This window comes from Dyella sp. SG562 (assembly GCF_011759495.1).
In the GTDB taxonomy this organism is placed as follows: domain Bacteria; phylum Pseudomonadota; class Gammaproteobacteria; order Xanthomonadales; family Rhodanobacteraceae; genus Dyella_D; species Dyella_D marensis.
Window position 1 is genome coordinate 172,226 of sequence record NZ_JAAOYS010000009.1, and the last position, 56,294, is coordinate 228,519.

Consider the following 56,294-nt stretch of genomic DNA (forward strand, 5'->3'; position numbering starts at 1 on the left):
GCCACGCGCAGGGCCTCGGGACCCATCGAGGCACCGCGATGCCCCGCTCCGATATCGGTGGGCGCACCGATCAGCGATACAGCCTGATTACCCATGCTTCCTCGGTCGTTCAAAGTCTTAAGGGATGCACGCCCGCGCGCTGGCGGCGGCATCGCCCAAGTCTACAAGAACGCCTGTGCGGGCACCCCGGGGCAAAAACCGCTTCAGGCGCCGGCGCCGAGGTCCAGGCTGAAACTGCCGCGCCGCCCCAGGTCCGCCGCATGGCGCGCCAGCCAGCGCCCGGCGGTATCGCGGCCCAGGTCGTGCAGGGCGCGCAGCTGGGCGGTGCGCGTGTCGGCCGCGGAATGGCCGAGCGCGGCCAGGCCTTCGTCCGGCGCGATCACGTGCAGGCGCAGCTCGCGCAGCTTGCGCTCCGCGGCATTCGGCCACAGGTGGCGGGCGGCCTGCGCGCGCGCCACCGCCAGATCGCGCAGCTCGCGCGCGAACGCGGCGCCGAAGGAAAGCTCCGCCGACAGCATCAGCGCCTCGCGCGGATTGCGCGGCATGGCCTGGCGCAGCTGCGGCTGCAGCAGCACGCACAGCAGGTCGTCGCCGCCGATGCCGAGCAGCGGCTCCAGCGCGGGATTGCCGGCGAAACCGCCGTCCCAGTACGCCTCGCCGTCGATCTCGGTGGGCGGAAACCACGGCGGCAGGCTGGCCGAGGCGAGCAGCGCATCGTGGCTGAGGCGCCCGCCGGAAAACACTTCGAGCGCGCCATCGCGCATGCGCGTGGCGGCGATATACAGCGCCACCGGACCGTGGCGCAGCACGTCCTGGTCGAAGAATTCCTCCACCATCGAGCGCAGCGGATTGATGCCGCCGCCAGCCGCGGACACCGGTGGCTGCGGCCACGGCATGGCGTCGCCGAACAGGCGCGACTGCGCCTGCCACCAGTCCGCCACCGCGTTGCGCCCGGCCAGGCCCAGCCAGAACGCGTCGAGCGAAGCGCGCGCACCCGCGGCGCCGCCGCGCGCCCAGCCCTGGGCGAAGGCGGCGGCATTCATCGCGCCGCTGCTGGTGCCGCTGATCGCTTCCACCGCCAGGCCGGGCAGCTCCAGCAGGCGGGTCAGCGCGCCCCAGGTGAATGCGCCATGCGCGCCGCCGCCTTGCAGGGCGAGTTTCAGCGTGAGCATGGCGCGGGAGTATTGCTGCGTTGCATCATGCGATCTTCCCGGCGACTTGCGCCGGGGTCAAGTGAAGTCTTGCTTACAGGCCGCCGCTACAGCCGCTCGACCACCAGGCGATAACACGCGCGTCCCGCTTCCTTCGCCTCGTACAGCGCCTCGTCGGCCCGCTGCACCAGTTCGTCCAGCGAGGCAATGTCGCGGCACAGCGCCGCGCCCACGCTGAGCGTCACCTTCAGCCGCGCGGCGTCGAGCGATATCGGCGCGGCCATCGAGGCGATCACCTTGCCGGCCAGGCTCTCCGCCGCGTAGGTGGCGTCCACGTCGTCGCACAGGATGACGAACTCGTCGCCACCCAGCCGGGCCACCAGGTCCGACTTGCGCACGGAGGCCTTCAGGCGCCGCGCCACCTCGCGCAGCACCGCGTCGCCGGAGGCATGGCCGTGGCCGTCGTTGATCTGCTTGAAGTAGTCCACGTCGATCAGCATCAGCAGCATCGGCGCGCGCGTCACCGCCGCGCGTTCCAGCGCCGCATGCGCGCACTCGGTGAAGTAGCGGCGGTTGGCCAGGTTGGTCAGCGTGTCGTAGTGGGCGAGGAAGGAGAGCTTCTGCTCGGCCAGCTTGATGCGCGTGACGTCGGTGGTCAGCGCATAGAAGCCGATGTTCTCGCCGGTGACCGAGGTGGCCGGCAGGTAGGTGGCCTGCAGGTAGAAATAGCGGCCGTCGCGCTCGAATTCGTATTCGAAGGTGGTTTCGCGGCCCTGCAGCACCGCCGCGATATGCGGCTTCATCAGGCTGTACAGCGCCGCGCCGCGCGTTTCGCGCACGCTGCGCCCGACCATCGCCTCCGGCTCCAACCCGGTGATCTCGCGCGCATAGCCGCTGACGAAGATGTAGCGCTCGTCGATGCCGATGTGGGTGATCAGCGCGGGCACCTTGTCGGTGATGCGGCGCAGGCGGGTCTCGCTGTCGGCCAGCGCCTGCTCGGCGACGATGCTTTCGGTGATGTCGCGGCCGGTATAGATCAGCTCCATCTCTCCGGCGTGTTCCGGGCTGGGCATCACGCGCACCAGCGCCTCGATCCACACGTAATAGCCCTTCTTGTGGCGCAGGCGGTAGCGGGTGAGCGACATGCGCTCGGTGGCCCAGAGCTGCTCCATCGCCTCGTCCACGCGTTCGCGGTCGTCGGGGTGGATCAGGTCCGGGCGCGGCAGCATGAACTCGCCGACCTCCCAGCCGAGCAGGTCCTTGATCGAAGGCGATACATAGCGCCGCGAGCCGTCGCGCGCGATGCGCATCACCAGGTCGCTGGCGTAGTCGGCCAGCAGGCGGTAGCGCACCTCGCTGTCGCGCACGCGCCGCGCCAGGCGGCGGCGATCGGCCTGGGCCAGCGCGATCGGCACCGCCACCAGGCACACCATGCCGAGAAAGAACTGCCCCAGCAGCGAACGCTCCACCGCGCTGGCGTTGGGAATCAGGCCGAGCGGGCCGCCGCCCATGGCGATGGCGATATTGGCGGTAAGCGTCACCACCGCCACGCCGATCACCAGCCCCGGAAAGCGGTGGCGTATCACCACGTAGAGCAGCGGCGCGAACACCACGAACAGCAGCGGATAGCGCGACTGCGCGAACACGAAGACCGTCGTAGCGCCCAGCAACAGCAGGTCGCGCAGCAGCACCAGGCGATGCCCGCGCCGGCCGAGCATGCGCCAGCCCTGCACCAGCACCACCAGGGTGAGCGTGGCCACGATCACCATGCCCAGCAGATGGGAACGGAACCACCAGTCGAAGGTGGTCCAGAAATCGGTATTGGCGGTGGCGTAGAGCACGAACGCGGCGAGCAGCGCCGACACCAGCGAAGCGGCCAGGGTCGACAGCATCGCCGTCTGGCCCAGGCGCAGGAATGGCGTGTCGTCCTGGATGCGCGGGAAGCCGCGGCGCACGCCGCGCGCCACGATCATCACTTCGACGCCATTGACCAGGCCCAGCAGGGTGCTGGAGATCAGCGGGTCGCCCAGCAGCATCTTGCCGGTGAAGTAACCCGCGAACGCGGCGGCCAGATAACGCGGCCAGCGCTCGTCGGACACGCGCAGCAGGGCGCCGACCACGACGCCGTCCGCAATCCACATGGTGACGTTGCTGCCGGTATGGCGCGTCAGCAGCAGCGAATACGCCGTGGCCGCGAGCACCGCGACGAACAGCGCCGAGGCTTCGGCCCAGCGCGTCCAGCGCAGGTTCGGGTCTGTCCGCAACTGCATCGCAATTCCTTGAAGGGAGGCGTGCCGGGTCCGTGCGGTTGTTTATATAGCGAGCGGGCGCTGAAAAAAATGTGGACTGCGCTTTGAATCGCAGTGGAGAGACGAACTCCAAAATGCCGCGACCTAAGCCCCTCTCCCCCCGGCGACCCGAAGGTAGTCCCGTGGGAGAGAGGGGTTGGGGTGAGGGTACGGGCGGAGCGCAAGAGTGATGTTCACCACTCCGGCCGAACCCTCATCCGGCTGCCGCCACCTTCTCTCCCACGGGGACTACCTTCGGGTCGCCGGAGGGAGAAGGATTCACAGTCAGAATCCGAGGGGAAAATCACACGGAGTGGTGCCGACAGTCTGACTCGAACAGACGACCTACCGCTTACAAGGCGGTTGCTCTACCAACTGAGCTATGCCGGCGAGGGAGGCGCAGTCTAGCAGGTCGCTCCCGGCGGACGCGCTCAGAAACATCCAGTGCTGTGCGAACCGACGCCCGCGGCGTTGCGCAGGTGGCTGCGCCAGTCGAAGTGCGCGGCTTCGGCGACGGCCAGGTCCAGCCAGTATTCGGGCACGGTCTCGGTGCGCTCGGTCATCTGCGCGGGGAAGCCGGCGGCGGCCACTTCGTCGCGGCGCTTGCGTGCGTTGGCCGGGTCCTTGAACAGGCCCAGCGAGATGGTGTTGGGCTGGCCGCCGGAGCCGACCACGAAGTAGTCGCCGATATTCGCCGCGCTCAGCCGGCGCGCCTGCGCCAGCGCCTGGTCGCGGCTGGCGCTGGCCGGCAGGTAGACCCACCAGCCACGCGTCTGCGTGGTCTGCTCCTGGCGCGAGCGCATGCGCGCGGCCTGCGCGGTGAGCGCGTTGCGGGCATTGTGCAGGTCCACCGGCGTGGCGAACGGGCCGATCGAGATGCAGGTGTAGGTGTTGGAGCGCGACGACGTCGGCGCCAGCGCGGCCTGCGCCTGGGCCGGTGCCCTGGCGGCACTGCTGGCCGGTGCGGCGGGCTGCGCGGCGGCAGTGGCGGGCGCCTGCACGGTGGCGGCGGCCTCGGGCGCGCTGGCCGGCGGCGCGGGGCGCTCGGCCAGCAGGTGCAGGGTGGGCACGTCCGGATCGGCGGCGCTGCGGCCGTGCGTGTCGTCCTGGCCCAGCCACAGCCACGCGCCCACGGCGATATTCAGCGCGATCAGCAGAACGAACAGCAGACGCAGAACCATGCAACGACCCAGGTGAGGAAACGGCAACGCGCCATTCTAGAGAGCGCGCAAGGCAGCCGGATGCGCATTCGCCCACACGGCCAGACCGTGGAGCACGCCGTCCTCCGCCAGCGCGGCAGGACATTCCAGCAGGGGCAGCAGGGCCGCGGCATCGCCGCCGCCCAGGTGCAGCGAAGGCTTGCCACCCAGGGAGTGGCTCATGCGCCGCGCAAAGCGTTCGATCAGCGCCGCCGCGGCCTGCCAGCAGCCGGAAGCCACGGCGTCGGCGGTATTGGCGGCGGCGTCCAGCACCTCGCCGGGGCGTTCCGGGCGCACCCGCGCGGTGGCGCCGACCAGCGACTGCTGCATCAGCTGCGGGCCGGGAGCGATCAGGCCGCCGAGATGGCGGCCGTCCGCCGCCAGCGCATCCAGCGTGAGCGCGGTGCCGACGCCGGCCAGGATGCACGGCGCATGGCCGGCGTCGTACGCGGCGACCATGGCAAGGAAGCGGTCCACGCCCAGGCGCTGCGGTTCGTCGTAGGCATTGCGCACGCCGCAGGCTTCGGCCGGGGTGCGCAGCCAGAACGGAGCGAGCGAACCGGCCGCGCGCACGGCATCGGCCACGGCGGCTTCGCGCGCGGCGTCGACCACCGAGGCGCCCACCACGTCGTCCAGCGCGGGCAGCTCGCGCCAGGCTTCGCTCAAAGCGGCGGCGATGTCGCTGTCCCAGCTCACCGCGCCACGCGAATGCCATGCGGCGCCATCGCGTACGGCCCATTTCAGGCGGGTATTGCCCAGATCCAGCAACAGCTTCATGCGCGGCGCACCGACACGTCGGCGCTGTCGATGCGGTGCAGGCCGTCCGCCGCGTTCACCAGCAGCGCACCGCGCTCGTCCACGCCCGCGCCGATGCCTTCGAGCACGCCCTGCGCGCCTTGTACGCGCAGCGGGGCGTCGCGCAGCAGGTCGCGTGCGGCGTAGTCGGCGACGAAACCGGTGAAGCCTTCGCGCTCGAACCGGGTCAGGCCTTCGGCCAGCGCGGTGATCAGCGCGGCGGCCACGTCATTGCGTTCCGGCGGCTCGCCGCCGGCCAGGGTGGCCAGGTCGCACGCGGGCTGGCCGGCCTGTTCGCGCAGCGCGTCGGTCAGGCGCAGGTTGAGGCCGATGCCGATCACCGCCGCGCACGGCCCCTGATATTCCCCGCTGAGCTCAACCAGGATGCCGGCCAGCTTGCCGCCGCGCGCCAGCGCGTCGTTCGGCCACTTCAGGCCGGCCTCGGCGATGCCCAGCGATTCCAATGCGCGCAGCAGGATCACCCCCACCGCCAGCGACAAGCCGGACAGCGCGGCGAAGCCGCCGTCGAAGCGCTTCAGGCAGGACAGATACAGATTCAACCCCGGCGGCGACAGCCACGCGCGCCCGCGGCGGCCGCGGCCGGCGCTCTGGGTCTCGGCGATCATCACGCTCAGGTCCGGCAGCTCGGCGCCGCGGCGCTGCAGTTCGCTGGAGGTGGAATCCAGCTCCCAGTGCACCTCCAGCTCGCCCAGCCGCTTGCGCCACGGCGCCGGCACGGCCGCGCGGATGCGTGCGGCGTCCAGCATCTGCAACGGCCAGGGCAGCCGGTAGCCGGCGGCGCCGCGCGCCTCGATCGGCACGCCGCGCGAGCGCAGGGCCTGGATCTGCTTCCAGATGGCGGCGCGGGTCACCCCGCCCTGCTCGGCCAGGCGCTCGCCCGACAAGGCCTCGCCCGGTGCGAGCAGCGCCAGCAGTTCGCGCGCCTGCATCAGGGGCGCCCGCCGTCGTGGTGAGCCCGGCGCGGGGCAGGCCCGGCCAGGGAAGGGTCAATCGCGTGCATGGGGCGGCATCTTAGAGCGTGGGCCGGACGCCGAGTAGCCGCCGGCCATCCGCCGCGCCTAGTACTTGTGGGACTGGCGCGCCCCGGCACGGCGCAGCCCCGGCACTGGCATCCTAGTGACGATTCTGCGACGATCCGTTCCTTGGCTTGCGGATCAAGGGGTTGAGCCGCCATGGGCATCAGACAGTTCCTGTTCGCGTGTGTTCTGGGCGCCAGCGGCATCGGTGCCGCTTCGGCCATGGACGCCGATACCCAGGAATTGGGCGGCCTGCAGCGTTCCGGCGTGGACAGCGCCGTCCCCCACGAAGTCAGCGGCAACGGCGGCGACGCCCTCGGCGTGCCGCGCGACAGCAATACGCAGAACACCCCGGCTTCCGGCTCCTCCAGCGAGAACTGCCCCGTTGGCGGCAGCGGCTCGTCCGGCTCGCAGCGCAGCCGCCGCATCAGCCTGGGCTGGCAGTCGCTGCTGCCGGGCTCCATCCAGTAAGCCGTTCCTGTGGCGGGGGCCTGGTGGCGACAGTGGCTGTCGCGCTTCGACCCGCCGGCCATTCCCGACGTTCTATGGCGCCGCACGCTCTCCGCGTGCCCTCTCGCGCGCCGGCTCGATGACGACCGCCAGAACGAACTGCGCCGCATCGCCGCCCATTTTCTTGCCCGCAAGCGCTTCCACCCGCTGGCCGGCGCCGAGCTGGACGACCGCCTGCGCCTGCTGATCGCCCTGCAGGCCTGCCTGCCGGCCCTGCGCCAGGGCAGCACCGGCCTGCGCGGCTGGCGCGAGATCCTGGTCTACCCCGGCGAGTTCAAGGTGCGCCGCAGCCATCACGACGAGCACAGCGGCGTGGTGAGCGAGGCGGACGACGTGCTGATCGGCGAAGCCTGGGAACGCGGCCCGCTGATTCTTTCCCTGGCCGACGTGCAGCTGGACCTGGAGCAACCCTGGGACGGCTACAACGTGGTCGTGCACGAGATGGCGCACAAGTTCGACATGCTCGACGGCGCCCCGGACGGCGTGCCGCCGCTGCCGGAGGAGATCAGCCGGCGCGACTGGATCGTGGCCTTCCAGCGCGCCTACGACCACCTCTCCAACGACGTGGCGCGCGGCCGCGACACGCTGATCGACCCGTATGCCGCCGAAGGCCCGGACGAGTTCTTCGCCGTGGTGAGCGAGCTGCACTGGTCGCAGCCGGGCGTGCTCAAGCGCGCCGACCCGATGGTCGCCACGCTGCTCGACGCTTACTACGGCCCGTCGCCGGCACCGTATTGAGCCTCAGCTCGGCGGCAATCTCACGCTGAAGCGCGCGCCGCCGAATTCCGGCGAGCGGTCCACGGTCAGCTCGCCGCGGTAGGCCTTGATGATGTCCTGCACGATCGACAGGCCGATGCCGTGGCCCTGCACGCGCTCGTCGCCGCGCACCCCGCGCTGGAGCACCTTCTCGATCTTGTCGTCGTCGATGCCGGGGCCGTCGTCCTCCACGCTCAACCACAGGCCCGGGCGCTGGCGGCCGGCGGCCGGCTCCACTTTCACCACCAGCAGCACGCGGTGGCCGGCCCACTTGAAGGCGTTTTCCAGCAGGTTGCCCATCAGTTCGAGCAGGTCGCCCTGCTCGCCGTAGAAGGCGGCGCCTTCGTCGATGTCGAATTCGCACAGCACGTTCTTCGCGGCGTAGACCTTTTCCAGGCTCTGCACCAGGTCTTCCGCGTGGCCCGCGATAGGGATGGCCGAAGCGAAGGTCTGCCGGCCGGTGGTGGCGGCGCGGGCGAGCTGGTAGGCGACCAGTTCGTCCATGCGGCGCACCTGGTCGACCACGTCGGTGCGCACTCGCGACATGTTGCCGTCGCTGGCTTCGAGCCGCGAGCGGATCACCGCCAGCGGCGTCTTCAGGCTGTGCGCCAGGTCGGCCAGCGTGTTGCGGTAGCGCGTGCGCTGTTCGCGCTCGCTGTCGATAAAGGCGTTGATGCGTTCGGTAAGGCCGGTGAGCTCCAGCGGATAGCGGCTGTCGAGCTGCTCCGCCTCGCCGCGTTCGACCCGGCTCATGTCGCTGGCCACCTTGCGCAATGGCGTGAGGCTCCAGCGCAGCAGCAACAGCTGCAGCAGGATCAGCATCACGCCCAGCGTGGCGAGCCAGAAGATCAGACTGCGCCGAATTACAGCGTTCTGCCCTTCAAGCTGGTCCTCCGCCTGCGCCACCATGAAGGTCAGCTTCACCGACTTCTTCTCGGAGGTGTCCAGCGCCACACCGTAGGCGTAGTAGTACAGCCGCCCCATGCGCGTATCGATCGGGCCGACGAACTGGCTCTGCCCCGGCTCAAGCCGCTTCAGAAACGCGAAGTCGCGCCCGATCGCCGAGGGCGATTCCAGCTTGGCCCCATTCTCGCCCAAGGCCAGCGCATACAAGCCGGAACCCGGCTGGGAAAAACGCGGATCGGGCGGCGTATCGGGCAGCAGCACCTTGCCGGAGCGGCCCACTTCGGTGCCGGCCAGGTAGGCAACCACGTAGTTCTGCAGGCGGTCCTGCAATTCCTTCAGCGAGGTCTCGGCGCTGGAACGCGAGAGGGTAAGGCCGACGACGCCAAGAAAGGCCGCCAGCACGAAGCCGGTGGCCAACGCAGCGCGCGCCGCCAGTGAGAACGGGCGGCGCGGCTGGTCGGGATCATTCGCCTTCGTTTTCGCTGCGGGGGATGGCAAAGCGGTATCCGCGTCCACGTACCGTCTCGATGGGCTTGAGGGTGCCTTCCGGGTCGAGCTTCCTGCGCAGACGGCCGATGAAGACCTCCAGCACATTGGAGTCGCGGTCGAAGTCCTGCTGGTAGATGTGCTCGGTGAGGTCGGCCTTGGAGACCAGCTCGCCCGCGTGCAGCATCAGGTATTCCAGCACCTTGTACTCATAGCTGGTGAGGTCCACCAGCTTGCCTTCCACCGACACCGTCTGCGCGGTGGTGTCCAGCTTGATCGGGCCGCAGGCCAGCACCGGCTTGGACCAGCCGCTGGCGCGGCGCACCAGCGCGTTGATGCGCGCCAGCAGTTCTTCCACGTGGAACGGCTTGACCAGGTAGTCGTCGGCGCCGTGCTTGAGGCCCTCGACCTTGTCCTGCCAGCTGCCGCGGGCGGTGAGGATCAGGATCGGATAGCGCTGGCCGACTTCGCGCAGCGCCTTGACCAGGTCCATGCCCGACATCTTCGGCAGGCCCAGGTCGATGATGGCCAGGTCGAACGGTACTTCGCGGCCGAGATAGAGGCCCTCTTCGCCGTCCTGTGCCGCGTCGACGGCAAAACCGTCGCGCTTCAGGCGTGCGGCGAGCGTTTCGCGCAGCGGCGCCTCGTCCTCTACCAGAAGGATGCGCATCAGTGTTTCTCCTTATTGCCCTCGCCGTCGCCGGCCGGGTTCTTGGTGGATTCCGGGGAAGCCGGGGCCTTGCCCGCTTCCGTGTTCACGGTGACCACGCGCACGTGGCCGGAGGGCGTGAGCACCTTGATCCGGTGCTCGAACGCATTGCGGCCGCGCCGCACGGTGCTGGCCGACAGCACCTTGCCGCCGGTCTCCTGCTGCACCTGGTTCACGGCCTGCTCGAGCGTCATGGACGGCTCCTGCGCCTGCGCGGCCGCCGTAGCGGTCACCAGGAGCAACAAAAGAGCCGAAATGCGCAGGATTGTCTTCATATCGCCAACAAAAGCCCGGGGAACGGAGGCTATCCTCGTTCAGACTATGGAACCGGGCCTGAATACTGACCCGATCGCCCCCCGCTGTCACGCCGCTACAGCCCGCTTGGGCAGCATGGCCCGCTCCAGCAGCTCCCAGCCCGCATCGGGCAGATGGGCCTGCTCGCTGAGCAGCCGGCGGAACCCGCGCGCACCCGGCTCGCCCTGGTACAGCCCGAGCAGATGGCGGGTGATGTGCTTGAGGGCGGTGCCCCGTGCCAGCTCGGCTTCGATATAGGGGCGCATGTGGCGCAGGATGTCGTCCCGGTCCGGCAGCGGCTGGCCGTAGAGGGCGGCTTCGACCCGGGCCAGGACGTAGGGGTCGTGGTAGGCCGCGCGGCCGAGCATCACCCCATCCACCTGCCCCAGATGCGCCTGCACCTGCTCGGCCGTGGTGATGCCGCCATTGATGACGATGACCAGCTGGGGGAATTCGCGCTTGAGGCGATAGACGCGCTCGTAATCCAGCGGCGGGATCTCGCGATTCTCCTTCGGGCTAAGACCCTGCAGCCAGGCCTTGCGCGCATGCACCACCAGGATTTCCACGCCGGCCGCGATCATGGTTTCGGTGAAATGCTGCAGGTCGGCGTATTCGTCCTGATCGTCGACGCCGATACGGCATTTCACGGTAACCGGGATATCGACCGCATCGCGCATGGCTTTCACGCAGTCGCCCACCAGTGCGGGCTCGCGCATCAGGCAGGCGCCGAATTTGCCGGATTGCACGCGATCGGAGGGACAGCCGACGTTGAGATTGATTTCGTCATAGCCCGCCGCAGCGCCATGCCGCGCCGCCTCCGCCAGCTCCGCCGGATCGCTGCCGCCAAGCTGCAACGCCACCGGGTGCTCCTGCTGGCTATGTTCGAGCAGGCGCAGCTGCTTGCCGCGCACCAAGGCGGCGCTGGTCACCATCTCGGTGTAGAGGCGGGCGTGGGGGGAGATCAGGCGGTGGAAATAGCGGCAGTGGCGGTCGGTCCAATCCATCATGGGGGCCACGGACACACGAAACGAGTGGACTTCGCCGCCTAAGCCTTGCCTGATCTGGTTTTCCGGGGCGATTGCAAGCATCTCATTCATACTCATTTCGTGTGATTTCAACTCATTTTTCCGGTACCGGTGTAACATTTAGTGCAACACAGGGAGGAATGTTGCACCGTGGGTACCATCCTTACTCGCCGTCGCAAGGACGGCCAATCAAGCTATACGGCGGTCATCCGCCTCAAGAAATCCGGCAAGGTGATCCACAGCGAGACGGAGACCTTTGGCCGCAAGGCGCTCGCTCAGGAATGGATGCGACGACGCGAGGCTGAACTTGACCAGCACCGCGCACGCGGCACGCTGCACGGCGCCAAGACCACGCTGGCCAGCTTGATTAAATGGTACCGCGAGACGGTTGGTCCTACCGCTAAATGGGGGCGGACCAAGGCTTACGACCTGACCCGCCTGGAAGGCTGCGATATCGCCAATAAGGTGGCCACGGAACTGACCACCGCCGACTACATCGCCCACGTGATGACCAGGCGCAAAGACGGCGCGGGTACGGCCACCGTGGGCAACGACCTCGTGTGGATAGGCCAAGTGCTCCGCTCAGCACGCGCCGGGTTCAACCTCCCCCTTCGTCTCGATCTGCTGGCCGACGCCCGCCACGAACTGCGACAACGGAAGGTCATCCGCAAATCCCGGTGGCGCGATCGACGCGTAACGGCCGCGGAGGACGTCGCACTTCGCGACTACTTCGCGCGGCGCGACAAGCGCGCGCAGATACCCATGTCGGATATCTACGACTACGCCGTACTTACGACGCGCCGGCAGGAAGAGATAACGGAGATTCGTCGTTCGAACTTCGAGCGCCCCTGCGCGTGGCTGGATGACGTGAAACACCCCACGATGAAAGAGGGCAACCGGAAGAAATTCCGCATGCTCCCCGAAGCTTGGAACATCATCGATAGGCAACCGGAGGTCGACGGCGAAGACCGCGTGTTTCCCTACAACCCCAAATCAATCGGCGCCGCTTTCGCGCGCGCATGCAAGGTACTAGATATTGAAAACCTGACGTTTCACGACCTACGCCACGAAGCTACGTCACGTCTTTTCGAGCGAGGCTATGCCATCCAAGAAGTGGCGCAATTCTCGCTGCACGAATCCTGGCAAACGCTCAAACGCTATACGCACCTACGTCCGGAGCACCTGGTCGACCGTTGAGCCAACCCACGCCATGCAGCACACACCAACACAGTAGATACGTATGGCTGCCACTCCCTCGGCCGATACAGACGCCGGGGGGATTTTTTAGTGGCAAGGAGTACCACCGTGAAATACAGCACCACCATCCTCACAGCACTGGATCGCGCGATCGAACAGGTAGACGCCATCGAGACGCTAGGCGCGAGCCTCGCCGCGGGGATGCACGCCGGCGTGGTAGTTCCAGACCATGTGCAAACGCTCACCGCCGTGATGGCCACACACATACGTGAGCAGTTGGTCGAGCTGGCAGCATTGCTGCAGGAGGCAAACGAGTAGGCAGCAGGGAAGCGATAGCGAGCACCACCACCTTATATAGCCCCAATAGGTGGCTTCGTCGGAAACGGGTAATTTTGGTAATCATGCTGATCACCATCCCCGTTTTTGCCGATACAACAAGCGGTTGCGAGATTCGGGCAAAGGTAACCAAAAGGTAATTTCTAAGTAATCTGATTACCTTTACTGACGGTAATTTTTCACTCACACATAGTCGTTTAGATTCAATCGCTTAACGGCCACGGGTAACTTCGATTACCCTCAAATTACCTTTTTAGATGACCCGCATTATCGTTTCTCATCAATTGGTTAGGGCGTGACTGAGGTTCCGGGTTACCTTCATCACCTTTTCCCGCGCCCAACCTTCTGGCTACTCACATCGTGTGCCGTGCCAGCGCGCAGACCCGTAAGTAGGTCAGCACACCCTCAGGCGCATCAATTCGCATCGCCGACCCGACCCCATACGTCGTCCATGAGCCAGCACCACGCCTCAGTCCGAGACGCTGCGTCAGCTGCATCAAAAGAGAAGGGGGAAGTGCGCAGGCGAGGAGGGGGGACGACAGCGCGCGCCGGGCACAGGCATTCGCCCTTTTTACTGCCCACAAACGAAAGAACCCCGCTTTCGCAGAGTTCGTTCAATGGATTCGTGGACCCTTCCAGATCAACGATGCTCCGCAGCTAATTTCTGACCTCCATGAGGACACGAGGACACGAGGACACCAAGGAGGTATCGCGCTAACGGTTTTGAAATACGACCGCTCAGCAGACGGACAACTCAGAACCTTTGCGCTCTAGGCCTGCGTTGGCGCCCTTCGCTTGAGATACTTAATGCTCAAATACAACGCCGGTACCCAATATGCCGCGGCGAGATAATAATTCGTCCAGACGCCCCAGGCTCGCGACTCTCCTTGAATAAGAATAGCAAGAAGGTACGTAATGAATAGCCCGATAAAAACAATGACGTAGGAGGCTATGAGCACTTGTATGACACGAGAAATTCTATTCATTGTTCGCATCCGCAATGGGTTATGACTTGCTCAACAATATTACTGCTTCCAACCGTCACGGTATAACCCGCATCGAAACCGGTTTCAAAGCCAGGGGAAAACGCAAAAGCGCCTGACTTCGCGGGAGGCTGCAATCCACGCCCATTTCCGCCCAACTGGACCCCCGACACGGCATACCCTATGACACCCCCAGCGAGACCTACGTTATGGATAGCGAAAAATCCCTCTAGTACTGAAGGATCTACATGATCTAGGCGGTCATTAAGCGTAATAGTTGAAGTCGCAAAACCCAGAGGCGGAAGGCCTTTGATGCCCAAACCAGCGCTAGGACCACGAGCGTCAACTACAACATGCGCCTTCACTCCATGCACACATTCGGAATCGAGCTTGAATCTGAAGACAGACCCGCCCACGCCGCCAACTAACCCAACGGACTCCACAGTTCCACTCCAGGCCACGAGCCCTAGTGGATCTACGTTAGTGGCAGGATTTCCAGCAACGTAGGCATACGTATTGATGCCACCGCTCTGCCCAATCGGGTCACTTTGAATATATCGACCGATGGACGCCTCATAATCTCGATTGATGTTGTAACTCAGTGTCGATTCGGCATCGTAATATTGACCAGAAAACCGAAGATTGAACGCATAACCTGCGGGACTAGCCGGCTGTTGCTCACCGAACGGGTTACCTTGAAATGGCCACTGCCATACAACGGCCCCGCCAGCGTCCGCAATCGCCCTCGGAGTATTGAGGCCATCAGCATGCACATAGCTCACGCTGCTAACACCACCACTCGTATCAACCAATGCGACGGGCAGATTGTCTAGCCAAACATAGCTTCTGCTCGCAGCACCATACTCACCGGCAATCTGGCTGTTCTCATCGTAAATGAACCGCTGAGTGACAGAGTTTGGAAAAGTTGCCGTTTTACCAACGCGCTGCTCAAAAGCGTTATAGACGTAGTTGGCAACAGTTTGCCCGTTACGCTGCACCACCGTCATGCGATTTCGGTCATTGTAACCGTAGCCATACGTGCTGCCGCCGGCTGCATTCCCAGTGGTGTTGCCGTTGGCGTCGTATGTCCGAACGCCGCTCCCAATACTCGTCAGCCAATGAGTGCCCGATTGATAGCCGTAGGTACCGGTCGCCAACCCGCTAGCAGCCTTGCTAAGACGATCCCCCGTCCTATTGTAGGTATACGCTTCAATCACTTGACCCTGCGCGTTCTTTACTGTCGTCAAGTGATAGAGCAAGTCATAGCCGTAAGTCTCCGCGGCCGGATTGGCACCCGGAGCAGTGCCCAACGCTGTGATATTACCCATGGCGTCGCGGGCAAAGTGAAGGTTCAACGCTGGGCTTACGATGTCTGTCACTGCGTAATTGGCGTCGTAGGTACGTGTGATCGTCTGGCCATTGCCCAGGGTGTAACTAGCAATGGGGCCAAATGGGAGATAGCTCACATTGGTCACCGCATTGCTCACACTGGAGCTACCCGGCAACTGCACGCCAACAGAAGTTATGCGCCCGGCACCGTCACGCCCATACTGAACCGATGTGCCATCAGGCGTGCGAGTGGAGGCAAGACGGTCAGCCAGAGTGAAGGTATAGCTGATCGTATCAACATTCGTACCTTGGGTCTGACGCTTCAGCACTGCGTTACCGCGAGCGTCGTAACAGTAGACCGTGGTGACCGCGGTCTCCACTACGCTAGTCAGGCGACCGATGGGATAAGAGCCGACGCAGCCGGTAACGGCATCGGCCTCGTCATAACGATAGCTGACGTTAAAGGCGCTATTTGGATAAGTCGTGCTGATGGTCCGATTGAGCGCATCATAGGTGCTATGACTGACGATACCCTTCGCGTCAGTTGCCTGGATACGATTTCCTGCAACGTCATATTGAAAGAGAGACGCCCCTGTGTCAGGGCTTTGCACCCCTGCTCGATTACCCAGCCCATCATAGCTGTAGGCCGTGTTGAGCAAGCTTGGGTCTTTGATATTTAGCAGCTGATCTTGCGCATCATACGAGAACACTTTCTGCGCATTCCTCATGGAGGTGTCGGCGCCATTCGTGTTGTCGAGCGTCGTGACTAAGCGATGCAGATTGTCATAGGTTTTTTTGTACTCCACGCTCAGCCCATCGGCGTTATGCGACAGGTTTCCATTCACGTCGTAGCTATCGTCGAATGTTGCGTCAAAGACAACATGCCCCTGACCATCGGTGATGCCCAGGAGCTGCCCCATCGTGTCGTAGGTGCGGCTCAATGACCGGCGCAGAGTCCCGCTCGGATCGAAGGTCTCCTCCTTCGTCCGATTCCCTGCCTTGTCGAGGGTGTAATGCATCCGATCGTTGAGTGAATCAGTGACATCGGTAAGGCGATGTGCCGCATCGTAGGTGTAAGTAACAACCACCCCATCAGGATCTGTGCTCTTGATGAGGTTTCCTACCGCGTCATAGTCCATAACCGTGCTTGCGCCAGCGACGCTTTTTGTTTTGAGCCAGCCTCTTGGCGTATAGGTATAGTCAGTGAAGACTCCATTGGAATCTTTCTGACGAAGGATGCGTCCGCTCTTGTCGTACACCAGAAAGGCCGTGGCGTGCCCCAAAGGATCCGTCACCAGTGCCAAATCACCAGCACGATGGCACGCCCCACCCACCGTGCCACAACCTGACTCATCGGTTGAGAGGTAGTACGCGTAGTGGGTGACATCCGACACATCGGTGCGCGGACCATCCACGCTCAACAGCAACCCCAATAACGGACACTGCGTCCCATCGACGGCCGTGCAATAGGTATAGGTCGACCGACGCACGCCCGCCGGAGGCGTTCCTGAAAAAGAGCAAACGTAGTTCGGGGCAACGGCGGGATCGACATCACACTGCGCAATCGTTTGCCCCGTGGAGTTGTAGACCCAAGAGGCCAGGGCTACTTTATTTCCCGAGGCATCAAGTACCGTGCGAGTAAGTGGGAGGCGAAGACCGGTGTCCCAGGTGGTATTGGTGGTGCGCTGATCCTGCGTGCCCGAGGCCTCTACTAGCTTCGTCAGAAGACCGTTCGCATCGTACGTTGTCGCGGAGCTAACGTTATTAAAATCAGACCGGCCTGCCGGATACCCATTTGCGTCGTACGTCACCGACGCAGATAGCTTGTTACACAGAGGGCCACAGTACTGCGTTGTCGAGGTAAAAGGCCGATACCCGCCAGCCACGGTGCCATAACCCAGCGTTGCCACGAACCCAAGCGGATAAGTCACGGCCGCCTGGTTCCAAGAGTCGGTATATTTCAGACGGACTTCTTCTGCATGAAGCGCCTTGTTGGCCAAAGCAACGCGCCCATCGCTGTAGTACTGCGTATTCTGATAGCGAACACCCAGTTCATCCACCATACCTGTCATGGCGTTGGGAATGCTGACCCCGTCGAGGACGAGGGACGGCTCGTCATAGACGTACTGGCGAGTCTTGGTATCCGGGTATTGAACAGACGAGAGACGATTAGTGGTATCAAACCCGTAAGTCAGCACTCCTCCGTCAGGCAAGCTCACCTGCTGTAGATGCCCATTGCCGTCATATATAAAGCCAAGCTGCCTTCCGCTGGGATCAGTGACGCTGATTAACAATCCTGCGCGCGGCGCGATACTTGCGGGGGTCTGAGCTGTGCTGTAGCTGAGAAGCGCAGATCGGCCCGAGCTATCAGTGATTGATCGCAGCAGCCCATTGCTATCGTACTGCTCGATGAGATGAGCATTCGCAACCTTAAAGGTGTAGCCAATGACGGCTCCTTGCGTATCTAAAACATCGGCGAGCACGTCTGGATTGTTGGAGCTGGTCGTCCAGCCCGTCGAACTCTTGGAGAAATTTTCTTGCTTTCCGTCAGGCCGCATGACGGTGGCAGCTTGCGTTCCATCTTGATAGCTCACCAGATCGACCCGACGGTCAAAGCTATGACGCCATCCTAAACCCAGGGTAAGGGCACTCGCCGCCGCGGGAGAGCTATTGTAAAAGCGACTGAAGGTGAGCCACGGACTTCCCGTAAAGTCATCTTCTTGTTCGAACTTGTTACCAATGGCGAAGTTGACGGGATCGCCCACCATGTTTGGGCCGTCAGCTCCTCCTAGCCCTCCATCGCAAGGGCAACCTCCGCCCAGATTGGGACCGGGGTCGTAGTTATACGTGCCCAGTGCCCATATTTCGAATGAGGTGTACGAGTACTGGCCACCGTTACCGAAAACCACGTTGCATGGAGCCCCATTCGGGGGAATAGTGCCTGTAAATCCGACGTCGGCGACGACATTGGGACCGTGGGTCGTGTCAGGTACGACAAAGTAGCTGCAGTTCGCCGCAAAATCCGGGTTTTGCCGCATGAAGGCAATCCCGGCCTGAATCGCCTCACCCATAGTGCTGTACGGCGACCGATCTGGAGGAATGCCTGCTAGGCCAGCGAGGTGGATGTAGGGTGGACCACCTGCCCAAACTGACCCGCTTACGGCTAGGAGGAGCAAAAGCAGTCCAAGCCGCCTCAATACCGCAAATCCTTGCGACATCACGATATCCCCTTGGAACGGTGATCGACCCGAGCAACGAATATTCTGCGAAACGGTCGAATCCTATCGCGGCCAAGCTCACAGCAATTGTAAGAACTCAACACCGGGATCTGTAAGTCTTGCCCTACAAGCTACCCGGGCATATTCAAGCGCCCGCTCCAAAACGGGTCTAGCTATGCCATGCTGGGCTACAAGCAATTTGCATACGGCCAAGTCTTCCTCTTGCAAAGCAATAGCTCATGGCTAGTTTCACCCGACGCCTTTGAAGCTAAAAATCTTCACTCCCAGCGAATCGTTCAAACCAAGCATCCGAAAGATCAGCGGATCGATCTCGTTCTCTCTGAATACGTCCCTCGCCTTTCCCACGTCGCCAAAGCCTCCGGCGTTGATGGGAATCATCCCCAACAGCTGTGGCGGCACTCGGTGCGCCGCAAGAATGTCATCCCGGCTCGCATTCTTGATCGACGCGAAATCATCCTTAGCCGCCACTTCGCTAATCGGGATCAGCTGCAGACCGTCCTTCTTGCCACTCGGCGCGTACATGAAAAGGTTGCGGAAGTTACCCGGCCCCTTTGCACCCTTGAGGGCTTTACGCAGGTTGTCGACGTCGTCAGGATTCTGCGCCGGATCGGTCATGTAGAGGATGAAACCCGCATGCGACCCGTTGTCGTAGTACTTGCGCCGGAACAGCGTGGCGGAGCGATTGAGCTGCGCCGCATGCAGCGCGCTCAGGTATTCGGGGATACCGTAGATCTCTTGCCGCACGTCCGGCGCCTTCATCTGCACCACCGGCCGCTCAAACTGGAAAGCCTGCCCATTCAGCGGCGCAAACCAAAACGTACCCTCTTCGACACCGCGACGCGTGAACAGCGCCGGTGTGTGCCTGGTCCGCAGCAATCGGCCCGATAGCGCCTCCTCGCATTCCAGATAGGCTTGGCCAAAGGTGAGGTAATCCATAGTGAAGGCTTCGAACTCCGCCACCGACAAGTAGCGCGACGGCTGGAACGCGGAGACGAGCAGGTTCCGCTTAACGTAGATCGCGGACGAGTGATGGGGCGCAATCTGCAACATGTTGGCCAGGCCAGTCAGGCTCACCGGCGGCTCATACCATCGACTGTTATGCCATACCTGCACGTAGTCCAACAGATTGGCCCGGTCGATCGGTTCCGGATCGCCGAAGGTGAACGCTTCGAAGCGGCCGCCGGCTGTGGTGTCCTTCGTTATTTCGCTGCGTTGCGTGCCGCGCTTGCGCTTGCCCATTAAAAAATCTCCATGACGTTGTGGCTGTGGGCCGCGCGGCCTTCCAGCGGCTCGTAAATAAGGGAGTGCATGACGGACCAGGCGAGATCCGCATGACCCACGTCCGCCGAGCGGCTGGCGTCATAGGTCACGTGGCGGCCGCTGGCCGTCATGGTTTTGCGGATGGCCATGAAGGCCGCGGCGAGATCGGTCCAACCGGCATCCCACTCCAAGCGGCCCTTGCCCATGACGTCCTGGGTCTTCATGACCATTTGCGCCTTGGTTTCCGGGGAGTACTGGATCGCCCGCGCCATGGGGAAGAACTGCTTCACCAGCTGGTAGACGCCCGTCCCCATACCGGTGGTGTCGATGGCGATGTCCGCCACGCGGTAGCGGTCGCACAGCCCCTTGATGTTGCCGGCCTGGGCATCGAAGTCCTGGCCGGGCCATTGGAACTTCTCCAATACGCGGAACGTATCCCGCTGCCGCGTGGGCAGCGCATTGACGGTGCAGCCGGAGGGGTCACCGCCCGTCGCGCCCTTCGACGGATCGAAGCCAATGGACACTTCGGCATCGCCGACCGGCCGCGGCGCGTAGACGCGGAAGTCGTCCCACGCATCCCAGCTGTCCACCATGCAGCGCTTGACCAGGTTGAACGGGAACACCGACGCGCTGTCGTCAATAAACGCGCACATGAACAGCTGCTGGAACTCGTCGTCGCCGTATTCCAGCCGCAGCTGGTCGATGTCGAACAGGTCGCAGCCGCCGGCCAGCGCGTCGATCACCGAGACGATTTGACGCCACTGCCCGTCTGCGCAGAACAGACCCGCGGCGAGGGCCGCGTGCGAGATATCGATATCGACGCGGTCGGCCTTGGCGCGCCCCTTGTTGAACTGCGCACCCGACCAGAACGGATAGGCGTCGTGGCTGAGCGACGACGGCGTCGAGAAATAGGTCTGCCGCCACTTCTTATGGCTGGACATGCCCGACGCCACCTTGCGCAGCGTCTGGAAGCTATGGACCCAGAAGTATTCGTCGAAGTACAGATTGCCGTGATAGCTCTGCGCCGTGCGCGAGTTCGTGCCCAGGAAGTACAGCGTGGCGTCATTGGGCAGGATGAGCGGATCGCCCTTCAACTCGATCTCGGCCGCATCCTTGGCGAACTGCGTCAGGTACTGCCGGAACACGTCCGCCTGCGCGCGGCTCGCCGACAGGAAAATCTGGTTCCTCCCCGTCTCCATCGCATCGACCAGGGCTTCGCGAGCGAAGTACCAAGTCGCGCCAATCTGGCGCGATTTGAGGATGTTACGGATGCGCCTTTCCAGGCCTTGTTCGTGCCAGGTGCGCTGGTAAGCGAACAACGAATCCAGAAAAGCTTCCCGTAGCCGTGCGGCTTGCTCCGGGCTGTACTCGTTGCGCACCGGCTTGCGCCGCGCCTTGGAGTTGCGGTTGGCCACCGCGGGGTTGAGGTCGCCTTCGTGCCCACCTGGCGCTTCGTAGCGGCGCACCCGCGCCAGGCGCTCAATCTGCCGTGTGAGTAGATCGATCTCCTTGTAGTCGCCGCCACTCTTGGGCTCTTTCATGATGAGCTGGCACAGGCGCACGTCCAGCTGCATTTCCACGCGATCAATGGAGCGTGCGGACGCCCACTCGTCGCGTTGCTTCCACGATTCCACCGTGGCGCGGGGCAGCACCAGGTGCTGCGCAATCTCAGTCACACCCCAGCCTTGAAAGAACAGGCTGCGCGCGTGTCGTCGGGGATCCATCGTCGGTATGAGCATGCGCGACAGCGTAGGGATGCCCCGTCAGTGCTTCGCGCTGCCTTCGTTCTGCTGCATGCCATGCAGAACAAGCGCGCGTTGCCGCGCTCTGCGTGCGTCCCGATGCTGGCCGCCTACCGACTCACCTCCCTTCGCATCGAGGCCCACGCATGCCCGCACCCGCTAAGAAATCCAAGAAGTTCCGCATCTTCACCGAAGGCGCCACCGTCGATGGCCGCGTGGTCGAACGCGGTTGGATCAGGGACATGGCCGCCACCTACGATCCGGCGAGGTACCGCGCCGGCATCAATATCGAACATATCCGCAGCGCCCTGCCCGACAGCCCCTTCAAGAACTACGGCTTCGTGGATGCACTGGACGCGGCGGAAAACGCCACCGGCAAGCTGGAGCTGTTCGCCACCATCACGCCGAGCGATGACCTGGTGAAGCTGGTCGGCTCCATGCAGAAGGTGTTCACCAGCGCAGAGGTGTCGCCGAAGTTCGCCGACACCGGGCGCGCCTACCTGGTCGGCCTCGCGGTCACCGATACACCCGCGAGCCTGGGCACGGAAATGCTCAAGTTCACCGCCCAGCATCCGGAGTCCAGTCCGCTCACGGCGCGCAAGCAACACCCCGATAACGTGTTCGGCGAAGCGACCGAGACGGTGATTGAGTTCACCGCCGAGGACGCGCCCAAGCCGAGCGTGCTGGCGAAGGTGCGCGAGATGTTCCGCCGCAAAGACGCGTCCGACGACGCCCGCTTCACGGACCTGGCCGCCGCCATCGAAGAAGTGGCCGAGCACGGCGAAACACAGAGCACGCAGACCGCGCAGATGTTCCAGACCGTAGACGCCACGGTGGCGAAGCACACGCAGCGCGTGGACGAACTCACCCAGCGCCTGGATGCCATCGAACAGAAGTTCCACACCACGCCCGCGCCGGCCGCCAATCGCCCCCAGGCCAACGGTCCCGGCCTGATGCTGACCGAGTTCTGATCGTCGCCCCGCGCCTTCCACACCGCTAAAGGACACCCATGAAGAAACACACCCGCTTGGCCTTCAACGCCCTGGCCGCACAGATCGCCAAGCTCAACGACGTACCGAGCGCCACCGAGAAATTCGATGTGCAGCCCTCCGTGCAGCAGACCATGGAGAACCGCATTCAGGAGTCCAGCGACTACCTGCGCCTGGTCAACGTCCAGCCGGTGACCGAGCGGATCGGCGAGAAGCTGGGTCTCGGCATCAAGGGGCCGTCGGCCAGCCGCACGAACACCAGCGGCGGCAAGCGACGCAATCCGCGCGAAATGCACGACCTGGACGCCAAGCCCTACGAGTGCTTCCAGACCAACTTCGATACCTCCATCCGCTACGCCACCCTGGACGCCTGGGCGCATTTCCCGGACTTCCAGCCGCGCGTGGCCGGCGAGCTGGTCCAGCAGCAGGCGCTGGATCGCCTGATGATCGGCTGGAACGGCACGAGCGTGGCCGCGGATACCGACATCGACAAGAACCCGCTGCTGCAGGACGTCAACAAGGGCTGGCTGCAGGTGCTGCGCGAGCAGGCGCCGGCGCAGGTGATGAAGGAAGGCAAGGCGGGCGCCGGTGAGGTCCGCATCGGCCCCGGCGGCCATTACGCCAACCTGGATGCCCTGGTGTACGACGCGATCCAGATTCTGGCGCCGTGGTTTCAGGAAGACACGGGCCTGCGCGTGCACGTGAACCGCAAGCTGCTGCACGACAAGTACTTCCCCAAGATCAACCAAGAACAGCGCGCCACCGACGAGTTGGCTACCCAGGTGCTGGTGAGCCAGAAGCTGATGGGCGGCCTGACCGCGTTGGGCCTGCCGTACTTCCCGGGCACGTCGCTGTTGATCAGCCGACCGGACAATCTGTCGATCTACTACCAGACCGGTGGCCGCCGTCGCCTGCTCAAGGACGAGCCGGAATACGACCGTATCGCCGACTACCAGTCGAGCAACGACGCCTATGTGATCGAGCGCCTGCGTGGCGCGGTGCTGATCGAGAACGTCGTGCTCGGCAACTGGACCCAGGCCCCGTAAGGCCCGCCACGATGCCCTCACCTGCCATGGAACATCTAATGCGCGTGCAGGCCGCCCAGGCGACCGCGAAAGCGGCGCCGGGGGCGGCGGTGGACAGCGCCACCTCCCACGCCCATGCCCTGATCCGCGCGAAGCTCGACACCGACCGTCGCCGCTTGAAGCTCCTGCAATCGGTGGAGCGAAAGATCGAGGCCAAGCGCGAACTGCTGCCCGACTACGAAGCCTATGTGGACGGCGTACTGGCCGGCGGCCAGGGCGTGCAGGACGACGTGCTCGGCTACGTCCTGTGCTGGCGTATCGATGTGGGCGACTTCGCCGGTGCGCTGCCGATTGCCCGCTACGTGCTGACGCACAACCTATCGATGCCCGACCGCTTCCAGCGCACCACCGCCACGCTGGTGGCGGAGGAGCCGGCTGAGCAGGCGCTCAAGGCCCACACGACCGGCAAGCCCTTCGACGTGGCCGTGCTGCGCGAGGTGATGGACATCACCGCGCCCTACGACATGCCCGACCAGGTGCGCGCCAAGCTGCACTTCGCCCTCGGCCGCCTGCTCGCCGAGACCGAACCCGGCGAGGCCCTGGTGTACCTGCGCCGCGCGGTGGAACTGCACGACAAGGTCGGCGCCAAGAAAGACATCGAGCAGCTGGAACGCCGGCTGCGCCACCTTCCCGGCGATAGCGCCGCCACCGAACCGCCGCCGCAAGGCGGCCCCTGAGCCTCCCCCTGGCGCCGCGGCGGCACGGGTGGCGAGGGTCGCCCACGGGCGAACACTGACCCACCCGTCCACCGCCGCATTTGAAGAGACCCCTATGGGCACCCTGACTGGCAACGGCGGCACGGCCGCCACCCCTCCCTCCGACGACGGCCCGCCGATCCGCAACGACGGTTTCTGGCCCGATATCGACCTCGGCGCCCTGCGCGCCTCTACCCGCCTCACCGGCAACGTCACGGCGGCGCGCCTGCGCACCGCCGCTATCGCCGCGGTTCTGTTCATCAATCCCCAGCTCGCCGCGTTTCGCGCCACGAAGATTGCACAGGGTTGGGTGTCGGCCGCGGACATGGACGAGACCATCGACGACAAGTCGGTCCTCGTGCAGCGCTACCTCCGCGCCGTCGCCTGCAGCGTGCAGGCGGACCTCGCCGAGCACTACCGCGATTGGGACACCACCCGCGCGGGCGATCATCGCGCCGAATCGGAGACCACGGCGGCCGACGAGTTCCGGCGCAACGCGCAATGGGCGCTGGCCGACATCCTGGGCCGCGCGCGCAACGTCGTGGAGCTGATCTAGTGCCCGCGGTGCGCTCGCTCCAAGGCGACACGGTGGACGCGCTGTGCTGGCGGGAGCTGGGCGCCACCACGGGCGTGGTGGAAGCCGTGCTCGAACGCAATCGTGACCTGGCCGACCTCGGCCACGTCCTCCCGACCGGCACCGTCGTGCACCTGCCCGAACGCTCGCCCGCCACAGCGACACCCATCCTTCCTACCCAACAGCTATGGGACTGAGCATGACCGAACCGGCCAGCACCTATCTCCTTGCCGCCGCGGTCACCGCCACGGCTGCCACCACCGCGCTGCTTCCCGGCATCGACGGCGACGCCCTCGTGGGCGCGCTGGCCGGCGGCACGCTGTACGTCACCAGTGCGCGGGACCTGCCGCCGCTGCACCGCGCCGTCTATCTGTTGGTGAGCACCGCTGCGGGCTACTTCGGCGCGCCGGAGCTGCGCGGCCTGCTGCCGCTGCAAAGCAACGGCCTGGCCGGCTTCCTCGGTGGCGCCGTCGCGGTGACGGTCGCCACCCAAGCCATCGAGCGGGTGAAGACCCTCGATCTCTCCTCCCTGTTCACCAAGCGCGGAGCCTGACCCATGTCCCAGCTCATTACCCCAAACGCCTGGCCGCTGATCCAGCTGATCGCGTGCCTGGTCATCGCCTGGCAGTTGGCGATGTACCGCCGCGGCGGCTCGCCTCATCGCCGCGGTGTAGCCTGGTTGGCCTGGCTGCTGGTGGTCGGTTGTCTGATGACGGCGGTGAAGCTCCTATGCGGCGTGCGACCGCCGCCGGGGCCGCTGGAAGCGCTCGGATGTGCCGCGCTGGCCGTGCTGCTCACCGGGCACCGTGGCGACCTGGCGCATACCCTCCGCGCCATGCGGGACGCCGCGCGCGCCGTACATCGTCGGGTGCGCCGGTGATCGCGCTCGCCGAACAGCGCATCGAGCGCCTGCTGTCGGACCTGATCGACGTGGAAGGTGGCTACGTCCACGACCCGGCCGACCGCGGCGGCGAGACCCGGTGGGGCATCACCGTCGCCACGGCGCGCGCCCACGGCTACATCGGCCCGATGGCGACATTGCCCGAAGCGACCGCCCGCGCGATCTACCGCACGCAGTACGTGGATGCGCCTCGCTTCGGCGAGGTGGTCGCCATCGATCCGGAGATTGGCGCCACGCTAGTGGACATCGGCGTCAACATGGGACCGGCGGTCGCCGCCCGTTTCCTGCAACGCTGGCTCAATGCGTTCAACGACACCGGCACGCGCTACGCGGAGCTGGTGGTCGACGGCCAGGCGGGCAACAAGACGCTCGATGCGCTACGGACTTTCCTGCGCTGGCGTGGCCCGATGGGCGCTGCCGCCTTGCTCAAGGGCATCCATAGCTCCCAGGGCACACGCTACCTCGACATTACCGAAGGGAACCCTTCGCAGCGACGCTTCGTGTTCGGCTGGATCACGAACCGGGTGGGGACGTAGGCCATGCGTTATCTCCTCATCGTCCTGCTTGCCCTGCTCGCCCTGGCCGCTGGCGTAATGCGCTGGCAGCAAGACCACATCCAACGACTGGCCGACGATGTAGCCAAGGCACAAATACAAGCGGTCATCGCCGGCTTCGAGACTAGCGCGGCGCGCGCGGATGTTCATGTCATTACCCAGTACGTGGACCGCGAGCGCGTGGTTCGCCAGGTCATCCACACTATCCAGCGCGAGACGCCCCGCTATGTCACGCCCCGCACCGATGCTGCTTTTCCTCTCCCTGTCGGCTTTGTCCGCCTGCACGACGCCGCCGCCGCGGCCGACCTGCCCGGCCCTCCCGGCGCTGCTGATGCGCAGGCCTCCGGCGTTACAGCCTCTGACGCCGCCGTGGTCATCGCCGGCAACTACGGTACCTGCCACGCCATCCGCGAACAGCTCAATGCGCTGATCGATCGTTTGCAGATGCCGCCTTATCGCGAGGCCGCGTTGGATGAATAAACCCGGCCGCCTGCGCGAGGCGCTGATCCGCGGACTGCCCGATCTCGCCCTCGACCCGCAGAAACTGCTGATCTTCGCCGAGCGTGGCTCGGTGGTGGCTACCGGTGAACCGGGTGAGAGTTGGGAATACGCTTACCAGCTGACGGTGATCGTGCAGGATTTCGCGGGCGACATGGACGCACTCACGGCCACCGTGTTGCGCTGGCTCGCTGCCGAGCAACCGGATTTGCTGCTTAGCGCCGAAAGCCGACGCAACGGCGTGCGGTTCGAGGCCGAATTGATGACGACGGAGCTGGCCGATGTGCAGTTCCAGCTGGATATCACTGAGCCGGTGATGCGCCGCGGCGAGGGCTTCGAGCATCCGGCGCCTCCACCCGCCGATCCGTCGGCGTTGTGGTGAGCAGCGATCCGCTACGCCAATTGGACGAATGGGCCGGCGCGCTGCTGGCCAAGTTGGACGCGCCTACGCGGCGCACCCTCGCCGTCACCATCGCGCGGGAACTGCGCCGATCCCAACAGCAGCGCATCGCCTCGCAGCACGATGCGGAGGGCTCGTCCTTCGTGCCACGCAAGCCGCGGCTGCGTGATCGGCGCGGGACCATCCGGCGGCGCGCGGCGATGTTCACCAAGCTTCGCACCGCGCGGTGGCTGCGTATCGCCGGCACACCCGATGCCGCCGAGGTGGGCTTCTCAGGCCAGGCGGCGCGCATTGCACGCATCCACCAAGAAGGCCTGAATGATCGCGCCGCACCGAATGCTACCGAGATTCGCTATGCGCGGCGCGCACTTCTTGGCTTCACCAGCATCGACAGAGAATGTGTGCGCGACCTACTACTACAGCACCTATGGCGATGACGGTGTAGCGAAGTGTGACGATGCCAAAAACGCCCTCGCAGACGCCCTTAGCTCACAAGCAACTTACTTTCCTTTTGAATAATGCGAAGGCATATCCACTGAAGCTTATATAGCATGTCCTGCTCGCGCTGCATGAGACGATCGAATCCGGTATGAACAATCTTTGATCGAAGCTTATATATTTCTCGAAAATCGTCGAGAAAATTTTCGCGCTCATCATGATTGTTACTTATGAGGTATGCACAGCGGTTGGCGAGCATCGTCGTGAGCCCAATCCCATCCTGGCCATCTTCTTCCCCGAGCATAATCTCCACCGCAACAGTCGCTCGGATGTACGCATCAAGAACATTTTCGCTAGCAAAACTATCGAAGTACCACTGACTGCCCCGAAGAATGAGCTCATTCTTCTTTGTCCGCAGAATAAGTGCTATCGCCTTCAGGTTGGTAGCCAGCCAGCTACGCGCCTGATCCGCGTTAGCTATGTGCCCATCGAGGAAATCGAACTGAAGCCTTTCAATGGCACGCGCCACGGTTCTATCAAGGGAGACTTGCGATACGTACTTCCATTCATTGCCACTCAACGCATGCACGAAGCCTGGTGAAGAAAACTTTTCACCCATCCACTCAGGTCCGACACGCCATGCGCGATGCGCAGATCCCAGACCTAGTATCGATCGGCATAAAGCGCTTGCCCCCATAGACGCCGCTGTCGGTGTGTACCTATCCACAAATCCATCAATAAAAATTTGTAGATAGCATGTCTCTGAATCCATGCGAGACGAGAACCCCAAGAGAGAGCTTAAAGCACTTCCACCAACCGCATCCATCGGAAATGTTTTAACTACATCATCCGTTCCAAAGGTTACTACGACGCCATCACTAATATTGATCACCTCCTTTGGGTCAAGGTACTGAGCAATAGACTTCGGGAGCGTGTAGGTGAACACGCATCGCACGGGCATTGCGCGAAGCTCGGTGACGTAGCTCACAGCCAGCTCAGAGACATCCCCACCATAAAGGCTCGTGAGCGGTACGTTCCTAGCGTCGCCGTCGTACTTTGCCCAATCGTTTAAGTCTCGCTGGACTACAGACTTGAGGAACGTAGCAACTGGGGCATGGTTGATATACCCCTCCAGTTGACGAGACTTATCTGCTGGAAGAACTTTATCCAGGGCACTCCACACCTCTGGCTGCGGATAGTCGATGATGGCGTTATAGGAACACGTCGTCTCGACTAACGCCTGTTCAACGAGCTTGATCAGCTGCTTGACGCAACCATCGTGAAGTTCGATTGGCATCCCCCCTCCTATTTCGCTGCCCTGTCAGAACAAAGTTCCTCCGACACGACTCACTATTGACGGCTTTACACCCATCCCAACCATTTCGCTGCACCAGCGGCGACCACGGAGGCGAGGATTCCAAAAAACCATCCCATGACTTTCTTAGACGGCGCCCAACGGCCAGCCTTAAAGCCAGGCGGCCCCTTGATAAGCACGTGCGTCACATCTTCACCAGCGCCCTCAATGTCCTCAGGCTCATAGCCACCCCCGAAACCTATAATAGTGAGGCCACCGCTCGTGCGATTGAATTCATCTATCCTGGCTTGATCGGCACGGTTAATTTCCGCCCGCTCGACCTCGTCCGGATTGTTGGTCCTTACAATCTTTAGCGAACGGATTTCAGCCGGTGAAATGAGATCACTTCCGCAGAAAAACCCCGTACCACGCTCGTACGGCAAGATGAATTTTTTCCGCAGATCAGCCGCAGATATATCCGAGAATAGGCACCGGAATTTATCTCCTGAGCCCACTTTTGCAATGACGTGATGGTAGGTCATGTTATCGGCCATAGCTGTTAGACATTCGACCCTTTGGGCCGGGTTCTTCATACGGCGCCTGTTAATCGGGGACAGCTCAACGCCATAGCGTTAAGCAATCTCCGCCCAACCAGTATAGCCAGCCGGCTTTGCCAGCAAACAAATCCCTCCAACGGACTAGATCTGAATGGCCCTCTTAGCCTCTACGGGCTAACAGCGGGCAAGAGGCCATCGGCCATCCCAGGCCGTATCCGAGAATGCTCGGCAACTACCAGAAACCTTTGTCAGCGCGGCTGCGTCAGCCAACGTTCTGAACTCCTCATCACAGAACAGTCCCTACGTGCCTTGCGCGCCGTCCTTCCGCAGCATGCAACGCATGCACGAGGACCCCACGCAACTCATCAACCTGATCCGCTACGGCACCATCGCCACCGTCGATGTGGCAAGCGCGCGCGTAGTGGTGTCGGTGGGCGGCCTAGCCACCAAGCCCATTCCATGGCTTGCTCCACGTGCCGGCGCCACGCGCACCTGGTCACCGCCCACCCCCGGCGAGCAGGTACTCGTGCTTTCTCCCGGGGGCAACCTCGGCGCCGCCGTCGCCTTGACGGGCATCTTCTACGACACCTTCGCCATACCTGATGGCGCCACCTCCGACAACGTGGTGATCGCCTTCGGTGATGGCGCCGTGTTTCTGTACGACCACGCTACGCATCTGCTCAAGGGCGTGCTTCCAGCTGGCGGCCGCGTGGAGCTGACGGCGCCCGGTGGCTTCCACCTGGTCGGCGATATGGATATCGACGGCGCTTTCCACGTTACCCAGGCGGCGACCTTCGACGCGACGCTGCATACCGCGCAGGACATCACCACCGACACGGACGTGAAGGCTGGCGATATCAGCCTGCGCAGCCATCCGCACGACCAGGTGCAGCCAGGGTCAGGCATGTCGGGCAAGCCGCAGCCATGACCGGCATGTCACGCACCACCGGCGCCGCGCTGCCGGAGATCGACCACATCGCCCAATCCGTCGCGGACATCCTGACCACGCCGCTGGGCAGCCGCCTAGCGCGCCGCACCTACGGCAGTCGCGTCTTCGACCTCCTCGATGCGCCGGCCAACGCGGCCACGCGCGTGCGTCTGTTCGCCGCCACCGCCACCGCGCTCATGCGCTGGGAGAAGCGCCTTACCGTGCAGCGCGTCGCGCTGACGGCCATCGACGGCCTGCAGGGGAAGTTCGCCCTCGACATCGGCGGCCGCCTCGCCACGGGCGCCGCCGTGTCGCTGAGCGTGCCTTTGACCCGAGGCGCTACGGCATGACCAGCGCCATCCAGCTCGACCGCCTGCCACCGCCCGATGTGGTCGAACCGCTCCACTACGAAACGGTCCTAGCGAAAGCCAAAGAGCAGTTCGCCGCGCTGTGGCAGCAACAGCAGAAACGCGACGCCTCCCTGCCCGATATCGACCTGAGCCGCGAGTCCGAGCCGGTCGTAAAGATCCTGCAGACCGTCGCCTATGTGGCGCTGGGCCTGCGTCAGCGCGTCAACGATGCCGCGCGGGCTAACTTCCTGGCGACGGCCCTGGGCGCGGACCTCGACCACATCGGCGCCTGGTACGGCGTCGAACGACTCACGCTGAGTCCCGCGAAGCCGACGCTGGCCATCCCCGCCGTGATGGAATCCGACGACGCCCTGCGTGAGCGCATCACCCTCGCACCGGCCTCGTTCTCGGTGGCCGGTCCCGAGGCGGCGTACGTTTTTCACGCACGCAGCGCGTCGGGCGACGTGCTCGACGCCAGCGCGATCAGCCCGCAGCCGGACGACATCCGCGCGGTGGTGGCCGACGTCCTGGCCCGCCACGATGCGACGCCGGCCTTGGTCGCCGACATGCAGGCGGCTCTGGCCGCCGCGCGCTGGCCCGGTGAGGTGATCGTGTCGGTGTTGTCGCGTCAGGGCAACGGCCAGGCCGACCCCGCCCTGCTCGCCGCCGTGGCCGACAACGTGAGCGCCGACAACGTGCGGCCGCTCACCGATTTCGTGACCGTGCAGTCGGCCGACATCGTGCCCTTCCAGGTCCGCGCCACCCTGTGGACCTACGCCGGCCCGGATGCCGATATCGTCCGCGCCGCGTCGCGCGCGAGCCTCGATACGTACCTTGCCGAGGCCAAGCGCCTGGACCGGGATATCACGCTGTCCGGGCTCTATGCCGCCTTGCAGGTGGCCGGCATCCAGAACGTGGAGCTTGAAGAACCGCGCACTACGCTGGTGATCGGCCCCACCCAAGCGGCGCACTGCACCGGCGTGGAACTGGCCTATGGGGGCATCGGTGGATAGCCTCCTGCCGCCCAATAGCACGCCGCTGGAACGCACCCTCGAACATGTCACGCTGAACGCGCTGGACGTGCCGGTGCCGCTGCGCACGCTCTGGAACGCCGACACCATCAGCGGCGAGCTGCTGCCATGGTTGGCCTGGTCGCTAAGCCTCGATAGCTGGAAGAGCTATTGGTCCGACACGGTCAAGCGCAACCGCGTGCGCCAGGCCATCGACATCGCGCGCCGCAAGGGCACGTCACAGTCCGTGCGCGATGTCGCTGCCGCCTTCGGCGGTGCGATCAGCATTCGGGAGTGGTGGCAAACCGAGCCCAAGGGCGTGCCGCACACCTTCGACGTGGTGCTGACGCTGACGGGCGACGACGGCGCCGAAGCCAGCGCCGCCTACGTGGACGACGTCATCGCCGAGATTCGCCGCACCAAGCCGGCCCGGTCGCACTTCACCTTCACCCAGGGCTTGCAGGCCCGTGGCCGACTCGGCGTCGCCGCCGCGGCCCGGCCTGTCGCCTATGCGCATCTGCAATTCACCGGAGCCGCCTGAGATGGCCCTCACTCTCACGATCACGCCCGCCGGCCGCGCAGTGCTGGTCAACGCCCAAACCGATGGCACTCGGGCCGTACGCATCGCCCGCGTCGGGCTGACGGCCACGGCCTTCGTGCCGGGCCAGTCGCTACCGAACGAGATCAAGCGCCTGGCGGCGGTGGCCGGCGGCGCCACCGCGAAAGACACCGTCCACGTCACGGTGACGGATGCGAGCACGGACATCTACACGGTGCGCGGCTTCGGCTGGTACCTGGACGACGGCACGCTGTTCGGCTCTTACGGCCAGGCCAATGTGATCGTGGAGAAGTCCGCGCAGTCCACCCTACTGCTGGCCACCGACGTGCAGTTCACCGACGCGGACGCTGCGCAGATCACCTTCGGCGACACCACGTTCAATAACCCGGCAGCCACCCTCGACACGCTGGGCGTGGTGAAGCTGGCCGGCGAGGACGACGCGACCGCCGGCACCGATACGCAGCGCGTCGTCACGCCGAAGTCGCTGCTCGCCGCGCTGAACGCTCGCCTCGGCGCCGCTGCGCCCACTGCGTTCGTCAAGAAGCTGCTGGGACTGACCACGGCCGCGGCCTTCCGCGGGGAGTTGGGCCTCAAGAGCGCCGCCCTGAAAGACGACGGCGCCGGCAACGGCTTGGACGCCGACACGCTCGACGGCCAGCACGGCGACTACTACCGCGCCTGGGCCAACCTCACCGACAAGCCGACCACGTTCACGCCGAGCGCGCACGCGCACCCGTGGTCGGAGATCACCAACCCGCCGGCCCAGGCGACCCGCTGGCCGGCCTGGTCGGAGGTGACGGCCAAGCCCGACACTTTCACCCCGGCGCCGCACTCGCACGCCTGGTCGGACATCAACAACCCGCCCATGCAGACCCAGCGCTGGCCGGCCTGGAGCGAGGTCACCGCCAAGCCCACTACCTTTGCGCCGTCGGCGCACACGCACGCCATCGGCGACGTGACGAACCTGCAAACCGCGCTCGATGCCAAGGCGCCGACGCAGAGCCCGGTGTTTCAGGGTTCCGTCGTGGCCGCCGGTGGCGCGGTACAGATCGGCGCGGCCGGCGGCGCGTACGCCACCCTGAAGAACGACGGCACTTTGGCGTTGAACGGCGGCACCGGCTACGCCCTCGCACGCATCGGCGCGAGCAACACGTCCGTCGGCACGCGGCTGACCAACGGTCTCATGCCGTCGATTGACGGTATCTCCGGCACGGGCCTCGAAGGCTCGCCGCCCCTACTCGTCGCCAACGGCGGCAATGCCTCCGCCTCGGCGGTGATGGCCTTCCTACGCGAAAGCGTCGCCGGTGGATTTCTGGGGCTCGACACCGACAACGTGCTCAAGTGGGGCGGCTGGACGATGGGTCCCGCGCGGCGGGTGCTGCACGACCGCATCCGCGACGCCGCACTCGACGGCACCACCTGGGTGGAAGACCTGCGCGTGGTGGGCAATCCCGTGTGGCACAGCGGGCAAATCTCATTCGCCGCCCAGGGCAACGGCTGGATGAAGTTCCCCAACGGCTTCATGGTGCAGTGGGGGACGTATCTCTCCGATGTGCCGTGGAACGAAGGCACCGGCCCATCACTTGGCTTTCCCATGGCCTTTCCGAACGGCTGCCTTTGCGTGCAGCTCACCGACTACAACACCAACGTCGGCGGTGCGCTCTGGCAACAGTACGACAACACCGCCCAGCTGACGGGCTGGGATCGCACGCACTTCACCTCCTACATCCAGTACCCCGGCGGCGCCAACGCCAATCGCTGGTGTGGGCTGACCTTCTTCGCCCTGGGGTACTGAATGGCCTACTTCTACGACATCGTGCATGGCGGCTTCTACTGCGACGCCGTGCATGGCCCACGCACGGTGCTGGTGCGCGATCCCGACTGGACGCCGAGCGATGGCCAAACGCTCGCCGATGGCCCGCTGATCGAGCAGGCCAATCCGGACTGCACGCTGCCGCCAGCTAATGATCTGGTCGTCTTGAGCGAAGACGCCTATCGCGTGCTGCTGGACGGCCAGAGCCACGGCAAACGGATCGTCGTCCACGACGGCGCGCCCACCCTCGCGGATCCACCGCCGCCCACCGCGGAGCAGATCGCCGCACGCCTGCGCGCCCAGCGCGATACCTTGCTCGCCCCGGTCACCGATGCCCTGCAGCGGCACGTGCTGCAAACCACCTATGCCCAGCCGACCACGCTGACCGATGCCGAGGCGTCGGCGCTGGCGACCTATGCCCAGGCGCTGCGCGATGTGCCGCAGCAGCCGGACTTTCCGCACACCGTGGTCTGGCCGGACGCCCCGGCACCGACCGACACCATCCCCGCCACTCCCGAGGCCTAACCCATGTCCACCGCCTACCACCACGGCGCGCGCATCCAGGAAGCCAGCGATGCCCCGTACGCGCTTAAGACCGTCTCCACCGCCACCATCGGCTTCGTCGCCACCGCCTCGGATGCCGACGCGGCCGCCTTCCCGCTGGACACGCCGGTCCTGCTCACGCAGCCCAAGGCCGGCCTCGCCAAGGCCGGCACCAAGGGCACCCTCGCCCGGGCGCTCCGAGCCATCGCCGACATCGTGACCTGCCCGGTCGTGGTCGTCCGTGTCGCCGAAGGCGTGGACCCCGCGGCCACCACCTCCAACGCGGTGGGTACCGTCAATGCGGAAGGCCGCTACACCGGCCTGCAGGCGTTGCTCACCGCGGAAGCGCGCACCGGCGTACGTCCGCGCATCCTGGGCGCGCCGGGCCTCGATACCAAACCGGTGGCCGACGCATTGGTCACGGTCGCCAAGCGGCTGAAGGCCTTCGCCTACGCCACCTGCGACGACTGCGCCACCCTCGCCGATGCCAAGACCTACCGCGAAGGCTTCGGCGCGCGCGAGCTGATGCTGCTGTGGCCGGATTTCACCACCTGGGACACCGTCGCCAACCGCGAAGCCAAGGCGCTGACGGTCGCCATGGCACTGGGCCTGCGTGCCAAAACCGATCAGGTCGCCGGCTGGCACCGCGTGCTCTCCAACATCCCCGTCGATGGCGTGATGGGCATCAGCGCTGACGTCTACTTCGACTACCTCACCGAGGGCACGGATGCGGACCTGCTCAACGAAGCGGGCATTACGACCTTGGTCAAGCGCAACGGCTTCCGCTTCTGGGGCTCGCGCACCTGCGACACCAGCACGTACGTGTTCGAGTCCTACACGCGCACCGCCCAGGTGGTGGCCGACACCATCGGCGAAGGCGTGTTCGAGTACAGCGACAAAGCCATGCACGCGAGCCTCGTCCGCGACCTGATCGACGCGATCAACGCCAAGCTGCGCGCGCTCACCCGGCAGGGCGCCCTGCTCGGCGGCCGCTGCTGGTTCGACCCGTCGTTGAATGAAACGGCCGACATGCAGGCCGGCAAGCTCGCACTCAACTATGACTACACGCCGGTGCCGCCGCTGGAAGACCTCACTCTGCGCCAGACCTTCACCGACGTGTACATCGCCGATCTCAAGGCGGCGATCACCTCCACCAACAACGCCTGATCGGTGCAAGGAACGGAACCATGAAGCTCCCGAGCAAACTGAAAAACTTCGACCTCTTCCAGAATGGCGAATCCTGGCTGGGCCTGGTGCCGAGCGTCACGCTGCCCAAGCTCACCCGCAAGATGGAGGATTACCTCGCCGGCGGCATGGCCGGCCCCGTCGACATCGATCTCGGCCAGGAGAAGATCGAGCTGGCCTTTACCGCCGGCGGCATCCTGCGCAGCGCGCTGGAACAGTACGGCGCCACCGCGGTGGATGCGGTGCAGTTGCGCTTCGCCGGCGCGTACCAGTCCGACAGCAGCAGCGGCTACAACGCCGTGGAAGTGGCGGTACGCGGCCGCTACAAGGAATTCGATCCGGGCGACGCCAAATCGCAGGCCGACACCGAGCACAAGTTTTCCGTGTCGTGCGCCTACTACCGCCTGAGCATCGACGGCGTGCCGGTCATCGAGATCGACATGCTGGCCAACAAGCTGGTCGTCAATGGCGTCGATCGCATGGCCGCGCAGCGCGCCGCCATGGGCCACTGGTAACCCTTTCCCACTCTTCCCAGGAATTTCCTCATGAATGACACCACCACCATGCCCGTCATCACGCTGGACGAACCGATTCGTCGCGGCGAGCAGACCTTCACCGAAGTGCGCCTGCGCAAGCCTAAGGCCGGCGAGCTGCGCGGCACGCAGTTGGTGAACCTGCTGCATATGGATATCGCCGCGCTGGAAATCGTCCTGCCGCGCATCACCGTACCGACCCTCACCAAGCACGAGGTCGGTCAGCTCGATCCGGCGGACCTCACGCAGTTCGGCTCGGAGCTGGCCTCTTTTTTGTTGACGAAGGCGAAGCGGGAGGGCTTCCCGTAACGGTGGAAGACGCCATGGCCGACATTGCGGTGGTCTTCCATTGGCCACCGCCGACGATGGACGGCATGGACGTGAGCGAGTTGGTGCAATGGCGCGAACGCGCCCGGTTGCGGAACGGCGGCGAGGATTAGCGTGGATCTGAAACTCAGTGTGTTGCTGAACATGATCGACAAGGTGACGGCGCCTTTGCGCGGCATCACCGGCAGTTCCGCCGCCACGTCCAAGGCGCTGCGCGAGACCCGCCAGCGCCTCAAGGACCTGCAGAGAGCGCAGGACGACTTGAAGGGCTTCCGCCAGCTCAAGGCGGGCACCCAGGCCCTGGGCACCCAGCTCTCGGCAGCGCGCCATCGCGCCACCGAGTTGGGCCGCGCCCTCGCCAGCACCACGAACCCGACCCGGCAGCAGACCCGGGAGTTCGCCGCGGCGAAGCGGCAGGCCGTGGCGCTGGGCGCGCAGTACCAGGCCCACGTCCGCCGGCTGCAATCCGTGCGCGAAGCCTTGGGCGCCGCCGGCATCCATACGCGCGATCTGGCCAGCCACGAGCGACGCCTGCGCGACGACATCGCCGCGACGAACGCTCAGCTCGGCGAGCAGCAGAAAAAGCTCAGCGCGCTCACCCAGCAGCAACAGAAGATGGCTGCGGCGCGGCAGAGCTTCGAGCGCAGCTCGGCGACGGCGGCGCACCTGACCGTGGGCGGGTATGCCACCCGGGAGACCGGCAAGCACCTGCTGGACGCGATCAGCCCTACGGTGACCGAGGCGAAGGCCTGGACGGCGCAGGTCGCGCAGCTGCGTGCCATGGGTGTCGGTGATGCCTTGGTGACCGATGCGGTGAAGTTCGCCCGGGCGCAGGACATCATGGGCACGAGTGCGACCGAGACGCTCAAGCTCCTGAAAGAGTCCTACAGCGTCTTGCGCGACATGCACGAGGCGGAGGCGGTCACGCCCTACCTGGCGCGGATGAAGTTCGGCATCGAGACGGTGATGGCCCAGGGCGGGCACGGCGAGGGCCACGGCGAGACCGCCGAGACCATGTTCATGGACCTGCTTAAAGTTGCCGAGCTGCGCGGCGCCGCCAAAAGCCCAGAAAGTTTGAAGCGCGTGCTGGACTTCGCCACGCAGGCTTACGTCGCCTCCGGCGGCCTGGTGAAGTCCGAAGACCTGCTCAACATGATCAAGACCGGCGGTGTCGCCGCCAAGCAGCTGGACGATCAGTCGTTCTTCTTCGGGCTGCTGCACACCGTGCAGGAAATGGGCGGCCACCGCGCCGGTACGGGTCTGGCGACCGCCTACCAGAATTGGGCGGCCGGCCGCTCCACGCGCCAGTCCGCCGACGAGTTGTTCCAGCTGGGCCTGCTCAAGCCGGGCGCCATTGAAGTCCACGAGAAGACGGGCCACCTCAAGAAGCTGCTGCCCGACGCGCTCCAAGAGGGCGACCTGTACCGCGCCAACCCGTTCGAGTACCTGATGACGCGCGTCATCCCGAAACTCAATCCGGACGGCCAACTCTCCGACCAGCAAGTGGTGAGCAAGATCAACGCGCTGTTCTCCGGCCGCAAGGGCGGCGACCTGTTCGCGTCGCTGTTCATGGAGCGCGCCAACATCGCCAAGCACCTGGCAGCGACGCCGAAGGCCTACGGCGTGGAGGCGCTGTACAACCTGGCCGGCCAGAACGCCGCCGGCCAGGAAGCGGAACTGCTGGCCCGCAAGTCCGATCTCTATCGCGAGTTGGGGGAGCAGTTGCTGCCGCTGTACGTGGCGGGTCTCGGCAAGCTGGTCGGCGTGCTGCGCGCAGTGAACACCTGGTCGCAGCGTCACCCGATGCTGGCCAAGGGCATGGGGGTAGTCGCCGGAAGCGCGGGCGTGCTGCTGGCGACGGTGGGTAGTCTCATGGTGGCGTTGGGCGGACTGCTCGGTCAGTTCGCGTTGCTGCGCTACGCGATGCGACTCGGCGGGCTTCGCCTCGGCGCACTCGGCGGCGAAGGCGGGCTGTTGTCGCGCCTGCCGATGCTCGGCCGCCTCTTCCCTTCCCTCGCCACCGGCGCCCGTGCGGCGATGCTGGCGATCACCGGCGTGAGCCTGCCGGTCGCCGCGCTGATCGGCGTGGTCATCGTCGCGGCGCTCGCCGTGCGTCGCTACTGGCAACCGATCTCCGCCTGGTTCGCCGGCGTGTGGGAAGGCATCGGCCAGGCGGTGGGGCCGGTGTTCGCCGACATCGGCCGCGCGCTCGCGCCGCTCAGGCCGGCGTTCGACGTGATCGTCGGGTGCTTGGTCAGCGTGTGGCGCTGGATCACGCAGCTGTTGGAGCCGATGCAGGCGACCCAGGAGCAGATGGCCAGCGCCCGCGCGGCCGGCGTGGCGTTCGGGCAGCTGGTCGGCGCCGCCATCCGCGGCGTAGTGCAGGCCGTCACCTTCGGCGTGCAGATGTTCGTGGCCCTCGGCGAAGCCATCGGCACCGCGGCGGGCTGGGTGGTGGTCCATTGGGAGCCGGTCAAGGCCTGGTTCGCCGAGATGTGGCAAAGCGTGGAGAACGCCGCGCGCAAGACGCTCGACTGGATCGCTGAGAAGCTCGGCGCGGTCCGCGAGCTGATCGATCGCATTCGGCACCTGGGGCAGAACAGCCCGGTGACGCCACCGGGCACCACGCCTATCGACTGGATCACCGGCGATGACCAGGAGAAGGCCCGCAAGATCGCCGATGCCATCGCCCGCACGCCCCTGGCCGGCGGCGAGGCGACGGGCCAGGGAGCCAGCCTGGTCAGCCCCACCGCACCGGTAGGCGTGCGTCCACCGAAGACCGTGGTCATGCAGGGCGACCAGGTCACGATGCACGTGGACGCTCGCGGCAACGATCCGGACGTAGTGCGCCGGCAGGTCGCGGACGCCATGGCTCGTCACGAGCGCAGCAAGCAGGTGCGCGCACGCTCCGCCTTTAGCGACGAGGATTGAGAATGGATGGGATGGTCTTGATGGCCTTCGGGCCGTTCGTGTTCGGCATGCGCACTGCGGCTTACGAAGAGCTGCAACGTCAGATGCAGTTCAAGCATGCGGCAAACGCGCGGCTGGGCAAGCGTGACGCCTACCAGATCGTGAGCCCTGGTACCGAAATGCTCACGCTGTCGGGTGTCGTGGCGCCGGAGGTCTCGGGCACGCTCGCCTCCATCACGCAGTTGGAAACCATGGGCAGCGAGGGACGGGCCTACGTCCTGGTCGACGGCGCCGGTCACATCTACGGCGTCTACTTCATCGACAGCCTGCAAACCACGCAGAGCGCGATCCACAGCGATGGCACGCCACGCAAAGTGGCCTTCTCGCTTACGCTGTGCCGCAGCGATGACGAGCCCGCCGACGAAAGCAGCGACGACCTGGCCGGCGGTCCCTCGCCGGAGGCGCAGGAACGCGCCCGAGCTACCGCATGATCGTCCAGCCCACCAACCCGCTGCTGCGCCCTACCTGCCAGATCACCATTGATGGCAAGGACCGCACCGCGCGGATCATGCCGCATCTGATCCAGCTCACCGTGGAGTCCCACCGCCAGGATCACGCGGATACGGTGAGCTTGAACCTGGACGACAGCCGAGGGCAGATCGCTCTGCCGCGCCGCGGCGTGGAGATGCGAGTGATGCTCGGCTTTGAAGGGCTCGGCGTGTCGTTGCAGGGCACCTACCACGTGGACGAGATCGAACACAGCGGCACGCCCGACACCGTGAGCATCATTGCGCGCAGCGCGAAGCTGACGCGGGAGCTACGTGCGCGTAAGGAGCGCAGTTGGAACGAGACCACGGTGGGACATGTGGTGCGCGTGATCGCGGGCGAACACCAGCTCACGCCGTGCGTGGCGGCGAGCCTGGGCCGCCTGCCAGTGGAGCACCTGGCGCAGACGGAATCCGACGTCGCGCTGTTGCGTCGTCTGGGCAAAATGTGGGATGCGGTGGCCACGGTGAAGGCGGGCAACCTGCTGTTTATGCCCGTCGGCGCCGCGCGGACGGTCAGCGGCAAACCGCTCGAACAGCTGGTCTTGCAACGTGCCGATGGTGATCGGCATCGCTTCCATGAAGCCGACCGGGACGCCTACACCGGGATCCGCGCGCGCTGGCACGACGTGGGCGCAGGGCGCGGCCGCACCGTGCTGGCTGGGCAGACAGGACATGTGAAATTCCTGCGCGGCGACTTTGCCAACCAGGAGGACGCCCAGCGCGCCGCGGAGGCCGAGCTGGCCCGCGTGCGGCGCGGCGCGTCTACATTCTCGCTCGACATCGCCATCGGGCGCCCGGATCTCTACCCCGAGATGCCGGCGCGCACACGCGGCTGGAAACCAGAGGTGGATGCCATCGACTGGATCGTGGTGAAGGCGACGCACAGCCTCACGCCGAATGACGGCTACACGACCTCCGTAGAGCTTGAAAGCAAAGCGATCGCCGGTGAGACTGCGGCCACAGATGAGGCCGATGGCGATGAGTTGGCATAACGAGACAAAAGCCCTTCAACCGCTTGGTCGCACTGGCCCTCTTTAACCTGCGATGCAACAGCCTCCGACATAGGGCAATATGTGCCACGTCAACTAGGGAAATCCGATGGCCACCCGACCGATCCTAGCGCCGGACGTCCGACAGAAGATCTTATCGATCGTATCCCTCCATTGGGAAACTAATGGCGCACCTTTGTTGCTATCGCGCCTAGGGCAGCTTCTCCGTACAGGAGGCGTAGATCTAACGGCCACATTTGGCAGCACCAAAATGGTGGACGCTCTTCGCTTAGAACTCGATGAAAACCTCATCGTTAAGACGCTTCCAGAGAATCCCACCATTGTTGTCGTTGCACCTCGTAACGCTGGTGCTGCAGCGAATGTAGCCATCCAAGCTCTGGATCAGTCCCCTCCAAAAAATGACGATAGCCCAGCTATTCCGCGTTACAACAAAGCTATCTGGGCTGCGTTTAGCTGGCCTATCAAGCCAGGGCAGGTGCGAACCGTATCTCTGGAACCTGTAGCGTTTAAGGATGTAGATGCCAACCTGGCAATCAGTGCGGCGACCAAGAAGATAAGCCCTGCACTGGTCGTAACTCGCACTGCCAATCAGGATCCCAAGGAGCACCAAAGATTGGTTGCTCAGGCGATCACTAAATGGGCGAAGGATAGTGGGGTCGCTGAGAGCGAGCTACTTGCTTCGAACATAGCAAAGAAGTCGGCAAATGCTGGGGACTCCCTGTTGAGTCGTATGATCGAGGCGCTTTCTCCCGATCAGCTACAACGCGTAGCTCTCCCTTTAGATGTTGTTGACCGCCTTCTTAAATCCTAATGGCTCCCCGCCACATCATTGGACTAGCCGGCATACAAGAGGGCTGGTTTTTCGACCAGGTGCAATCTCGCATGCGTGAGCGGGATGGGGTGCGATTTTTTGGAATCCCCTACACCAAAGGTTACACAGAAAGCTACGCTTTTAGTTTCATCAAGCGCTTCGCCAATATGGTAAGCGACGACCATAACAATGAGCTAAGAGACACCTCTTTTGCGATCATTGCTATCTCACGCAATGGCGAGCCTATTGAACGCAAGTTCATCAATCCACTTTTCCCGGCCGTCGTTGTGTCGAGCGTGACTTGGACGCCCGATGATTGGTCCAAGACTACCGAGAACTCATCAATTAAAAGGCTCGTCCCGTTACTTTACGCCGAGGCTGCACGTCTAACCGGCGCTATCGTAGCTCTCCGCAAGGAGCTGATCGAACGAGCGAATAAGACTCCGTTACTTCTTCCCCCTAAGAACTTCAAGGGAGACGAACTTATCCCCATGCTTAGAGAGGTGGAAGGGATACTGCTAAGAGATACTGATTGTCAGAGCGCGATAAGGCGATGCTCCGATCGGTTCGCTAAAAACTATGGCTACAAGCCAGACTCTCAGGCCACGGATGCATTCCTCGACCATAGCAACGTGGTGTTCAAGGCTCCTGGAAACGATAAGCATGGCTTCGTTCGTCGCCTCGCTGGCGATCACGGGCACATGTGCGTCTTGAGCGCAAGACGCAGATTGAGTGGTGCGTTTGATCCAGGGTTCCACTGGGATTGCACCAACAAGCACAAGCCCAGGACAAACTTGTCGGGCGAGTTCCATAGCTGCCACGGCCCGATGCGTGAAGAAACGGGCAACCCTCATCTGAACATCGCGCCCAACGATTTTGTACGGCCATAAAAAAGTTATGGCCGGCAGCTGCCGGCCATAACTCATGCATCTATTGCACTCTTCACTACGCCGCACGAGAAAATACTTTCTTTCTCTACATGCCTAATGATTGTGCGGGCAACTGTAGGGATAGTGCCCTACCGTCTACAGAAAGCGCCAACGCACATCATGACGGCCACATCGTGCATTTGTATCTGGGCCGCTTTTCGCTCTGGCAGCTCCCCCATTTCTCCGATACCTCTCAAGAAGTAGGTTTGCTGCGCACGGGGCGCGGCGCAAAATATGCGCCCACGGGAAGTCTAGCCACATCTTTGATCAAGTCATAGAGGCCAGCCACTCCGCATACTCAGGGACAGTACGCTTGAGGTGCTGCTCCAGCCAGATCACCTCTTCGTGAGACCGGGTCGCCTCCCACTCGTTCACGAATCGTGTAATGCGCTCAGCAGACCGCGTGGAGGCCATCGGCACCGCTGCCGACGCGCTTTTAGCTACGGTGTCGGTCGTCGCCGTTTCCGCATGGCGGTGGCGCCCCAAGACCAACCAGTCCATGGAGACGCCTAATGCGGCGGCAATACTGGCGCAGTAGGCGAATGGTGGACTGTTGCGCTGACGCCAGTTGCTGGGCGTACTCGCGCCGCTGAGCCCCAGCGCAGCGGACAAACCCACATCGTTCTTCACGCCCACCGCTTGGCGCATCCGCAGAATGATTTTGTCGGCATCAAGCTCGATCGGACTAATTACACGATCCGGCCTTTTATCGTTCATAATGTGTTGCACAGCTCCGTTATGTGGAGTATCTTTCACATTGTGTAGCACTTCCACATCGTAACCCATCGCCATGAATAACTCCCTGGTTAAGCCCTGCCGGGCGTATGCGCCCCGTGCCGCCATGAAACGAAAGCGGATCGGCGTCGGCCTGGATCCCGACCAGCTCGCGCAATGCCAGCGATTGGCACGGGCCGAACACAAGACCGACGCCGCCTACGTGCTGACGGTCTACCTCGAAGGTTTGGAAATGCGCCTCGCCAACCGGCCGGCCTGACCGACCCCGCGCATAAGTAAGAACACAACCGGTGTACGAGGACTAAACGGATGCATTCAAATCGATGCTCGATTCGCTGTCCGCATTGCCAGGAACGTGCCGCCACGATGACCTCGCGCGCACTGAGCCCCCTCGTGCGGGAAATCTATTTCCAATGCATGGGTATCGAATGCGGCCACCGCTTCGTCGCCCACCTCGGCATCGTCCGTACGCTGGTGCCCAGCATGCATCCGCGTGACGACGTCATGCTGCCCATGGTGGAGCGACGGACCAACGACATCATCGTGGCCAGAACCCCCAACACATCCGCACCGCCACCCGGCATCACGCAGCCCGCCGCGCGCCAACCCGTGCCGCCCGCCTTCAACTAACAGGGGATTACCGTGTCGTTCCTTCTCGAAAGCGACCAGAAAAACACACCGGAAGCACGCCTCTCGGTGGCTTTGGCCTTCCTTGATGCGCATGCCGCTCAGCATCTGGACGAAGCGCAGCTGATCACGCGCTGCACGGCGGCCGTGATGGAGCGGTTCGCCGTGAGTCAGCGCACCGCCAATCACGATGCGCTGCACGCGCTCGCCGCGACCCAAGCCCGTAATGAACCGGCCTATGTGGACATCAACCACTCCACCAGCCATGTCATCTATGTCACCAGCGCTCGCACCGGCCGTCTGATCGCATTCACCGCGAGCGAACTGATCTCCCTGGCCGACGAGCGTCGCGCCACCGCGCAGGACGCCGAGTACACTACGGCGCGCTGCGGTCGCCGCGCCGACCGCTAAACCTCCGCTTCCCCCTCGACTCTCTCACCACCGGCAGCCCACGGGCTGCCGGCACGGAGACGGCTTGCCTCATGAAAGGCTACGCATGACCACCGACCTTAAGCACTGCGCCGTCTGTCAGTTTCATCGGCTGCTTGGCGGCGACATTCACCTATGCACCTTGCCGCCCTACTGCGCGCCGCCGATGCCTGACGATGGCGTCGACAGGGACGCGTGGCTCCACAGCGAAGCATGCCTGTCTCTCTATGTCGGCACAGCGTGCGACGTGATGCGTCGCATGGGCGCCCTGTGTGGTCCGCGCGGCCGCCTATGGAGCCCTGCCAATGGCCGTTGACATGAGCATCGACCTGCAGCGGGATGTGCTCGACCAACTGAACCGTGACTTCGACTTCAAGCCGGTGCGCAAGGGCTATCTTCGCGGCGGTAAGTGCCCGAGCTGCAGCAAACCGGAGCTGTACGCCAACGCCGACGCGCCATGGGTGGTGCGCTGTGGCCGCCTGAAAAACTGCGGCTATGAGGCGCGCGTCAAAGAGCTGTATCCCGATCTGTTCGACAACTGGTCGGAACGCTTCAAGAAGACCGACGACAGCCCCCACGCGGCGGCCGATGCGTACCTGGCCAGCTCGCGGGGCTTCAACCTGGCACGGGTGCGCGGCAGCTACACCCAGGAGTGGTACCGCGACGCCGAGACCAAGGCGACCTCGGCCACCATCCGCTTTCCCCTGCCCGGCGGCAGCTATTGGGAACGCCTGATCGATCGGCCCCACCGCTTCGGCAAGATGAAGGCGCGCTTTGCGCCGGGCGCAAGCTACGCCGGCCAGGTGTGGACCCCGCCGACGCTGACCACCGACCGATTGCGCACGGTGGACGAACTGTGGCTTGCCGAGGGCATCTTCGATGCTGTCGCGCTCGATCACCACGGCATCGCAGCCGTCGCCGCGATGAGCTGCAACAACTACCCGTCGACCTTCCTGCGTCAGCTGGCCGAACTGCGCCCGAGCCATCGCCCCAGGCTGGTATGGGCCTTGGACGGCGATGCTGCGGGCCGCGACTACACCCGCCGCTGGGTGCAGCGTGCCCGCAAGGAAGGCTGGACCTGCGAAGCGGCCACCATTCTGCAGACCTCGCGCAAGAAAGATGATTGGAGCGATCTGCATCTGGCCGACCGGCTCGGCCTCAAGGACATGGACGAGTTTCGCTACCAAGGGTCGCTGCTGATCGCCCGATCCGCCGCGGATAAGGCGCGCCTCATGTACGGGCGCACCGGCATGGCCACGTTTTTCTACGATCACGACGACCGCCTGTACTGGTTCGACCTCGACATCAAGGCCTACGACAAGACCATGCAGCAGCTGCTGGAAAAGGACGCTGACCTGGCGGAAGACGAGCGCCGCGACATGGCGTTGGCCGAATCCTGCGACAACATCGAAATCGCCAACTGCAACCCGCTTCCCTTGTACTACCAAGCGAACGAAGTCACCGACGAATCTTGGTACTACTACCGCGTGAGTTTTCCGCACGGTGGCCGCGCCGTGAAGAACACCTTTGCCGGAAGCAGCCTCGCCAGCGCGAGCGAGTTCAAAAAGCGTCTTCTGAGCATCGCGCCCGGCGCGGTGTTTACGGGCACGAGCCAGCAACTGGATCGCATCATCAAACAACAGCTCTACGGCATCAAAACCGTGGAGACCATCGACTACGTGGGCTACACCAAGGAACACGGCGTCTATGTGATGGGCGAACTGGCTATCCGCGACGGCGCCGTGTTCGACCTCAACGACGAAGACTACTTCGAGATCGGCCGCCTCAATCTCAAGACGCTGACGCACTCGCCCGCGCTGACGATCAGCCGTGATCGCAAGTCCTACCGCGAGGACTGGCTGCAGCTGGTGTGGAAGTGTTTCGGCGCCAAAGGTCTGGTGGCCCTGACGTTCTGGTTTGGCAGCCTGTTTGCCGAACAGATCCGCGCGGAGCAGAAAAGTTACCCGTTCCTTGAACTGGTGGGTGAAGCCGGCGCCGGCAAATCGACGCTGATCGAATTCCTGTGGAAGCTAGTCGGCCGCCGCGACTACGAGGGCTTCGACCCGTCCAAGGCCACGCTCGCCGCGCGCGCCCGAAACTTCGCCCAGGTGGCCAACCTGCCGGTGGTGTTGATCGAGAGCGACCGCGACAACGGCGAGGATGCCAAGAAGAAGTCGTTCGACTGGGACGAACTGAAGACCGCCTATAACGGCCGCAGCGTGCGCGCACTCGGCGTGAAGAATTCCGGCAACGAAACGCGCGAGCCGCCGTTCCGCGCAACCGTCGTCATTTCGCAGAACGCCAAGGTGGATGCCAGCGAGCCCATCATGCAGCGTATCTGCCACATCACGGTGGATCGCTCGGCGCACACGACCGAGACCCGTGCCGCGGCGCTCGAACTGGAACGCATGCCGGTCGATGCGGTGAGCTATTTCTTTGTCATGGCCGCGCGCCAGGCCGAGCAGGTGCTCACGACGGTGAGCGAGAAAGCGCCGATCTACGAACTGGAACTGCTCGCCCACGAAGCCGTAAAGACCACGCGCATCGCCAAGAACCACGGGCAACTGTTGGCCCTGTTCGAAGCGCTCGGCGCGCTCATCCCTTTCACCGACGAACAGAAAGCGGCAGTGACGCGCGAGCTGCTGGCCATGGCCATCGAGCGCCAGTCCTCGATCAGCGCTGACCACAAGGTTGTGCAGACCTTTTGGGAGCGGTTCGACTATCTGGACGAGTGGAACAGCGCCGCGCCGGGCCTCAATCACAGCCGCAACCCGCACGAAATCGCCGTCAACCTCAACCACTTCGAGGAACGCGCGCGCGAACACCGCCTCGATGTACCAGCCCTGGCCGATCTCAAGAAGTACCTGCGCACGTCGCGCTCACGCAAGTTCATCGACCTGAAACCGGTGAACAGTGCCATTTGGCTGCAGGACCAGACCGACCGATCCCGCGGCCGCACCGTCAAGTGCTGGGTCTTCCAGCGCGATTAGCCGGTGACGTTGATCCACACGAGGCAGGGGAGAGGGATTGCAGCGCCTCGACGCCACACCTGACAACTACATGACCTACCAGTACTTAGAACCTAAGCAGTTGATACGATGAACACTTTGTTTTCGCTACTAGCGCAGTATGAAACCGCCCAGATACCGCTCAACAAGTGTTGCCATTTGTTCGGCCTCAAGCCAGAAGAAGCAGCGAAGCGCGCGGGACGGCACGCACTGCCTGTCCCGGCATTCCGAATTGGCACACAGAAAGCACCCTGGCTGATCGATGCTAAGACACTGGCCGATCATCTAGATAGGCTACGTGAGAACGCAATGCGCGATTGGGAGAAACTGAAGGGTGCAGGTGGCACAACGTTGCAGTAAGCAATCTTCGAAGCGCGGCAGTGGACATCATGCGTGGCCCGAAGACCACCAGCGCCGAGCGGCCAAGCAAAGGCAATTTTTCACCATGTATGCCCGTGATCATACAGCTACCACCGGTGCAAGGAACTCCCAACTATCCCGAGACTTCCTACTAGACTTACTCGTGCACTTGCCTCGTTACGTCATACATGACTTCGCTGGAAGTTTCGTGCATGTCTTTCGAGGTCGGATTCGTAAAGCCAGAGAGCGGCTTTTACGCCGCCTTCTGCCGTCGCCTGTAGCTCCTCCCTCAAGAAGTGCTCATGATCAACATGACATCTTGATGCTGACTGCCCAACCCCGCTAGTCGCCACGCGTGCCGCAACAGCGGGTGCTTATGAAAAATCTAGGCTCGGCCGAAAGCGTCAGCACTAACCAGCGTAGCGCCAGCGGTATAGGTTGTGGGCACACCCGGACCACAAACAGGTTGGCCAGCTGCAAGACGATTCGCTACAGCCTCGTTTAAGACTAGCAATTGCGTGAGCAGATCTTTCTTTGCGCTAAACCGGTAGGCGGCGAGCACGGCCGCATCCAGCGCGGCGTGAGCGTCCTTGAGTGGATTCCTGCCCGGCAGGTCGAGCGTGCGGTAGAGCGTGCGCAGGCCGCCATCGATCGATTGCAGGGCGGTCGCGCGCACGGCCCGCAAGACACGGCCCGCTTCAGCCACCGCATCCACCTGCTCCTTCGTAGGCGACTGGGGCCATGGGAAAGTGTCAAAGACCGATTCCGATGTGTAGCGAGGATCGGACTTCATGTTCGAGCACTTTGCGTGGAACCACTGGTAGTGCGGGGAGGATTGCAGCACGCCAAAGCTGAAATCGTCTTCGAGCGCGAAAACTTGCAGAGCATCGCCCGGGCGGATTGCCCTTTCCACAAATGAAAAGATCGGCCGCTTGGTAACTCGTGAACACGCCAGATAGCGGCTCATCTTAGCAAGGGCACTAATTAATTCTGTTCTCGGTCGCCAATGGCGCCACCACAGGTCGGCCGAAGTCACCCGCTCCGTATCGCCTTCGCTGGCTTTCGCCGTGATATCAGGCAACACACTCCGCTCAATCAGTGCAAACGCCTTGGAATAACGCTTCGCCTCCAAGATAGACAACTCCGAAAAGTCCACGATGAAACGTGAGATCGCTCGATTGCCCAACAGGTCATCCCCGACGAGATACGGATGAACTACTTCGCCCTCTCCATCAGTCACCAACCTCTGCCGCACGACGCTATCAACCAAAAAGCCAGAATGACCTGGAGTGATGCCCTGGCAAACCACCACCGCGTTGTTGCACGCCAATGGCTTGGCGCCCGCAACATCTACACCGTCTGACAACGCGGAGTTGATGACATTCACCTCACGCATATCCAACTCGAAATCCTTGTCCGCACGTCCGCCACCGCGCTTCTTGCGCTTCGCCTTGCCTGGTATCGGCGCCGCCTTGAACCAGAGTCGGCGCGACGCAGGCAACAGCGCCTCGTCTTGGGTACGCACCCAGTTGACAACGGACACATGCACGTTAGCCTCGCCCGACCACGGCTGGTTATCGACGGCTTCCACCACGGTGCCGCTGGCGCAGATCACATCCAGCCCGCCTACGCGGCTGGCATTGTTGCGGACGTTCTGAGTGCCGACTAGGCCGGCGTGTCCGGTGAGCGGATCGGCCGTGATGCAGGTGGGCAAGAGTTCGGCGGCGCGGCGAAACCAGTACACGCAGAAGTCCGCCATGCCCGGCACCTCCGGGTATGCCCTGCGTAGCCGCTTCACGTAATCCACGCCCAGCTTGGGTTTGAGCAGCTTAGCGCCCAGGAACGGCGGGTTCCCGATGATCACATCCGCGCTGGGCCACGGGGTACGGCTGTTGTCCGGCGCGATCAACGCATCACCGGTGTGGAAGTTGGCGTCAAGGTTGTCCAGTGGCAAAGCATTCTCGCTGATGTGCAGCTCGTCGATGGCCAGCTTGTGCGCCAGCATCATGGTGACCTTGGCCAGCTCCACCGCAAACGGGTTGATGTCTATGCCGTAAAAGTTGCGCGCCGTGACGAACCCGAACGGGCGCTGCGCCGCATCCACGCTCTTGAACTCGCCCATACGCTCGTAGATGGACGCTTCCAGTCGCTTCATCTCGCGGTAGGCGATGTAGAGAAAGTTGCCCGAGCCGCAGGCGGGATCGAGCACGCGAAAGCTCTCGATGCGGGCGAGCAGCTGCTCCAGCCCCTTGAGCGTTTTGGTGCGCTCGATCTGCTCGCGCCACGGCTCGACGATGGTGGGGCCTACCACCTTCATGATGTCCACCGGGCTTGTGTAGTGCGCGCCGTGGGCGCGACGCTCCTCGGCATCCATGCTGTGCTCGAAGATGGCACCGAATATTTCCGGCCGCACCTTGGACCAGTCGAACCGCGCTGCGTCACGCAGCAGCGCGACTTCAGCGGCGGTCAACTCGATGCGCGCGGGATGGGCAAACAAGCCGCCGTTGAAGTACGGCACGCCCTTGAACCGCCCGCCGGCGGTGATCCCGGGCGTATTCATCTCCACGAACAGCTGGCCGATCAGGTCGTAAGCCTGGGGCGGCGTGTGGCAATCGTCCAGCAGATGGGCGAAGAAATAGCGCTCCAGCAGGCCGATGTCCTCGGCAAACAACGCCATCAGCGATTGCAGGGTAAAGCGCTGGGCGAGATCGCGCGGCACCTGACGCCCGATCAGCGCGCGAAACAGCTCCACCAGCTTGTCGGCCGCATCGCGGGTGACGGTTTCCTGATGGTTGCCGAACACCGGCTCTTCATCATCGGGAAACAGGAAAGCCAGCGGGCCGTACCGGGCGGGCAGCTCGGCCAGCGTCACCTTGTCGACCGGGCTGTCCATCTGGGTTTCAAAGTCGTACACCCAGAACTCGTCGAAATTGCACAGCACCACCCAACGCGGGCGTCCCGGCACCAGCCGCGCCCAGTAATCGAAGGCCTGCCGGTAATGCCGCGTGAGGTCTTCGCCCCGCTTTTTCATTTCCACCAGCACGACGGGCTTCCACACAAGGTCGGCAAAGCTGGTGCCCTTGCCCTCTTTCTTCACCCGCTCCTCGAATACCGCGCCGACTTCCTTAACGCCGGGTTGGCCGAAAGCACGAAACAGCCGATCCAGAAAGATTTGCGCCTCGCCTTTTTCATCGCCGCGGATATGGGCGGCGCACCATTGGACGAACTGGTCGAGGTGTTCCTGCTTCTGCGTCATGGGCGCGTGGCTTCCTGCGGTGATACCGATGGGTGACCCGATAAGATTAGGCGGTTTGGTCAGGCGAGTGACGCTGAGACAGCCAGCCTAGGCGCTGTGTTGGAAATGCAACCCGCCCAGTCCTCCCCGCCACGGACCCCGTATCCATGCCGCCTCCTTATCTATCGCACATGTCTGCTTCGGGTTCCCCTGACAGCCTCGGGAACTCTTCCCAAAGAAGCTCACTAAGTCGAACATTCCCTATCCTCCCTTGGGCTTCTTAATAGCGCTTGGACTACCCGCTATTCCCATCAGCCCCCCTTCCAACTCCAAGCGTGTACCCCACACCGGCGCTCACCAGAACAAGCAAGTTTGAAGAAGCGTCAATTTTCATAAACAGCGCTATAACGTACGCGACAGTCACGACAATCAAGACAATCGCACCCGTAAAGGTCCTAACAAAACTATCGCGCGCTTTGGATCGCGCTGCAATTACGGATGGCACCAAGATGGAGCCGGCGCCATCGACACGAGCCTGAGTATTTGCCCTGGCGAATACCGAATTTTGTACAGACTTCCTTTATGAGATAAGGCCCGCGTAGACGGCGGAAAGCAGGCGAACATTCCCGCAGTTTTGACATGTCATGGGGAGTACCGGGAACACTTCCATGTTGCCGCCCAGCTTTACCCCCTCCTCCTTTGTAATCTCCACCATAGTAAATAGTCGATCATTAATGCTGAAATCAGCATGGCCGCAAACCGGACAATCCTTGGACCATTTCTCCCGAATGAAGTCCAATGCTTTTTTTGTGTCGTACGTCGCCATCTGTGCCTCCATAGAAGTGGTCTATATAATGGTCGTAATACAAACAATCATACTTCGGAAAAACCTTTGCTAGACGTAGTTCGTTTGAATGTGGCGAATCGCGTCGTCAAAAGGTCGCGGTTCGTAGCTATAGCGCGCTTCCGCTCCAGGCCCCAGCAACGCCCGGAATCGAGCGTCGACGCCACCGCCGACCGCCTCGGGGTTGTACACAACAATGCGCCTAAGCATTGACTGCCCTACGCAACCCAGAGCATAAAGATTTCTGAAGAAGGAATCAGTCTCTGGCAGAGAGTAGCCAATGATGTAGATGCTTTCAGCACCAGATAACTCCTGGGCTGCGGCTGCCCACACTTGAGAGAGCTGATGATGATAGTCCGCCTTATTCCAACTTGGCGGAACGATAAGCGGCTCCGGACCAACGAGCATCTTTTTTTGATCGATGATTAGCTTGGCAAGCTGAGATCCAACAGGAAGGCGGATCGAGCCTTCCTCAGTGAACATTGGCGTCGTTGTCCAACTCATGTACTCGGCCATATGCATCGGTATAACCGACTTATCGCCTTTTTCATCGACATGGGTTGCCCAATTCAGCGACCCGTGAAGCTTCAACAGATTTACCGGATCGCCGTTATGGTGTGGCGGCTTGTCCAGAACGTAATTGGGCCCAAGGCCCGCATAATAAAGCGCTAGGTCGGCCGCCACGTCGTAGTTGAAAGTAACTACAGAAACGCTTTTGCGCGGATGGGCTTTGCCACGCAGCGCAACAACAAGATCTACAAATGACTCATATGGCTCCGGAGGGTGGTACTTCCTTCCTACCAGCGGATACCTCATCGTTGTTTCGAGTGTTTCAACGATGACAGTTTTCAGCGATGCGATGGTTGCCTCTATCTCGGTAACATTCCCGAGCCCGGGAATGCGCTGGATGACTCGGCCCAGTTCGAACGTCGTAAAGATGGATTCAAGATTAGTGAGATCAAGGCGAGCTTTCGAATGGACCTGTTGCAGGCCGCCAATTGCGCGAAAGACCCTCTCGAAGTGCTCTTCTTTTCCTGACACTTTGTTAGCAGCCCAGAGATCGCGGGCCGTGTCTAGGAAGTCATACATCAAGGGCGCACCACACTTGCGCGATGCCCCTGCACCCAAGATGAAAACGACGTCGCTCATATTTATGCTCTTCCTTGGTCGTCTATGGCGATAAGTTGACGGAAGACGACGGTGGGCTGTTCACCGCTCGAAATACCCTTCAACCCTCCCTCTCCTGAGGTCCACCATGGCCGGGAGCAGACATTTAGAGTCTTGCCGAGCTTACCCGCTGGCCGCAAGGTCAAAGGACCTCACGGAAGGGTGTCGGTGCTACGACAGTGCAACATCACCTAGGGTGAGCCCGTGGCAATCTAAACACACCAATGCTTAAGCCGCTTTATCGGTCCAGTCCATCATGGGGGCGACCGAGAGGCGGAAAGCGGCGGGAGCGGGGGTTTGCATGGGGAATATTCTAGCTGCCCCTTGCACTGGCCATTTCATCGCCGGCCGTCCAGTGGACCGCCATCAGCGGCCACTTAACGGGCCGCACACGTCACACAGGCTTGTCGCCGCAGTGGCTGGTATAGAAAGTGATGCCGTTGCCATCGGGGTCTTGCATCGAAAAATAATGGTGGCCGTATAGCGTTTCGTCGGCGATCTCGGCGGGCGAATATCCTTTGCCAACCAGATCGGCTCTATAGCGTTCCAGATCTTCTTTTGCGTGACCCGCAATCATCAGATCGATTCTTTCGCTAAGGAATTCGGGCCTCTGGCCATTACGGCCGTCCAGCAGCGCATCGCTCTGCTCCTCGCCCTTTTGAAACAGCAGCAGATGCGTGCCGCCCCGCAGTTCGATGATCGCTATTCCAGGGAACGTGCCGGCCTCACGCAGACCCAGGCCGGCATAGAACGGGTAGCTGACCTCGACTTTCCGGACTTTCATGACAAAGTGCCCAAGCGCCGCGGCCGGCAAGGGACTTTCCGCTTCAAATTCTTTCATCGGTTTTCCTTCAGGTGAGTTCGCGGCGGCTGCCTTGTGGTGCCCGCCCCATCGCATTAATCTGACTGCTTAGTCGGAAATAATATGCGACCAGCCAGTCGGAAAAGCAAGAGGTCAGCGTGGCTCGAAAAAAAGAAATCGACAAAGACAGCGTTCTGGATGCCGCCGAGGCGGTCATCGTGGAATCCGGCGGGCGGAATTTCACGCTCGATGCCGTCGCCGAACGTGCAGGCATCAGCAAAGGCGGCCTGGTCTACACCTTCGCAACCAAGGACGGCCTGATGCATGCGGTACTGGAGCGAGAACTGGCTCGCTTCCAGGACGCCGTTCGTCGGCGGCTCGGCAATGGCCCCACCGGGCCGGCCGAACTGGCCCTCGCCCATATCGAAGAAGCATTGAGCGAGGACGACACTTCGACGCAAAAGGCGGCTTTTCTCGTCACGGCACTGGTGCACGCCCCCGACATGCTCGAGTCGATACGGAGCTTTTATCACGCACTGCTCGATCCACTTCGACCGCGTGGCAAAAACGCGGAAATCCGTCACGCGTTATTGGCAGTTGAAGGCATTTTTTTGCTCAAGGGGCTCGGGTTCGTAGAAGTCTCCCCGAGCGATCTCAAATCCGACTTGCTCCATGCACGCAAAGTGATCCTTGCTGCGCTGGGAAGATCGGCATGAGAGAACCGTGCGTATCGCGAAGCGCTATTTCGTCCGCATCTCGCTATGGACCTTTACGCAAAAACATATGCGTAGCGCGCTCACCGGGGACCACTTTGTCGCAGCGATAGCCAAGTGCATGCATATCGAGTCCATGAAACAGAGGCTCTCCCCTGCCCAGCAGCACCGGCCCCACCGCGAGATGCATTTCATCGATCAGCGACGCGCTCAGCATCTGCCGGATGGTCGATGCGCCGCCGCCAATACGCACATCCTTGCCTTCAGCCGCCGCAATGGCCTGCTTCACGGCGGACTCGATGCCGTCGGTGACGAAATGAAATACGGTGCCGCCCTCCATCACTAAAGGTTCCCGTGCGTAATGCGTCAGCACGAACACCGGCACGTGATACGGCGGCTCGTCGCCCCACCAGCCTTTCCAGCTGTCATCCGGCCACGGGCCGCGCACCGGGCCGAACATGTTTCGGCCGAGGATCCATGCGCCGACTTCCGCAAAACCTTGCTGGGCGATTTCGTCATCGACACCGGTTTCGCCGCCCTCGCCACCTTGCATTGCCCGCCACGTGCGCGTCGGGAAAAACCATTGCATCAGTTCCGGGCCGCGCACGCCCAGCGGATTCTCAAGGCTTTGGTCGGGGCCGGCGGCATAGCCGTCGAGGGATACAGCGAGGCTTCTTACCACCAGCTTGGTCATAAACCCTCCGTCGAGCGGACCAGGATGCGGCCATGCACTCATGGCCAGCGACGAACCTTGAATGCGTTCCGGGTACCTGTCAATCGACGACTGAGCGCTCCAACGGCAAAGGTGCTTCGAATTATTCCGCCGGCAGCTTGGCCACCACCTTGATCTCGAACTGGAACCCATAAAGCCACGTCACGCCCACGGCAGTCAGCGTCGGATGGGGAGCCTCGCCCCAATACTTCGGCACCACGCTCCAGACCTTCTCGAATACGGACTCGGGATCGACCATGAAGACAGTCACATCGACCACGTCCTCAAAGGCACATCCGGCCGCGGCCAATACCTCGTTCAAATGTTCGAACGCGAGCGACACCTGCCGCTCCAGATCCGGCTCGGGCGAGCCGTCGTCGCGGCTGCCGACCTGTCCGGAAACGAACAGGAAGCCATTCGAGCGGATGGCCGGCGAATAACGATTGCGCTCGTAAAGCGCGCGGCGGCCAGCGGGAAAAACGACATCGCGCGTTGCCATAAATCCACCTCCATCAGCATCAGGAACGAGAGAGGCACACTCTAGGCAGCAGCAGTGCGCCGATAAACAGCCATTCCCGGCTCACACTGTTTGTAGAATCCAAACAATCCCAGCTCCCACGGAAGCAACAATGGACCGGTTCGATGCGATGCAGGCCTTCGTCCGGGTCGTGGAGACCGGCAGCTTTACCAAGGCCGCGGAAACACTCGGCATAAGCAAGACCGCCGTGACCCAGCTCATACAGCAGCTGGAAGCGAGACTGCGCGTCCTGCTGCTCCATCGCACCACGCGCAAAGTCAACGCGACCGCGGACGGAATGGCGTATTACGAGAGCGCCATCAGGCTGCTCGCCGATCTGGACGATGCCGAGAACGGTCTCTCCGCCGCCACCGCATCGCCCAAAGGCAAATTGCGGGTGGATGTGCCAAGTCCGCTGGCCCGCATCATCCTGATACCGGCCCTGCCCGCATTCCACGCGCG

The 56,294-nt window shown here is 63.2% G+C and carries 59 protein-coding genes and 1 tRNA gene (2 of these 60 running past the window's edge); 37 read left to right on the top strand and 23 right to left on the bottom strand.

Annotated features, from left to right (window positions below; all coding sequences use genetic code 11):
• The 7 genes from rocF to FHW84_RS16880 all read right to left on the bottom strand — a co-directional run.
• Positions 1–95, bottom strand: the beginning of a protein-coding gene (gene rocF, locus FHW84_RS16850) for an arginase (RefSeq protein ID WP_167257132.1). Its footprint begins 820 nt before the window's first position; 95 of the gene's 915 nt are visible here — the first part of the coding sequence; its start codon is at positions 93–95; its stop codon lies beyond the left edge, outside the window.
• Between the two features lie 108 nt (positions 96–203).
• Complete coding sequence (locus FHW84_RS16855) at positions 204–1,172, bottom strand: patatin-like phospholipase family protein (RefSeq protein WP_167257133.1); 969 nt, start codon at positions 1,170–1,172, stop codon at positions 204–206.
• A gap of 86 nt (positions 1,173–1,258) precedes the next feature.
• Positions 1,259–3,421 carry a sensor domain-containing diguanylate cyclase gene (locus FHW84_RS16860; RefSeq protein WP_167257134.1) on the bottom strand — a complete coding sequence of 721 codons (2,163 nt, stop codon included), beginning with the start codon at positions 3,419–3,421 and terminating at the stop codon, positions 1,259–1,261.
• A 332-nt stretch (positions 3,422–3,753) separates the two neighbouring features.
• Positions 3,754–3,829 (bottom strand) — tRNA-Thr (locus FHW84_RS16865).
• Positions 3,830–3,870: 41 nt separating this feature from the next.
• Positions 3,871–4,620, bottom strand: a complete 750-nt coding sequence (locus FHW84_RS16870; protein WP_167257135.1) for an SPOR domain-containing protein — start codon at positions 4,618–4,620, stop codon at positions 3,871–3,873.
• A 36-nt stretch (positions 4,621–4,656) separates the two neighbouring features.
• Complete coding sequence (locus FHW84_RS16875) at positions 4,657–5,415, bottom strand: type III pantothenate kinase (RefSeq protein ID WP_167257136.1); 759 nt, start codon at positions 5,413–5,415, stop codon at positions 4,657–4,659.
• Positions 5,412–6,383, bottom strand: a complete 972-nt coding sequence (locus FHW84_RS16880) for a biotin--[acetyl-CoA-carboxylase] ligase (protein WP_167257137.1) — start codon at positions 6,381–6,383, stop codon at positions 5,412–5,414. The genes FHW84_RS16875 and FHW84_RS16880 overlap by 4 nt, the downstream gene beginning before the upstream one ends.
• 243 nt (positions 6,384–6,626) lie before the next feature.
• Between FHW84_RS16880 and FHW84_RS16885 the strand changes: the two genes are divergently transcribed.
• Together FHW84_RS16885 and FHW84_RS16890 are read left to right on the top strand one after the other, a co-directional pair.
• Positions 6,627–6,941, top strand: a complete 315-nt coding sequence (locus tag FHW84_RS16885) for a hypothetical protein (protein WP_243868156.1) — start codon at positions 6,627–6,629, stop codon at positions 6,939–6,941.
• Positions 6,942–6,950: 9 nt separating this feature from the next.
• On the top strand, positions 6,951–7,718 hold the full coding sequence (locus tag FHW84_RS16890) for a M90 family metallopeptidase (RefSeq protein WP_167257138.1): 768 nt from the start codon (positions 6,951–6,953) through the stop codon (positions 7,716–7,718).
• A 3-nt stretch (positions 7,719–7,721) separates the two neighbouring features.
• Here FHW84_RS16890 and FHW84_RS16895 read toward each other — a convergent pair whose 3' ends face one another.
• From FHW84_RS16895 to dusA, 4 genes are all read right to left on the bottom strand, one after another.
• The gene (locus FHW84_RS16895) at positions 7,722–9,059 is read right to left on the bottom strand and encodes an ATP-binding protein (RefSeq protein WP_208399833.1); all 1,338 of its coding nucleotides are present in this window, start codon (positions 9,057–9,059) and stop codon (positions 7,722–7,724) included.
• A 46-nt stretch (positions 9,060–9,105) separates the two neighbouring features.
• Positions 9,106–9,798, bottom strand: coding sequence for a response regulator transcription factor (locus FHW84_RS16900; protein ID WP_026635803.1), 693 nt, complete (start codon positions 9,796–9,798; stop codon positions 9,106–9,108).
• Positions 9,798–10,031, bottom strand: a complete 234-nt coding sequence (locus tag FHW84_RS16905; RefSeq protein ID WP_243868157.1) for a hypothetical protein — start codon at positions 10,029–10,031, stop codon at positions 9,798–9,800. The genes FHW84_RS16900 and FHW84_RS16905 overlap by 1 nt, the downstream gene beginning before the upstream one ends.
• Positions 10,032–10,199: 168 nt before the next feature.
• Positions 10,200–11,219: a tRNA dihydrouridine(20/20a) synthase DusA gene (dusA, locus tag FHW84_RS16910; protein WP_167257141.1), complete on the bottom strand. Its 1,020-nt coding sequence runs from the start codon at positions 11,217–11,219 to the stop codon at positions 10,200–10,202.
• An 87-nt stretch (positions 11,220–11,306) separates the two neighbouring features.
• On the opposite strand from dusA, the gene FHW84_RS23490 reads away from it, so the two are divergent.
• Both FHW84_RS23490 and FHW84_RS16920 read left to right on the top strand, forming a co-directional pair.
• Entirely contained in the window at positions 11,307–12,353 is a 1,047-nt protein-coding gene (locus FHW84_RS23490; RefSeq protein WP_167257142.1) for a tyrosine-type recombinase/integrase, read from the top strand.
• Positions 12,354–12,461: 108 nt separating this feature from the next.
• The gene (locus FHW84_RS16920; protein ID WP_167257143.1) at positions 12,462–12,671 is read left to right on the top strand and encodes a hypothetical protein; all 210 of its coding nucleotides are present in this window, start codon (positions 12,462–12,464) and stop codon (positions 12,669–12,671) included.
• Positions 12,672–13,671: 1,000 nt separating this feature from the next.
• Here the strand turns inward: FHW84_RS16920 and FHW84_RS16925 are convergent.
• The 3 genes from FHW84_RS16925 to FHW84_RS16935 form a co-directional block, all read right to left on the bottom strand.
• The gene (locus FHW84_RS16925; protein WP_167257144.1) at positions 13,672–17,769 is read right to left on the bottom strand and encodes an RHS repeat-associated core domain-containing protein; all 4,098 of its coding nucleotides are present in this window, start codon (positions 17,767–17,769) and stop codon (positions 13,672–13,674) included.
• A 699-nt stretch (positions 17,770–18,468) separates the two neighbouring features.
• Positions 18,469–19,479 (bottom strand): phage portal protein, encoded by a 1,011-nt coding sequence (locus FHW84_RS16930; RefSeq protein ID WP_167257145.1) that lies wholly within the window; start codon positions 19,477–19,479, stop codon positions 18,469–18,471.
• On the bottom strand, positions 19,479–21,239 hold the full coding sequence (locus FHW84_RS16935) for a terminase family protein (RefSeq protein ID WP_167257146.1): 1,761 nt from the start codon (positions 21,237–21,239) through the stop codon (positions 19,479–19,481). The genes FHW84_RS16930 and FHW84_RS16935 overlap by 1 nt, the downstream gene beginning before the upstream one ends.
• A gap of 149 nt (positions 21,240–21,388) precedes the next feature.
• Between FHW84_RS16935 and FHW84_RS16940 the strand changes: the two genes are divergently transcribed.
• The 11 genes from FHW84_RS16940 to FHW84_RS16990 all read left to right on the top strand — a co-directional run bounded on the left by FHW84_RS16940 (position 21,389) and on the right by FHW84_RS16990 (position 27,375).
• Positions 21,389–22,213, top strand: coding sequence for a GPO family capsid scaffolding protein (locus FHW84_RS16940; RefSeq protein ID WP_167257147.1), 825 nt, complete (start codon positions 21,389–21,391; stop codon positions 22,211–22,213).
• Positions 22,214–22,251: 38 nt separating this feature from the next.
• Positions 22,252–23,277, top strand: a complete 1,026-nt coding sequence (locus FHW84_RS16945; RefSeq protein WP_167257148.1) for a phage major capsid protein, P2 family — start codon at positions 22,252–22,254, stop codon at positions 23,275–23,277.
• Between the two features lie 38 nt (positions 23,278–23,315).
• Positions 23,316–23,993, top strand: coding sequence for a phage terminase small subunit (gpM, locus tag FHW84_RS16950; RefSeq protein WP_208399834.1), 678 nt, complete (start codon positions 23,316–23,318; stop codon positions 23,991–23,993).
• Positions 23,994–24,087: 94 nt separating this feature from the next.
• The gene (locus tag FHW84_RS16955) at positions 24,088–24,567 is read left to right on the top strand and encodes a head completion/stabilization protein (RefSeq protein ID WP_167257150.1); all 480 of its coding nucleotides are present in this window, start codon (positions 24,088–24,090) and stop codon (positions 24,565–24,567) included.
• Complete coding sequence (locus FHW84_RS23295; protein WP_343203617.1) at positions 24,567–24,782, top strand: tail protein X; 216 nt, start codon at positions 24,567–24,569, stop codon at positions 24,780–24,782. The genes FHW84_RS16955 and FHW84_RS23295 overlap by 1 nt, the downstream gene beginning before the upstream one ends.
• A gap of 2 nt (positions 24,783–24,784) precedes the next feature.
• Positions 24,785–25,138, top strand: a complete 354-nt coding sequence (locus FHW84_RS16965; protein WP_167257152.1) for a putative holin — start codon at positions 24,785–24,787, stop codon at positions 25,136–25,138.
• 3 nt (positions 25,139–25,141) lie between these two features.
• Positions 25,142–25,465, top strand: coding sequence for a phage holin family protein (locus FHW84_RS16970; RefSeq protein ID WP_167257153.1), 324 nt, complete (start codon positions 25,142–25,144; stop codon positions 25,463–25,465).
• A complete protein-coding gene (locus FHW84_RS16975; RefSeq protein ID WP_208399835.1) occupies positions 25,462–26,022 on the top strand; it encodes a glycosyl hydrolase 108 family protein in 561 nt (186 codons plus the stop codon). The genes FHW84_RS16970 and FHW84_RS16975 overlap by 4 nt, the downstream gene beginning before the upstream one ends.
• 3 nt (positions 26,023–26,025) lie before the next feature.
• Positions 26,026–26,520 (top strand): hypothetical protein, encoded by a 495-nt coding sequence (locus FHW84_RS16980; RefSeq protein WP_167257155.1) that lies wholly within the window; start codon positions 26,026–26,028, stop codon positions 26,518–26,520.
• Positions 26,513–26,920 (top strand): phage tail protein, encoded by a 408-nt coding sequence (locus FHW84_RS16985; RefSeq protein ID WP_167257156.1) that lies wholly within the window; start codon positions 26,513–26,515, stop codon positions 26,918–26,920. The genes FHW84_RS16980 and FHW84_RS16985 overlap by 8 nt, the downstream gene beginning before the upstream one ends.
• Entirely contained in the window at positions 26,917–27,375 is a 459-nt protein-coding gene (locus FHW84_RS16990; protein ID WP_167257157.1) for a phage virion morphogenesis protein, read from the top strand. The genes FHW84_RS16985 and FHW84_RS16990 overlap by 4 nt, the downstream gene beginning before the upstream one ends.
• A 47-nt stretch (positions 27,376–27,422) precedes the next feature.
• Here FHW84_RS16990 and FHW84_RS16995 read toward each other — a convergent pair whose 3' ends face one another.
• Positions 27,423–28,673, bottom strand: coding sequence for a HEPN domain-containing protein (locus tag FHW84_RS16995; protein WP_167257158.1), 1,251 nt, complete (start codon positions 28,671–28,673; stop codon positions 27,423–27,425).
• Positions 28,674–28,738: 65 nt separating this feature from the next.
• Positions 28,739–29,212 carry a hypothetical protein gene (locus tag FHW84_RS17000; protein ID WP_167257159.1) on the bottom strand — a complete coding sequence of 158 codons (474 nt, stop codon included), beginning with the start codon at positions 29,210–29,212 and terminating at the stop codon, positions 28,739–28,741.
• Positions 29,213–29,567: 355 nt separating this feature from the next.
• Here FHW84_RS17000 and FHW84_RS17005 point away from each other — a divergent pair, with 355 nt between their 5' ends.
• The 15 genes from FHW84_RS17005 to FHW84_RS17075 all read left to right on the top strand — a co-directional run bounded on the left by FHW84_RS17005 (position 29,568) and on the right by FHW84_RS17075 (position 42,644).
• Positions 29,568–30,155 carry a phage baseplate assembly protein V gene (locus FHW84_RS17005; protein WP_167257160.1) on the top strand — a complete coding sequence of 196 codons (588 nt, stop codon included), beginning with the start codon at positions 29,568–29,570 and terminating at the stop codon, positions 30,153–30,155.
• A complete protein-coding gene (locus FHW84_RS17010) occupies positions 30,152–30,505 on the top strand; it encodes a GPW/gp25 family protein (protein ID WP_167257161.1) in 354 nt (117 codons plus the stop codon). Before FHW84_RS17005 ends, FHW84_RS17010 begins: the two co-directional genes overlap by 4 nt.
• On the top strand, positions 30,502–31,518 hold the full coding sequence (locus FHW84_RS17015; RefSeq protein ID WP_167257162.1) for a baseplate J/gp47 family protein: 1,017 nt from the start codon (positions 30,502–30,504) through the stop codon (positions 31,516–31,518). Before FHW84_RS17010 ends, FHW84_RS17015 begins: the two co-directional genes overlap by 4 nt.
• Positions 31,511–32,056 carry a phage tail protein I gene (locus FHW84_RS17020; RefSeq protein WP_343203618.1) on the top strand — a complete coding sequence of 182 codons (546 nt, stop codon included), beginning with the start codon at positions 31,511–31,513 and terminating at the stop codon, positions 32,054–32,056. The genes FHW84_RS17015 and FHW84_RS17020 overlap by 8 nt, the downstream gene beginning before the upstream one ends.
• Position 32,057: 1 nt before the next feature.
• Complete coding sequence (locus tag FHW84_RS23100; protein WP_208399836.1) at positions 32,058–33,869, top strand: hypothetical protein; 1,812 nt, start codon at positions 32,058–32,060, stop codon at positions 33,867–33,869.
• Complete coding sequence (locus tag FHW84_RS17030; protein ID WP_167257164.1) at positions 33,870–34,412, top strand: phage tail assembly chaperone; 543 nt, start codon at positions 33,870–33,872, stop codon at positions 34,410–34,412. It begins immediately after the preceding gene.
• Between the two features lie 3 nt (positions 34,413–34,415).
• Positions 34,416–35,597, top strand: coding sequence for a phage tail sheath subtilisin-like domain-containing protein (locus tag FHW84_RS17035; RefSeq protein ID WP_167257165.1), 1,182 nt, complete (start codon positions 34,416–34,418; stop codon positions 35,595–35,597).
• A gap of 20 nt (positions 35,598–35,617) precedes the next feature.
• A complete protein-coding gene (locus FHW84_RS17040) occupies positions 35,618–36,130 on the top strand; it encodes a phage major tail tube protein (protein WP_167257166.1) in 513 nt (170 codons plus the stop codon).
• 30 nt (positions 36,131–36,160) lie between these two features.
• Positions 36,161–36,457 (top strand): phage tail assembly protein, encoded by a 297-nt coding sequence (locus FHW84_RS17045; protein ID WP_167257167.1) that lies wholly within the window; start codon positions 36,161–36,163, stop codon positions 36,455–36,457.
• 14 nt (positions 36,458–36,471) lie between these two features.
• A complete protein-coding gene (locus FHW84_RS17050) occupies positions 36,472–36,588 on the top strand; it encodes a GpE family phage tail protein (RefSeq protein WP_167257168.1) in 117 nt (38 codons plus the stop codon).
• Position 36,589: 1 nt separating this feature from the next.
• Positions 36,590–39,406 carry a hypothetical protein gene (locus FHW84_RS17055; protein ID WP_167257169.1) on the top strand — a complete coding sequence of 939 codons (2,817 nt, stop codon included), beginning with the start codon at positions 36,590–36,592 and terminating at the stop codon, positions 39,404–39,406.
• A 2-nt stretch (positions 39,407–39,408) separates the two neighbouring features.
• Positions 39,409–39,876 (top strand): phage tail protein, encoded by a 468-nt coding sequence (locus FHW84_RS17060; RefSeq protein WP_167257170.1) that lies wholly within the window; start codon positions 39,409–39,411, stop codon positions 39,874–39,876.
• On the top strand, positions 39,873–40,925 hold the full coding sequence (locus FHW84_RS17065) for a contractile injection system protein, VgrG/Pvc8 family (RefSeq protein ID WP_167257171.1): 1,053 nt from the start codon (positions 39,873–39,875) through the stop codon (positions 40,923–40,925). The genes FHW84_RS17060 and FHW84_RS17065 overlap by 4 nt, the downstream gene beginning before the upstream one ends.
• A gap of 106 nt (positions 40,926–41,031) precedes the next feature.
• Positions 41,032–41,754, top strand: a complete 723-nt coding sequence (locus FHW84_RS17070; RefSeq protein WP_167257172.1) for a hypothetical protein — start codon at positions 41,032–41,034, stop codon at positions 41,752–41,754.
• A 71-nt stretch (positions 41,755–41,825) separates the two neighbouring features.
• Positions 41,826–42,644 (top strand): hypothetical protein, encoded by an 819-nt coding sequence (locus tag FHW84_RS17075; RefSeq protein WP_167257173.1) that lies wholly within the window; start codon positions 41,826–41,828, stop codon positions 42,642–42,644.
• Between the two features lie 306 nt (positions 42,645–42,950).
• Here the strand turns inward: FHW84_RS17075 and FHW84_RS17080 are convergent, their stop codons facing one another.
• On the bottom strand, positions 42,951–43,475 hold the full coding sequence (locus tag FHW84_RS17080; RefSeq protein ID WP_167257174.1) for a helix-turn-helix domain-containing protein: 525 nt from the start codon (positions 43,473–43,475) through the stop codon (positions 42,951–42,953).
• Between the two features lie 49 nt (positions 43,476–43,524).
• Between FHW84_RS17080 and FHW84_RS17085 the strand changes: the two genes are divergently transcribed.
• The 5 genes from FHW84_RS17085 (at position 43,525) to FHW84_RS17105 (ending at position 47,842) form a co-directional block, all read left to right on the top strand.
• Positions 43,525–43,677, top strand: coding sequence for a hypothetical protein (locus tag FHW84_RS17085; RefSeq protein ID WP_167257175.1), 153 nt, complete (start codon positions 43,525–43,527; stop codon positions 43,675–43,677).
• 50 nt (positions 43,678–43,727) lie between these two features.
• Positions 43,728–44,048, top strand: a complete 321-nt coding sequence (locus tag FHW84_RS17090) for an ogr/Delta-like zinc finger family protein (protein ID WP_279589771.1) — start codon at positions 43,728–43,730, stop codon at positions 44,046–44,048.
• A 12-nt stretch (positions 44,049–44,060) separates the two neighbouring features.
• The gene (locus FHW84_RS17095; RefSeq protein WP_167257177.1) at positions 44,061–44,456 is read left to right on the top strand and encodes a hypothetical protein; all 396 of its coding nucleotides are present in this window, start codon (positions 44,061–44,063) and stop codon (positions 44,454–44,456) included.
• A gap of 335 nt (positions 44,457–44,791) precedes the next feature.
• A complete protein-coding gene (locus FHW84_RS17100) occupies positions 44,792–47,464 on the top strand; it encodes a toprim domain-containing protein (protein ID WP_167257178.1) in 2,673 nt (890 codons plus the stop codon).
• A 108-nt stretch (positions 47,465–47,572) separates the two neighbouring features.
• A complete protein-coding gene (locus FHW84_RS17105) occupies positions 47,573–47,842 on the top strand; it encodes a pyocin activator PrtN family protein (protein WP_167257179.1) in 270 nt (89 codons plus the stop codon).
• A gap of 385 nt (positions 47,843–48,227) precedes the next feature.
• Here the strand turns inward: FHW84_RS17105 and FHW84_RS17110 are convergent, their stop codons facing one another.
• From FHW84_RS17110 to FHW84_RS17125, 4 genes are all read right to left on the bottom strand, one after another.
• Positions 48,228–51,098, bottom strand: coding sequence for a DNA methyltransferase (locus FHW84_RS17110; RefSeq protein WP_167257180.1), 2,871 nt, complete (start codon positions 51,096–51,098; stop codon positions 48,228–48,230).
• 559 nt (positions 51,099–51,657) lie between these two features.
• The gene (locus FHW84_RS17115; protein ID WP_167257181.1) at positions 51,658–51,903 is read right to left on the bottom strand and encodes a hypothetical protein; all 246 of its coding nucleotides are present in this window, start codon (positions 51,901–51,903) and stop codon (positions 51,658–51,660) included.
• A 69-nt stretch (positions 51,904–51,972) separates the two neighbouring features.
• Positions 51,973–53,070, bottom strand: coding sequence for a hypothetical protein (locus tag FHW84_RS17120; protein ID WP_167257182.1), 1,098 nt, complete (start codon positions 53,068–53,070; stop codon positions 51,973–51,975).
• A 412-nt stretch (positions 53,071–53,482) separates the two neighbouring features.
• Positions 53,483–53,929 carry a VOC family protein gene (locus FHW84_RS17125; RefSeq protein WP_167257183.1) on the bottom strand — a complete coding sequence of 149 codons (447 nt, stop codon included), beginning with the start codon at positions 53,927–53,929 and terminating at the stop codon, positions 53,483–53,485.
• 119 nt (positions 53,930–54,048) lie between these two features.
• On the opposite strand from FHW84_RS17125, the gene FHW84_RS17130 reads away from it, so the two are divergent.
• A complete protein-coding gene (locus tag FHW84_RS17130) occupies positions 54,049–54,606 on the top strand; it encodes a TetR/AcrR family transcriptional regulator (RefSeq protein WP_167257184.1) in 558 nt (185 codons plus the stop codon).
• Between the two features lie 43 nt (positions 54,607–54,649).
• Here the strand turns inward: FHW84_RS17130 and FHW84_RS17135 are convergent, their stop codons facing one another.
• Both FHW84_RS17135 and FHW84_RS17140 read right to left on the bottom strand, forming a co-directional pair.
• Positions 54,650–55,297, bottom strand: coding sequence for a dihydrofolate reductase family protein (locus tag FHW84_RS17135; protein ID WP_167257185.1), 648 nt, complete (start codon positions 55,295–55,297; stop codon positions 54,650–54,652).
• A 121-nt stretch (positions 55,298–55,418) separates the two neighbouring features.
• Positions 55,419–55,814, bottom strand: coding sequence for a RidA family protein (locus FHW84_RS17140; protein ID WP_167257186.1), 396 nt, complete (start codon positions 55,812–55,814; stop codon positions 55,419–55,421).
• Positions 55,815–55,944: 130 nt separating this feature from the next.
• On the opposite strand from FHW84_RS17140, the gene FHW84_RS17145 reads away from it, so the two are divergent.
• On the top strand, positions 55,945–56,294 hold the beginning of the coding sequence (locus tag FHW84_RS17145; protein ID WP_167257187.1) for a LysR family transcriptional regulator. 571 nt of this gene lie beyond the right edge of the window; the window shows 350 of its 921 coding nt (coding positions 1–350); the start codon lies at positions 55,945–55,947; the stop codon falls past the right edge of the window.

Excerpts from the sequence above, each read along its gene's own strand:
- FHW84_RS16945 (WP_167257148.1), top strand. The coding sequence starts at position 22,252 with ATGAAGAAACACACCCGCTTGGCCTTCAACGCCCTGGCCGCACAGATC.
- FHW84_RS17015 (WP_167257162.1), top strand. The coding sequence starts at position 30,502 with ATGACCAGCGCCATCCAGCTCGACCGCCTGCCACCGCCCGATGTGGTC.
- FHW84_RS17075 (WP_167257173.1), top strand. The coding sequence starts at position 41,826 with ATGCGTGAGCGGGATGGGGTGCGATTTTTTGGAATCCCCTACACCAAA.
- FHW84_RS16925 (WP_167257144.1), bottom strand. The coding sequence starts at position 17,769 with ATGGTGGGCGATCCCGTCAACTTCGCCATTGGTAACAAGTTCGAACAA.
- FHW84_RS16940 (WP_167257147.1), top strand. The coding sequence starts at position 21,389 with ATGCCCGCACCCGCTAAGAAATCCAAGAAGTTCCGCATCTTCACCGAA.
- FHW84_RS16855 (WP_167257133.1), bottom strand. The coding sequence starts at position 1,172 with ATGCTCACGCTGAAACTCGCCCTGCAAGGCGGCGGCGCGCATGGCGCA.
- FHW84_RS17070 (WP_167257172.1), top strand. The coding sequence starts at position 41,032 with ATGGCCACCCGACCGATCCTAGCGCCGGACGTCCGACAGAAGATCTTA.
- FHW84_RS16875 (WP_167257136.1), bottom strand. The coding sequence starts at position 5,415 with ATGAAGCTGTTGCTGGATCTGGGCAATACCCGCCTGAAATGGGCCGTA.
- FHW84_RS17120 (WP_167257182.1), bottom strand. The coding sequence starts at position 53,070 with ATGAGCGACGTCGTTTTCATCTTGGGTGCAGGGGCATCGCGCAAGTGT.
- FHW84_RS17000 (WP_167257159.1), bottom strand. The coding sequence starts at position 29,212 with ATGACCTACCATCACGTCATTGCAAAAGTGGGCTCAGGAGATAAATTC.
- FHW84_RS16980 (WP_167257155.1), top strand. The coding sequence starts at position 26,026 with ATGCGTTATCTCCTCATCGTCCTGCTTGCCCTGCTCGCCCTGGCCGCT.
- FHW84_RS16935 (WP_167257146.1), bottom strand. The coding sequence starts at position 21,239 with ATGCTCATACCGACGATGGATCCCCGACGACACGCGCGCAGCCTGTTC.
- FHW84_RS17105 (WP_167257179.1), top strand. The coding sequence starts at position 47,573 with ATGAACACTTTGTTTTCGCTACTAGCGCAGTATGAAACCGCCCAGATA.
- FHW84_RS17035 (WP_167257165.1), top strand. The coding sequence starts at position 34,416 with ATGTCCACCGCCTACCACCACGGCGCGCGCATCCAGGAAGCCAGCGAT.
- gpM (WP_208399834.1), top strand. The coding sequence starts at position 23,316 with ATGCGCGTGCAGGCCGCCCAGGCGACCGCGAAAGCGGCGCCGGGGGCG.
- FHW84_RS17030 (WP_167257164.1), top strand. The coding sequence starts at position 33,870 with ATGGCCTACTTCTACGACATCGTGCATGGCGGCTTCTACTGCGACGCC.
- FHW84_RS17045 (WP_167257167.1), top strand. The coding sequence starts at position 36,161 with ATGAATGACACCACCACCATGCCCGTCATCACGCTGGACGAACCGATT.
- FHW84_RS17060 (WP_167257170.1), top strand. The coding sequence starts at position 39,409 with ATGGATGGGATGGTCTTGATGGCCTTCGGGCCGTTCGTGTTCGGCATG.
- FHW84_RS16905 (WP_243868157.1), bottom strand. The coding sequence starts at position 10,031 with ATGACGCTCGAGCAGGCCGTGAACCAGGTGCAGCAGGAGACCGGCGGC.
- FHW84_RS17115 (WP_167257181.1), bottom strand. The coding sequence starts at position 51,903 with ATGGCGACGTACGACACAAAAAAAGCATTGGACTTCATTCGGGAGAAA.
- FHW84_RS17065 (WP_167257171.1), top strand. The coding sequence starts at position 39,873 with ATGATCGTCCAGCCCACCAACCCGCTGCTGCGCCCTACCTGCCAGATC.
- FHW84_RS17110 (WP_167257180.1), bottom strand. The coding sequence starts at position 51,098 with ATGACGCAGAAGCAGGAACACCTCGACCAGTTCGTCCAATGGTGCGCC.
- FHW84_RS17050 (WP_167257168.1), top strand. The coding sequence starts at position 36,472 with ATGGCCGACATTGCGGTGGTCTTCCATTGGCCACCGCCGACGATGGAC.
- FHW84_RS16880 (WP_167257137.1), bottom strand. The coding sequence starts at position 6,383 with ATGCAGGCGCGCGAACTGCTGGCGCTGCTCGCACCGGGCGAGGCCTTG.
- dusA (WP_167257141.1), bottom strand. The coding sequence starts at position 11,219 with ATGCTTGCAATCGCCCCGGAAAACCAGATCAGGCAAGGCTTAGGCGGC.
- FHW84_RS16885 (WP_243868156.1), top strand. The coding sequence starts at position 6,627 with ATGGGCATCAGACAGTTCCTGTTCGCGTGTGTTCTGGGCGCCAGCGGC.
- FHW84_RS16860 (WP_167257134.1), bottom strand. The coding sequence starts at position 3,421 with ATGCAGTTGCGGACAGACCCGAACCTGCGCTGGACGCGCTGGGCCGAA.
- FHW84_RS17085 (WP_167257175.1), top strand. The coding sequence starts at position 43,525 with ATGAAACGAAAGCGGATCGGCGTCGGCCTGGATCCCGACCAGCTCGCG.
- FHW84_RS17100 (WP_167257178.1), top strand. The coding sequence starts at position 44,792 with ATGAGCATCGACCTGCAGCGGGATGTGCTCGACCAACTGAACCGTGAC.
- FHW84_RS16995 (WP_167257158.1), bottom strand. The coding sequence starts at position 28,673 with ATGCCAATCGAACTTCACGATGGTTGCGTCAAGCAGCTGATCAAGCTC.
- FHW84_RS17135 (WP_167257185.1), bottom strand. The coding sequence starts at position 55,297 with ATGACCAAGCTGGTGGTAAGAAGCCTCGCTGTATCCCTCGACGGCTAT.
- FHW84_RS17080 (WP_167257174.1), bottom strand. The coding sequence starts at position 43,475 with ATGGCGATGGGTTACGATGTGGAAGTGCTACACAATGTGAAAGATACT.
- FHW84_RS17090 (WP_279589771.1), top strand. The coding sequence starts at position 43,728 with ATGCATTCAAATCGATGCTCGATTCGCTGTCCGCATTGCCAGGAACGT.
- FHW84_RS23100 (WP_208399836.1), top strand. The coding sequence starts at position 32,058 with ATGGCCCTCACTCTCACGATCACGCCCGCCGGCCGCGCAGTGCTGGTC.
- FHW84_RS16955 (WP_167257150.1), top strand. The coding sequence starts at position 24,088 with ATGGGCACCCTGACTGGCAACGGCGGCACGGCCGCCACCCCTCCCTCC.
- FHW84_RS16900 (WP_026635803.1), bottom strand. The coding sequence starts at position 9,798 with ATGCGCATCCTTCTGGTAGAGGACGAGGCGCCGCTGCGCGAAACGCTC.
- FHW84_RS17010 (WP_167257161.1), top strand. The coding sequence starts at position 30,152 with ATGACCGGCATGTCACGCACCACCGGCGCCGCGCTGCCGGAGATCGAC.
- FHW84_RS16985 (WP_167257156.1), top strand. The coding sequence starts at position 26,513 with ATGAATAAACCCGGCCGCCTGCGCGAGGCGCTGATCCGCGGACTGCCC.
- FHW84_RS17005 (WP_167257160.1), top strand. The coding sequence starts at position 29,568 with ATGCACGAGGACCCCACGCAACTCATCAACCTGATCCGCTACGGCACC.
- FHW84_RS17125 (WP_167257183.1), bottom strand. The coding sequence starts at position 53,929 with ATGAAAGAATTTGAAGCGGAAAGTCCCTTGCCGGCCGCGGCGCTTGGG.
- FHW84_RS17140 (WP_167257186.1), bottom strand. The coding sequence starts at position 55,814 with ATGGCAACGCGCGATGTCGTTTTTCCCGCTGGCCGCCGCGCGCTTTAC.
- FHW84_RS17040 (WP_167257166.1), top strand. The coding sequence starts at position 35,618 with ATGAAGCTCCCGAGCAAACTGAAAAACTTCGACCTCTTCCAGAATGGC.
- FHW84_RS16870 (WP_167257135.1), bottom strand. The coding sequence starts at position 4,620 with ATGGTTCTGCGTCTGCTGTTCGTTCTGCTGATCGCGCTGAATATCGCC.
- FHW84_RS16930 (WP_167257145.1), bottom strand. The coding sequence starts at position 19,479 with ATGGGCAAGCGCAAGCGCGGCACGCAACGCAGCGAAATAACGAAGGAC.
- FHW84_RS16965 (WP_167257152.1), top strand. The coding sequence starts at position 24,785 with ATGACCGAACCGGCCAGCACCTATCTCCTTGCCGCCGCGGTCACCGCC.
- FHW84_RS16970 (WP_167257153.1), top strand. The coding sequence starts at position 25,142 with ATGTCCCAGCTCATTACCCCAAACGCCTGGCCGCTGATCCAGCTGATC.